Origin of the sequence: Delftia acidovorans NBRC 14950, assembly GCF_001598795.1 — a bacterium.
Classification (GTDB): domain Bacteria; phylum Pseudomonadota; class Gammaproteobacteria; order Burkholderiales; family Burkholderiaceae_C; genus Comamonas; species Comamonas acidovorans.
The window spans coordinates 569,234-618,261 of the sequence record NZ_BCZP01000001.1; the positions used below are offsets into that span (position 1 = coordinate 569,234).

Genomic DNA, 49,028 nt, shown 5'->3' on the forward strand with positions numbered 1-49,028 from the left:
CCAGCTGGCGTGCCGCCTCTTCCATGCGGGCGCCCAGCGTTTCGTTGCTGCTCGTGATCTGCGCCAGATGCTGGACGAAGCCGCCCAGCATGTCCCTGAGCGCCTGCTGTGCGGCGGCCATGCCGTCCTGCAACTGCAGGCGCCGGTGGATCACGGTCTGCAGCTCGCGCCGTGCATCGGCCAGGGGCGCGGGCGACAGCGGCGGGGTGATGGCCTGCTCGATGGCCGTGAGCTGCTGCACCAGCCAGCTGCCATGCGTGGGGTCCTGGGCCAGGTGCTGCACCAGGGTCTGCAGCAACTCCTGCATCAACTGCAGGACCTGAAGCTGGTCGGCGATGGCGAACGACAGCTGGTAGTGCTGGTCGTGCAGGCGCCGCGCCAGGGCCTTGGCATCCACGGGCGGCGATTGCAGCTGCTCCATCAGCTGCTGGTGCAGTTGCCCGGTTTTGGTGTCCTGGGTGTCCAGCAGCGTGGACAAGGCCTCGAAGCGCCGCGCCAACTGCTGGGTCAGGTCGTCGGGCAGGGCCTGGACGGGCGGCGGCACGGGCAGCTCCACGGGCCTGGCCTCATGGGCAGGCGGCTGCAGGGCCGCGTTGGCATAGGCGGTGATGACCTGCTGCAGGCCTTGCCAGTCGCTGCGCTCTATGGCGGCGCCCAACTGGTCGCGCAACCGCTTTTGGCCGGGCGTCTGCGCAGGCAGCAGCGCGTGGACGTGGCGCAGCGGGCCCTGGGGAAAGCTGGCGGGGCCGGGCTCGCCGGCCGCCTGTTCATAAAGGCGGGTGTAGTTTTCCGGGGTGGGCGGCAGGCGGTTCAGCGCCAGTTGCCGCAGGGTTTCGCGTGCCAGTTCGGAAGCGGAGCGCTCGGCCATGGGTGGGCAGTTGTTTCAGAATGCAATGCCCTCCAGTGTGGCATGGCCAGCGCCCGGTTCACTGCTCGTTGACCATCACCAGCTTGCCCTGCACCTGGCGCGATCCCATGCGCGCATAGGCGGCGTGCAGCTCGGCCATGGGCATGGTGCGGTCGATCACGGGCTTGATCTTTCCCTGGCCGTACCACTGCGCCAGCTCCTGCATCATGGCCGCATTGGCCTTGGGCTCGCGCCGGGAGAACTCGCCCCAGAAGACGCCCACCAGCGATGCGCCCTTGAGCAGCGGCAGGTTCAGCGGCAGGGCAGGAATCGGGCCTGCGGCAAAGCCCACGATCAGATAACGGCCGCGCCAGGCGATGGAGCGGAAGGCCGGCTCGGCGAAGTCGCCGCCCACGGGGTCGTAGACCACGTCGGGGCCCTTGCCGTCGGTGGCTTCCTTGATGGCGGCGCGCAGATCGCCCTGGCTGTAGTTGATGGTGGCGTCGGCGCCCTGTGCCTTGCACAGCGCGCACTTTTCGTCGGTGGAGGCCGCTGCGATCACACGCGCGCCCGTCGCCTTGGCGATCTGGATGGCGGCAGTGCCCACGCCGCCTGCCGCACCCAGCACCAGCACGGTCTCGCCCGCGCGCAACTGGCCGCGGTCGATCAGCGCATGGTGCGAGGTGGCATAGGTCATGATGAAGGCCGCAGCATCGACGAAGCTGAAACCGTCTGGCAGCGGCATGCAAAGCGCGGCCGGCGCCAGCGTATGGGTGCCGAAGCCACCCGTGCCCGACAGGCAGGCCACGCGCTGGCCCACGGCCAGGTGGCTCACGCCTTCACCCACGGCCTGGACCACGCCCGCGTATTCCGAGCCCGGCACGAACGGCAGCTCAGGCTTCATCTGGTACTTGTTCTGCACGATCAGCAGATCGGGAAAGTTCAGGCTGGCCGCCTTCACTTCGAGCAGTACCTGCCCCGGGCCCGGCGTGGGCGTGGGCAGCTGCGTCCACTGCAGTTGATCGACGCCTGTGGGCGTGGTGCAAAGCCAAGCGTGCATGGTGGTTGTCTCCTGTGATTGAATGCCTGGCCGATGATAGGAGTGTGGTGGGAATGCCTCCTGTCCCTCGGGCGACGAGACGCCCGCCTACAATCGCCCGCAATCCCTGCTGTATCCATGAAGATTCTCATTTGTAACGACGACGGCTACCAGGCGCCCGGCATCCAGGCCCTGTACGAGGCGCTGCGCACGGTGGCAGACGTCGAGGTGGTGGCACCGGAGCACAACAACAGTGCCAAGTCCAACGCCCTGACGCTGAACGCGCCGCTGTATGTGCACCAGGCCCACAACGGCTTTCGCTATGTCAATGGCACGCCTGCGGACTGCGTGCACATCGCCCTGACCGGCCTGCTGGGCTACCGGCCCGACCTGGTGGTCTCCGGCATCAACAACGGCGCCAACATGGGCGACGACACCATCTATTCCGGCACCGTGGGCGCCGCCATGGAGGGTTTTCTGTTCGGCATTCCCTCCATTGCCTTCTCGCAGGTGGACAAGGGCTGGTCCGAGATCGAGGCCGCTGCCGCCGCCGCGCGCCAGCTGGTCATGGACATGCAATCGCAGGAACTGATCGGCCTGTCACCCTGGCTGCTCAACGTGAACATTCCCAACATGCCCTTGTCCGCGCTCAAGCCCCTCAAGCTGTGCCGGCTGGGCCGCCGCCATGCGGCCGAACGCGTCATCACCCAGGAGAGCCCGCGCGGCGAAATGATGTACTGGATAGGCAGCGCAGGCGCGGCCAAGGATGACTCGGAGGGCACGGACTTCCACGCCACGGCGCACGGCCATGTGTCCGTCACGCCGCTGAAGGTCGACCTGACCGACCATGACAACCTGGGCTACTGGGCACAGACGGCGGCCAGGCTGGCGTCGGCCGGCCAGGGCGTACAGGCAGCCCAGGGCGGGGCGGTGCAACCGTGAGCGAGCGCCGTCCCGGAGTTCCCTCGTGGGTGGCACGCTCGGTGCAGACCCCTGCGCCGGCCTCGCGCGCGGCGCCTGCGCGCTCTGCGCTGGCGCCGGCCGGTGCCCGTACCCCGCAACAGCCTTCGGGCATCGGCCTGGACTCGGCCGCCGTCCGCGCCCGCATGGTGCAGCGGCTGGCTGCCACCGGCATACAGTCGCCGGCCGTGCTGGCCGCCATGGGATCGGTGGAGCGCCACCGTTTTGTGGACAGCGCCCTGGTCAACCAGGCCTATGAAGACACCAGCCTGCCCATTGGCCTGGGCCAGACGATCTCCAAGCCCAGCGTGGTCGCCCGCATGACCGAGCTGCTGCTGGGTTCGGAAGCCGCGAAGTCGGGCCTGGGCCGCGTGCTGGAAATCGGCACGGGCTGCGGCTACCAGGCGGCGGTGCTGGCCCGCGTGGCACGCGAGGTCTATTCGATCGAGCGCCTGCGCGGCCTGCACGAGAAAGCGCGCAGCAACCTGCGTCCCTGGCGGCTGACCAATGTCCATCTGATTTTTGGAGATGGCATGGAAGGCTATGGCAGCGGCGCGCCGTATGCGGGCATCATCTCGGCCGCTGGCGGCGAGAGCATGCCCTCGGCCTGGTGCGACCAGCTGGCCGTGGGCGGGCGGCTTGTCGCCCCCATGGTGGTTACGGGTGGTAAGCAGGCACTGCTGGTGATTGACAAGAGTTCACACGGGTTTACGCAGTCGATTTTGGAGGCCGTGAACTTTGTCCCCCTAAAATCGGGCATCGCCTAGAAGGGAATAACTTATGTTGGTATCGCGAAGTCTTGGGGCTTGGGGAACGGTGGTGCTGGCCGGCATGGTTCTGGCAGGCTGCACATCCCAAGTGAACAGGGCTCCCGTGGAGGACCGTGGAACGACCACCACCTCCTCCACCTCTTCCTCGCCATCGGCAGCCGTCAAGCCGCTGCCCGGCGTCGAAAACGCCGGCAAGCCCGGCTACTACACGATCAAGCCCGGTGACACGCTGATCCGCATCGGCCTGGAAACCGGCCAGAGCTGGAAGGACATCGCGCGCTGGAACAATCTTGAGAACCCCAACCTGATCGAAGTCGGTCAGGTGGTGCGCGTCGTGCCGCCGACCAGCTCGGACAGCGTCGGCACGCGCCCCTCGTCCACTGCCTCCTCCACGCCCAGCGGCTCGCCCGTGGTGGCAACGCCGCTGCCGCCCGTGGCATCGTCGGGCGGCACCACGGCAACGCCTGCACCCGCACCGACCCCGGCACCCGCCCCTGCACCCGCAGCCGGCAAGGGCGCCGACGATGTGGACTTCATCTGGCCTGCATCGGGCAGCCTGATCGCCGGTTTTGACGAGGCGCGCAACAAGGGTTACGACATCGCAGGCAAGGCCGGCGATCCCGTGATGGCCGCTGCCGATGGCCGCGTGGTCTATGCCGGCGCCGGCCTGCGTGGCTACGGCAACCTGATCATCCTCAAGCACAACAACACCTACCTCACGGCCTACGCGCACAACCAGACGCTGCTGGTCAAGGAAGACCAGACCGTGCGCAAGGGCCAGAAGATCGCCGAGATGGGCAGCACCGACGCGGACCGCGTGAAGCTGCACTTCGAGGTGCGTCGCCAGGGCAAGCCTGTCGATCCTTCGCGCTACCTGCCTTCGCGCTGATGAGCCGCAGCACCAGGCAAACCGGACAAGCCCCTGCCCCGCAGGGGCTTGTTTCTTCTGCGCCCGGCGAATCGCCGTGGGAGCCGGTCGAGGACGAGGCCGAAGGCGGCGAGGTCGAGGCCGCCGCAGCCGAGCTGCGCGAGATCACCGTGCCGCCGGCCCAGCACGGCCTGCGCGCCGACAAGGTGCTGGCCGAATGCGTGGCCGAGTTCTCCCGCAGCTATCTGCAGCAACTGCTGGCGCAGGGCGCGGTCACGCTCAATGGGCGTGTGCTGGTCAAGCCGGCCACCAAGGTGGCCGCCGGCGACCGGATGGTGCTGGAGATGCGGCCCACGCAGCAGAGCATGGCCTTCCAGCCCGAAGACATGGCGCTGGACGTGGTGTATGAGGACGAGCACCTGCTGGTCGTCAACAAGCCGGCTGGCCTGGTCGTGCACCCGGCTCCGGGCAATTGGACGGGAACCCTGCTCAACGGCCTGCTGGGGCGCGACCCCAAGGCGCGGGAGGTGCCGCGCGCCGGCATCGTCCACCGCCTGGACAAGGACACCAGCGGACTCATGGTGGTGGCGCGCAGCCGCGCCGCCATGGACGCGCTGGTGGCCATGATCGCCGCGCGCGATGTCAGCCGCCAGTACCTGGCGCTGGCCCACAAGGCCTGGGGCCCGCGCAAGCGCCGCGAGGTCGATGCGCCCATCGGCCGCGACCCGCGCAACCGCCTGCGCATGGCCGTGGTCGACCTGGCACAGCATGCGGGCAAGACCGCGCGCACCGACATCGACCTGCTGGCCGGCAACGAGGAAGTCAGCCTGGTGCGCTGCACGCTGCACACGGGCCGCACCCACCAGATCCGCGTGCACATGGCATCGCTGGGCCACCCGCTGGTGGCCGATGCCGTCTACGGCGGCAAGGAGGCTGGCGGCATGGCGCGCCAGGCGCTGCACGCCTTCCGGCTGGCCTTCACCCATCCCATGACAGGCCAGGCCCTGGTGCTGCGCGCCCCGCTGCCGCCCGATATGGCACAGGCGCTGGAAAATTGGGGGCTGAGCTACAATCCCGCCGAAAGCCTCTGACCATCTCTCGCATGGCATCCGTGGAGCGCTTGCTTCCTCTTCTTTGATTCGGCGCACCCTGGCTGCCACCTCTGGTGGCACGCGCGCCTTTGTTCCCGAGACGCTGAGCCATGAATACGGTAGATGCCAAGCGGGTCCTGGAAACTGCATTGATCTGTGCGCCGCAGCCTGTCACGCTGCGTGAGCTGCGCTCGCTGTTCGATGACGTGCTGGGCTCCGACACGCTGAAGGACCTGCTGCTGGACCTGCAGAAAGACTGGGCGCAAAAGGGTGTGGAGCTGGTGCAGGTGGCGTCTGGATGGCGCTTCCAGAGCCGGCCCGAGATGCGGGTCTATCTGGACCGGCTGCATCCCGAAAAGCCGCCACGCTACACCCGCGCGACCCTGGAGACGCTGGCGATCATCGCCTACCGCCAGCCAGTGACGCGTGGCGACATCGAGGACATACGCGGCGTGACGGTCAACAGCCTGCTGATCAAGCAACTGGAAGACCGGGGCTGGATCGAGGTCATTGGCCATCGGGAAACCGTGGGCCGGCCCTCTTTGTTTGCCACCACGCGCCAGTTTCTGGACGACCTGGGCCTGCAGTCGCTGGACCAGTTGCCCATGCTCGAGGAGCCCGAATCCCAGCAAAGCCTGTTCAAGGCGCTGGAAGAGTCGGGTGCGCAGGAATTGGCAGCGGACGAGGCCGCGCCAGCCGGTGACGCTTCCTTGTCCGAAGAGCCCCCGGGCGAGGCAGATGCCACGGGATCGGACGGGGCAGATGCCGCAATGGCAGCAGATACGGCTCAAGCAGATACAGCAGACCTGTCGGATGCAGCGGATGCGGCAGACGCAGCGGATGCGGCAGAGACAACAGACGCAGCGGATACAGCGGATACAACGGATACGGACGGCGCTGCAAAGCAGGCCGAAGAAGGAAAGCCATGACGGGTAGTGATATCTCCAAAGACCAGGACGCCCAGCCGGCGTCCGATGAGGCCGGCGCGCAGCGCAAGGCCCGCCCCGCGCGCTCGCGCGCTCCCAAGGCCGGGGCGCGGCCCGGCGCCAAGCCTGTGCGCAAGCCGCGTCCGGCCGCCGAGGCGGTGCATGCCGAAGACACCGTGCAAGAGCTGGTGACGGCTGGTGCATCAGAGTCAAGTGACTCAGGGTCTGTCGAAGGCTACGGTTTTGCGGACGTCATCTCGGGCGAGCTCGACGCTGCCGAAGAGCGCGACGATGCCGCGCCTGCCAAGCGCGTGCTGCTGCCCCAGGTCGATTCGCCCAAGCTGCACAAGGTGCTGGCCCAGGCCGGGCTGGGATCGCGCCTCGAAATGGAGCAGCTCATTCTTGAAGGCCGCATCTCGGTCAACAACGAGCCTGCCCACGTGGGCCAGCGCATCCAGTTCGGCGACCAGATCAAGGTCAATGGCCAGCCCATCCGTTTTCGCATCGACCCGCCGCCGGCGCGTGTCATCGCCTATCACAAGCCCGTGGGCGAGGTCGTCACGCATGACGATCCGCAAAACCGTCCCACGGTGTTCCGCAAGCTGCCTCGCCTGCAGCATGGCAAATGGCAATCGGTGGGCCGCCTGGACCTGAACACCGAAGGCCTGCTGCTGTTCACCAGCTCGGGCGAGCTGGCCAACTCCCTGATGCACCCGCGCTTCGGCCTGGAGCGCGAATACGCAGCCCGTGTGCTGGGCGCGCTCAGCAAGGAAGAAAAGCAGCGCCTGACCGACGGCGTGCAGCTGGAAGACGGCGTGGCCGCCTTCGGCTCCATTGAGGACGGCGGTGGTGAAGGCGCCAACTGCTGGTACCGCGTGACCATTTCCGAAGGCCGCAACCGCGAAGTGCGCCGCATGTTCGAGGCGGTGGGCCATGCCGTGAGCCGGCTGATCCGCATCCGCTACGGCGCCATGGTGCTGCCGCGCGGCCTCAAGCGCGGCGCCTGGGTGGAGCTGGACCAGGCCGACATCCAGTCCCTGGCTTCGGCAGCCGGCATGCAGGCGCGTGCGCCCGCTGTACCCAAGCCACTGGCCGGGGGCCGCCGTGGTGGCCCGGCCGACCGCAATACCGTTCGCCGCGAAGGCGGCGGCCGCTACTTCGACGGCAATCGCCCGGCGCCCAACGCCATGCTCGACGGCCCGCGTGCCAAGCCTGCAGCCAAGGGCGGCAAGGCTGACGGAGGCCAGGGACAGGGCAAGGGGCAGGGCGGTGCAGGCGGGCGGGGCAAGGGCGGCGGCAGCCAGCAGCCCGATCCGATGCGTACATCGGTGGGCTACATCGGCTCCGACAGCCTGTCGCGTGCACGCCAGAACGCCAAGCGCAAGCCGGGAGGACGCCGCTGAAAGGCGGCCGGGCCGTCCGCCTTCTGGTTCATCCGGCGGCGATCGGCCCGCCCTGTAAGCCTGCCATTTGGCAGCACCATGTCATCAAGGACTTTGATGGCACAGCTAGAATCAACGGTTTTGTCCAATTGACAAAAATCCATAGTAACCCTGATTAGGAACCATTCAAATGGCCATCGAACGCACTCTTTCCATCATCAAGCCCGACGCCGTTGCCAAGAACGTGATCGGCCAGATCTACGCACGCTTCGAAGGCGCTGGCCTGAAGGTCATCGCTGCCAAGATGGTGCACCTGTCGCGCGGCGAAGCCGAGCAGTTCTACGGCGTCCACAAGGAGCGTCCTTTCTTCAAGGACCTGGTGGACTTCATGGTCTCCGGCCCCGTGATGATCCAGGCTCTGGAAGGCGAGAACGCCATCCTGAAGAACCGCGAACTGATGGGCGCCACCGACCCCAAGAAGGCTGAGAAGGGCACGATCCGCGCCGACTTCGCCGACAGCATCGACGCCAACGCCGTGCACGGCTCTGACGCCGCTGAAACTGCAGCCGTGGAAGTGGCTTTCTTCTTCCCCGGCATGAACGTCTACTCGCGCTAATCCCCGCGTCTTCCGCGGCCGTCATGGTCTGTCCGGTGCAGGCCGTGCCTGCCGCGGAAGAGCCGAGAGCGGCGTGGCACCGGCCTGCCGACATGAATACCAATTTGCTAGATTTTGATCTCGACGGACTTGCCGCTTACTGCGAGCAACTCGGCGAGAAGCGTTTCCGCGCGACGCAGCTGTTCCGCTGGATCCACCAGCGAGGCGCCAGCGACTTCGACCAGATGAGCGATCTGGCCAAGTCCCTGCGCGAAAAGCTCAAGGCGTGTGCCCATATCACGGCCCTGCCGGTTCTGACCGAGCATGTGTCTGCCGATGGAACAGTCAAGTGGCTGTTCGACGTGGGAGGCGGCGATGCCGTCGAAGCCGTTTTCATTCCCGAAGATGACCGGGGCACGCTGTGCGTGTCGTCCCAGGCGGGCTGCGCCGTGGGCTGCCGCTTCTGCTCCACGGGTCACCAGGGCTTCAGCCGAAACCTCAGCACGGGCGAGATCCTGGCCCAGCTGTGGTATGCCGAGCATGCGCTGCGCAAGCGCCTGGGCACGGGCGGCGAGCGCGTCATCTCCAACGTGGTGATGATGGGCATGGGCGAGCCGCTGCAGAACTACACGGCCCTGGTGCCGGCGCTGCGCGCCATGCTCGATGACCATGGCTATGGTCTCTCGCGCCGCCGCGTGACCGTGTCCACCTCGGGCGTGGTGCCGATGATCGACCGGCTGTCCCAGGACTGCGCCGTGGCCATGGCTGTGTCGCTGCATGCGCCCAATGACGAGCTGCGCGACCCGCTGGTGCCGTTGAACCGCAAGTACCCCATCCACGAGCTGCTCGATGCCTGCGAGCGCTACCTGGAATTCGCGCCCCGTGACTTCATCACGTTCGAATACTGCATGCTCGATGGCGTCAATGACCAGCCTGAGCATGCGCGCCAACTGATAGAGTTGGTCCGCGCGCGTGGCGATGGCCGCAGCTGGTGCAAGTTCAACCTGATTCCGTTCAATCCGTTCCCGGCCTCGGGGCTGCTGCGTTCACCCGCAGCGCGGGTGACGGAGTTCGCCAGCCTGCTGAGCAATGCCGGCATCGTGACCACGGTGCGCAAGACACGTGGCGACGACATCGACGCAGCCTGCGGACAGCTGGCTGGCGATGTCAAGGACCGCACGCGCGCTGCCGAGCGCATGGCCAGGCAGCGCACCATTGTTCTCAAGCAGGTGCCTTGAGAAGACCTGGGGCATGCCTGGCATGCCCCGACGGAACAAAGGACAGTTCATGAAGTCAGTGGCTCGGCGGCTGCGAACGGGGGATTTCGGTACAGGCATGCGCTGGGCAGTGCCCGCGCTGGTTCTTTTCTTGGCGGGCTGCGCAGGCAAGCAGCCTTTGGTGCCCCCGACGAATTCTGGCTCCGGCAACGCTTCCTCCGTCTCCAATGCCTCGATGGCTTCTGCCGCCGAGGCCGATCCCCGCCGCCGCGCAAGCATCCGCCTGGAGCTGGCGGCTTCCTATTTCCAGGCTGGCCGCATCGATGTGGCCCTGGAAGAGGTGAACCAGGCGCTGGCCGCTGACCCCAGTTCCGCCGACGGCTACGGCCTGCTGGCCCTGATCTACATGCGCAACCAGGACTGGGACCAGGCTGACGCCAGCTTGCGCAAGGCGATGTCGCTGCGTCCCCAAGACGGCGACCTGCAGCACAACTACGGCTGGCTGCTGTGCCAGCGCAAGCAATACGCGCAAGCCCAGGAATGGCTGGACAAGGCCCTGGCCCAGCCCGGCTACCTGGAGCGCCCCAAGACCTGGATGGCCAAGGGCCTGTGCCTGCAGCAGGCCGGCCTGCTGGTCGAGGCCCAGCAGGCGCTGCTCAAGGGCTATGAACTCGATCCCGCCAACCCGGTGATCGCCTACCACCTGAGCAACGTGATGCTGCAGGGCGGCGACGCCAAGAGGGCGCAGTTCTACATCCGGCGCCTGAACAGCAGTCCCCAGTCCAATGCGGAAAGCCTGTGGCTGGGGATCAAGATAGAGAGGGCGCTGCAGCAATCTGCAGCGATGCGGCAGCTGGCTGACCAGCTGCACCAGCGCTTCCCCGAGTCCCGCCAATGGCTGGCCTACGAGCGTGGAGCATTCAATGAGTGAGGTGTTGGCGGTGCATGACGAAGCAGGTACGCAAGGCGAGAACGCACAAACTTCCATGACGGCGGGCACGCTGCTGCGCCAGGCGCGCGAGGCGGCGGGTCTGTCTCTGGCCGGGCTGGCGGCGGCACTCAAGGTGCCAGCCCCCAAGCTGGAGGCGCTGGAGGCGGATGACTACGCCGCATTCCAGGACCATGTCTTCATGCGGGCCCTGGCGCAAAGCGTCTGCCGCACGCTGCGCATGGACTCGGCATCGGTGCTGGCCCTGCTGCCGCGCACCCAGCTCAAGAGCCTGGCCGATGATCGCGGCAGCATCAACGCCACGTTCAAGGAGCGCTCCTTCAAGGCCACCGGAACATCGCTGGGACGTGAAAACGGCTCGCGCAAGGTGGCCATCATCGTGCTGCTGCTGCTGGCCGCTGCCGCTGCCGTCTACTTCCTGCCCAAGCATGAAGGCGACGCCGAAGAGCCGCAGGCCGGCGCTTCCGATGCCGCTGCCCTGGTGCAGCCTGCAGGGACTGTGTCCGAGCCCGTGGCCGCCCAGGAGCCCGTTGCGCCTGCGGCGACGACGCCGGCCGATGTGCCGGCTGCATCTGCCCCTGCACCTGCATCTGCACCGGCAACTTCAGCGCCTGCAGCGGCAGCCGTTCCGGCTCCTGCGTCCACCACAACGCCTGCTGCCCCTGCCGCCGATGCGCCTGCCGAGGGCGCCGCAGCGACATCGGCAGCCACCGCGGCGCAAACGCCTGGTGGCGTGCTGGTCATGAAGGCCAACGCACAATCGTGGGTACAGGTCAAGGATTCCAGCGGCCGCGTGGTGCTGCAAAAGACGCTGGCGGCCGGTGAATCCATTGGCGCCGAGGGCGCGCTGCCGCTGTCGGTCATCATCGGCAATGCCAGCGGCACCGAGGTGCGTGTGCGTGGCGAATTGCTGGAAGTCGCCAAGACCACCCGCGACAATGTGGCCCGCTTTGAGGTGAAGTGACCGTGCAAGATCTCCCCATCACGCAGCAGCCGATAGCGATTGCCTCGCCGCTGCCGCGCAAGTCCCGCCAGGCCCGTGTGGTCTGGCGCAACAACGTCGTGACCGTGGGTGGCGATGCGCCTGTGCGCGTGCAGTCCATGACCAACACCGATACGGTGGACGCGGTCGAGACGGCCATACAGGTGCGCCAACTGGCCCAGGCCGGCTCGGAGATGGTGCGCATCACTGTCAACACGCCCGAGGCTGCCGCCGCCGTGCCCTATATCCGCGAGCAGTTGGACCGCATGGGCGAGTACGTGCCGCTGGTGGGTGACTTCCACTACAACGGCCACCGCCTGCTCACCGAATACCCGGCATGCGCCGAGGCACTGTCCAAATACCGCATCAACCCCGGCAACGTGGGCAAGGGCGACAAGAAGGACAAGCAGTTCGGCCAGATGATCGAGGCGGCGGCCCGCTACGACAAGGCCGTGCGCATCGGTGTCAACTGGGGCTCGCTGGACCAGGAACTGATGGCCCGGCTGATGGACGAGAATTCGCGCCGCACCCAGCCCTGGGACACGCGCCAGGTCATGTTCGAGGCGCTGATCTCCTCGGCCGTCGATTCCGCTCGCCTGGCCGAGTCCATGGGGCTGAACGGCGACAACATCATCCTGTCATGCAAGGTCAGCGGCGTGCAGGACCTGATCTCGGTCTACCGCGCCCTGGCGCAACGCTGCGACTATGCGCTGCACCTGGGCCTGACCGAAGCCGGCATGGGCACCAAGGGCACGGTGGCCTCGGCCGCCGCGCTGTCCGTGCTGCTGCAGGAAGGCATTGGCGACACCATCCGCGTCTCGCTCACGCCCCAGCCCGGCGAGGCGCGCACGCAGGAAGTGGTGGTCGCCTCCGAAATCCTGCAGGCCCTGGGCCTGCGCATCTTCGTGCCCAGCGTCACGGCCTGCCCGGGCTGCGGCCGCACCACCAGCACCACCTTCCAGGAACTGGCCAAGCAGATCGATGACTATCTGCGCGGCCAGATGCCGCTGTGGCGCATGAAGTATCCCGGTGTCGAGGCGATGAAGGTGGCCGTGATGGGCTGCATCGTCAACGGTCCCGGCGAGAGCAAGCACGCCAACATCGGCATCAGCCTTCCCGGCACGGGCGAGGCGCCCGCCGCCCCCGTCTACATCGACGGCGAAAAGGCGCTCACGCTGCGCGGCGAGCGGATTGCCGAGGAATTCCAGGCACTGGTCGAAAATTATGTGGCGCGCACCTATGGCGCCACCGCCGCTGCACCCGCCTGAGCGGCTGCGCCTGCAGTTATTGCAAAATAGATAGCGCGCCACGCTTTGCCTCATTGGCTCTCACGCGAAACAGGCGTTGAGAGCATGGGGCGAAAAAAGCGGGGTCAGCGCCTGTTTCCGAGCATTCATCGAACGAGAACAACGTGGCCAAACCCGAAAAACTTTCCGCCGTCAAAGGCATGAACGACATTCTTCCCGCCGAGTCCGCTCGCTGGGAATGGCTGGAAGCGCAGGTGCGTGAATTGATGGCGCGCTTTGCCTACCGCAACGTGCGCACGCCCATCGTCGAGCATACGCAGCTGTTCGTTCGTGGCATCGGCGAGGTGACGGACATTGTCGAGAAGGAGATGTACTCCTTCGAGGACAAGCTCAACGGCGAGCGCCTGACGCTGCGCCCCGAAGGCACGGCCAGCCTGGTGCGCGCCACCATCGAGAACAATCTGCTGTACGACGGCGGCAAGCGCATGTGGTACATGGGCCCCATGTTCCGCCATGAGCGCCCGCAGCGCGGCCGTTACCGCCAGTTCCACCAGATCGGCGCAGAGGCCCTGGGCTTTGCCGGCCCCGATGTCGATGCCGAACTCATCATGCTGGCCGTTTCCCTGTGGAAGCAGCTGGGCCTGACCCAGTGGCGCCTGGAAATCAACAGCCTGGGCCAGCCCGAGGAGCGCCAGGCACACCGCCAGGCCCTGATCGCCTACCTGGAGCAGCACCAGGACGTAATGGACGAAGAGGCCAAGCGCCGCATGTACAGCAACCCGCTGCGCGTGCTGGACACCAAGAACCCCGCCATGCAGGAAATGGTCAACGGCGCGCCGCGCCTGCTGGACTTCCTGGGCGAGGGCTCGCTGGCCCACTTCGACGGGCTCAAGGCCATCCTGGACGCCAATGGCGTGCCATGGACCGTGAACCCGCGCCTGGTGCGCGGCCTGGACTACTACAACCTGACGGTGTTCGAGTTCATCACCGACATGCTGGGCTCGCAGGGCACCATCTGCGCGGGCGGCCGCTACGACTACCTGATCGAACAGGTGGGAGGCAAGAGCGCGCCTGCCGTGGGCTGGGCATTGGGTGTGGAGCGTGTGCTGGAACTCGTCAAGGAGCTCGGCACCGACATCCCCGCGCCCACGCTGCATGCCTACGCCATCGTCCCCGACGTGGCCGCCATGCCCGTGGCGCTGCGCACCCTGCAGCAGCTGCGTGAGGCCGGTGTGCGCGTGCAGATGCACGCGGCCAGTGCCGAAGGCATGGGCAGCATGAAGTCGCAGTTCAAGAAGGCCGATGCCAGCGGCGCACATTTCGCGCTGATCTTCGGCTCCGATGAGCTGCAGCAGGGCCTGGTCACCGTCAAGTCGCTGCGCGACGGCGCGGGCCAGCAGGTGCAGCAAGCCCTGGCTGATGCGGCCCAATGGGCTGCCACCCTACAATCGGCGGTTTGACCAGCATCCGCAGCTTTTCAAGCGACCGCTCCAGCGGCGACCTCCATACATAAAGCGACACAGGCGATCCATGGCAAACCATTTCGATCTCGAAGAACAAGAGCAGATAGAGCAGCTCAAGCATTTCTGGAATACCTGGGGCACGTTGATCACCGGCGTGCTCGTGGTCATCTTCGTCGGCTTTGCCGGCTGGAATGGCTACCAGTACTGGGAAAAGCGCCAGGCCACGCAGGCTGCCGCTCTGGCGCATGCCGTTGACGTTGCGCTGGCTGGCAAGGACGCGGCGCGCGCCGGCCAGGCCTTCGCCGATCTCAAGGACAAGTACGCCGGCACCACGCAGGCGGCCCAGGCCGGCCTGCTGCTGGCCAAGGCTGCAGTGGACGAAGGCAAGCTCGATGACGCCAAGGCAGCCCTGAGCTGGGTGGCCGACAAGGGCGACGAAGGCTACAAGGCCCTGGCCAAGCTGCGCCTGAGCGCCGTGCTGGAGCAGCAAAAGCAATACGACGAAGCCCTCAAGGCGCTGGAAGGCAGCGTGCCCGAATCCTTCGCCGGCATCGTGGCCGATCGCCGTGGCGACATTCTTGCGGCCCAGGGCAAGCAGGCCGAAGCCATTGATGCCTACCAGCGCGCCCATGCCGCCCTGGACAAGGGCGTGGACTATGGCCGTCTGATCGAGTTCAAGCTCAATGCGCTGGGTGCTGAACCCACCGTGCTGGCACAGGCCAAGACGTCGACTTCGGAGAAGCAACCTTGAAAACTTCGGCTGATCAATTGATGGCGATTTCGCGCCCGCGCGGCGTTGCGCGCTGGATGGCTCTGGGCCTGCTGGCCGGTGCCCTGGGTGGCTGCTCCACCGTGTCCTCGTGGTTCAGCAGCGACACCAAGCCCAAGCCCCAGGAGCTGGGAGCCAACCCCGGCCTGCTGGCCGTGCACCAGGCCTGGACCGCCAAGCTCGGCGCCGAAGTGCCGCTGGCCACCGACATCCATGTGCAGGGCGACACGCTGCTGATCGCTGCCAAGGACGGCAGCGTCACGGCCCTCGATGCACGCAACGGCAGCCAGCTGTCGCGCTTCACCGTGGGCGAGCCGCTGACCGCGGGCGTGGGCGGTGACGCCGAGCGCCAGGCCGTGCTCACGCGCAGCAACCAGGTCATCGTCTACTCGCAAGGCAAGCAGCTGTGGAAGCAGCCGCTGCCCGCAGCCGCCTACACGCCGCCGCTGGTGGCGGGAGGCCGCGTCTTCGTGCTGGCAGCCGACCGCTCGCTGGCCGCTTTCGATGCCGCCAACGGCCGCAAGCTGTGGACCGCACAGCGCCCGGGCGAGCCCCTGGTGCTGCGCCAGCCCGGCGTGCTGATCGCCGTGGGCAACACGCTGGTGGCCGGCCTGTCGGGCCGCATGGTGGGTATCGATCCCGACACCGGCGCCGTGCGCTGGGAAGCCCCTCTGGCCAGCCCGCGCGGCACCAATGACGTGGAGCGCCTGGTGGACCTCGTGGGCCGCGTCAGCCGTGTCGGTGACAGTGTCTGCGCGCGTGCCTTCCAGGCTGCCATGGGCTGTGTGGATACGCAAAACGCATCGGTGCGCTGGACCCAGCCGTCCAAGGGCGCCGATGGCATCGACGGTGATGGTGATGCCGTGTTCGGCGCCGAGAGCAATGGCACCGTCCAGGCCTGGCGCCGCGGCGACGGCTCGCGCCTGTGGTCCATCGACCAGCTGCAGCACCGCCGCCTGACGGCGCCGTTGATGCTGGGCCGCTCGGTGGTGTTTGGTGATGACTATGGTGTGGTGCACCTGCTGTCCAAGACGGACGGACAGGCGCTGGCACGATTGAAGACGGACGACTCCGGCGTGGCCTCGCCCCCGGTATCGGCTGCCAATACGCTGGTGGTGGTAAGCCGCAGCGGAACTGTGTACGGCTTCAGGCCGGATTGATAGGTATTTTCGGGAATGAAGCCAGTTATTGCCCTGGTAGGGCGACCCAATGTGGGCAAATCGACGCTGTTCAATCGGCTGACCAAGTCGAGGGATGCAATCGTCGCGGATTTCGCGGGCCTCACGCGTGACCGCCACTATGGACAGGGCCGCCAGGGTAAGCACGAGTACATCGTGATCGATACCGGCGGTTTTGAGCCAGATGCATCCAGCGGCATCTTCAAGGAGATGGCGCGCCAGACGCAGCAGGCTGTTGCCGAGGCTGACGTCGTGGTCTTCGTTGTCGATGCGCGCCTGGGCATGTCCGCCCAGGACCACGACATCGCCAAGTACCTGCGCCGGCTGGGCAAGCCCTGCGTGCTCGTGGCCAACAAGGCCGAGGGCATGAAGGAAGGCGTGCAGCTGACCGAGTTCTACGAACTGGGCCTGGGCGATGTGCTGCCGGTTTCCGCAGCACACGGGCAGGGCGTGCGCGACCTGCTCGACCTGGCCCTGGGCCAGCTCAACCTGCCCGAGCCCGAGGAAGACGACCCCTTCGACGATGTGGCCCAGAAGCCCATCCGCCTCACCGTGGCAGGGCGCCCCAATGTCGGCAAATCCACGCTGATCAACACCTGGCTGGGTGAGGAGCGGCTGGTCGCCTTCGACATGCCGGGCACCACGCGCGACGCCATCTCGGTGCCCTTCGAGCGCGCCGGCCAGAAGTTCGAGCTGATCGACACGGCAGGCCTGCGCCGCAAGGGCCGGGTGTTCGAGGCCATCGAGAAGTTCTCCGTGGTCAAGACGCTGCAGGCTATCGAAAGCGCCAATGTCGTGCTGCTGCTCATCGATGCCACGCAGGGCGTGACCGACCAGGATGCGCACATTGCCGGCTACGTGCTGGAAAGCGGCCGTGCCGTGGTGCTGGCCGTGAACAAATGGGATGCGGTGGACGACTACCAGCGCCAGATGCTGGAGCGCTCGATCGAGACGCGCCTGTCCTTCCTCAAGTTCGCTCCCATGCATTTCATCTCGGCGGAAAGGCGCCAGGGCCTGGGTCCGCTGTGGAACTCCATCATCCAGGCGCACAAGGCTGCCACCTGCAAGATGCCCACGCCGGTGCTCACGCGCCTGCTGATGGAGGCCGTACAGTTCCAGACGCCCAAGAAGACGGGCATCTATCGCCCCAAGATGCGCTATGCGCACCAGGGTGGCATGAACCCTCCGGTCATCGTCATACACGGCAATTCGCTCGAGCATGTGACGGAAGCCTACAAGCGCTTCCTCGAAGGGCGATTCCGGAAGGAATTCAATTTGGTTGGCACGCCGTTGCGGATCGAGTTGAAAACCTCTCATAATCCTTTTGCCGACAAGGACAAGTAACAAGCTACGGGATTTCGGGAAAACCCTTGTGCGAACAAGGGCCCCAAAACACTGTGGTAAGGTGTCGGTTTACAACAACACTCTTCGAACACGGAGAATATCGTGAGCAACAAAGGCCAACTCCTCCAAGACCCGTTCCTGAACGCGCTTCGCCGCGAACATGTTCCGGTGTCCATCTACCTCGTCAACGGCATCAAGCTGCAAGGCCAGATCGAATCCTTCGACCAGTACGTGGTTCTGCTTCGCAACACCGTCACGCAGATGGTTTACAAGCACGCCATCTCCACCATTGTTCCCGGCCGCGCCGTGAACTTCTCCACGGCCGAAGCTGCCGGCAGCGACGCCAGCGCTTGAGCTCGCTGCGCCCTGATGCCTCCCCGCACCGCCGGGGAGCTTCCTCACCCTTCGGGAGAGGTTTTTCTTGAGTTCTGAATCTTTTGACCGGTCCACGCCAACGCCAGTGCTGCTGGTGGGCGTGGATTTCGGCTTTCCCCATTTCGATGGCGAGTTGGAAGAGCTGGGCCTGCTGGCCGGCACGGCCGGCCTGCGTCCCGTTGCACGCCTGACCTGCAAGCGCAAGGTGCCCGACGCGGCGCTGTTCGTGGGCAGCGGCAAGGCCGACGAAATCCGCATGCTCGCCCAGATGCACGGTGCCCAGGAAGTGCTGTTCGACCAGGCCCTGAGCCCGGCCCAGCAGCGCAACCTGGAACGCCATCTGCAGATGCCGGTCAACGACCGCACTTTGCTTATCCTGGAGATCTTCGCCCAGCGCGCGCGCAGCCATGAAGGCAAGCTGCAGGTGGAGCTGGCGCGCCTGCAATATGTGGCCACGCGCCTCGTGCGGCGCTGGACTCACCTGGAGCGGCAGATGGGCGGCATCGGCGGCCGTGGCGGCCCTGGCGAAAAGCAGATCGAGCTGGACCGCCGCATGATCGACGAGTCGATCAAGCGCACCAAGGAGCGGCTGCAGAAGGTCAAGAAGCAGCGCGCCACGCAGCGTCGGCGGCGCGAGCGCCATGGCATCTTCAATATCTCTCTGGTTGGCTACACCAACGCCGGCAAGTCCACGCTGTTCAATGCGCTGGTCAAGGCGCGCGCCTATGCGGCCGACCAGCTGTTCGCCACGCTGGACACGACCACGCGCCAGCTGTACCTGAATGAAGCCCAGCAATCGGTGTCCCTGTCGGATACCGTGGGGTTCATCCGCGACCTGCCGCACGGCCTGGTCGATGCATTCCAGGCCACGTTGCAGGAGGCGATCGATGCCGATCTTCTGCTGCATGTGGTCGACGCCTCCAATCCGAATTTCCCAGAGCAAATCCAACAAGTCCAGAAAGTTCTGAAGGAAATCGGTGCCCAGGAGGTGCCTCTGGTACTGGTTTTCAACAAATTGGACGCCGTCGATCCGGAGCGGCTTCCAGCGCAGTTGCAGGACCAGTACGAGCTTGACGGGCTGCCTGTTTCACGGGTGTTCGTCAGCGCCCGCTCCGGCGAGGGGCTGCCGCAGCTGCGGCAGTTGCTGGCCGAACATGCGCTGCGCGCGGAGGCGGAACACGCCGAAGCGCACGGTGGTAATGAGCGGGATCAGGAGGAGGTGGATGGCGCGATGCCCCCTGGGCAGGACGCCGAATACTAGGGGCTAGCGCCCTGATTGGGCAAAATGCCGATTGGGTCCCTGTCTTTACCGAAGAAACCGAGACTTCTCGCATGAATCTTTCACAACGCGCCCATCGCTGGGCGATGCTGCCGCAGCGCCTTCGCGGGATGTTCAACCTGAATGATCCGCGATGGGGACGTGGCGACGACAAGAACGACGATGCTTCGCGCCCCGATGCCGACCGTCCCGCGCCGCCGCCCCCGCCTGCGGAGCCTGCACGCGACAACCGCGACAGCCGTGACAACCGCCCCTCGTCGGGCGGTGGCCAGCCGCCTGATCTGGATGAGCTGTGGCGCGACCTCAACCGCAAGCTCTCGGGCCTGTTCGGCGGCAAGCCGGGCGGCGGCCGTGGCCAGCCGCCCATTCGCAATGGCGGTGGCAGCCAGCCTCCGGACATGCGCAGCGCCGGCATGGGCGTGGGCCTGATTGCCGGCATTGCCTTCATCATCTGGATGGGCACGGGCATCTTCATCGTCCAGGAAGGCCAGCAGGCCGTCATCACCCAGTTCGGCAAGTACAAGAGCACGGTGGGCGCCGGCATCAACTGGCGGCTGCCGTACCCGATCCAGCGCCATGAACTGGTCTTCGTGACGCAGATCCGCTCGGCCGACGTGGGGCGCGACACCATCATCAAGAGCACGGGCCTGCGCGAGTCGGCCATGCTCACCGAGGACGAGAACATCGTCGAGATCAAGTTCGCCGTCCAGTACCGCCTGAGCGACGCGCGCGCCTGGCTGTTCGAGAGCAAAAACCCGTCCGAGGCCGTGGTCCAGGCCGCAGAGACTGCCGTGCGCGAAGTCGTCGGCAAGATGAAGATGGACACGGCGCTGGCCGAGGAGCGCGACCAGATCGCCCCGCGCGTGCGCGACCTGATGCAGACCATCCTGGACCGCTACAAGGTGGGCGTGGAAGTCGTGGGCATCAACCTGCAGCAAGGCGGCGTGCGTCCGCCCGAGCAGGTTCAGGCCGCCTTCGACGACGTGCTGCGTGCCGGCCAGGAGCGTGAGCGTGCCAAGAACGAAGCGCAGGCCTACGCCAACGACGTGGTGCCGCGCGCAGCCGGCTCGGCAGCGCGCCTGCTGGAAGAGTCCAACGGCTACAAGGCCCGCATCGTGGCCCAGGCCCAGGGTGATGCGCAGCGCTTCAGTTCGGTGTTCACCGAGTACCAGAAGGCGCCCCAGGTCACGCGCGACCGCATGTACCTGGAAACCATGCAGCAGATCTACGGCAACGTGACCAAGGTGCTGGTTGAATCGCGCCAGGGCTCCAACCTGCTGTACCTGCCGCTGGACAAGATCATGCAAGGCGTGAGCGGCAATGTGCCGGCAGCCGACAGCTCGGCGGCCCCCAGCACCCAGGCGCCTGCGCCTGCCGCCATTCCCGGCCTTTCGAACGATGCGCGCAGCCGCGACAGCAGTCGCAGCCGTGACCGCGAAGCACGCTGAGGAGCAGCCCAAGTGAACCGAGTTGGATTTTTCATCACCAGCATTCTTCTGGCGCTCGCGCTGCTCAGCTCCATGCTGTTCGTCGTCGATCAGCGCCAGTTCGGCGTGGTCTATGCCCTGGGTCAGATCAAGGAAGTGATCACCGAGCCGGGCCTGAACATCAAGATGCCGCCGCCGTTCCAGAACGTGCGCTACATCGACAAGCGCCTGCTCACGCTGGACAGCACCGACACCGAGCCCATGCTCACTGCCGAAAAGCAGCGCGTGGTCATCGACTGGTACGTGCGCTGGCGCATCTCCGATCCGTCGGAGTACATCCGCAATGTGGGCCTTGACGAGTCGGCTGGCGCCATGCAGCTCAACCGCGTGGTGCGCAATGCCTTCCAGGAGGAAATCAACCGCCGCACCGTGCGCGAACTGCTGTCCAGCAAGCGCGATGCGCTGATGAACGACGTCAAGCGCGAAGTGCTGGAGACCGTGCGCGGCGCCAAGCCCTGGGGCGTGGACGTGGTCGATGTGCGCATCACGCGCGTGGACTATGCCGAGACGATCACGGAATCGGTCTACCGCCGCATGGAAGCCGAGCGCAAGCGCGTGGCCAACGAGCTGCGCTCCACCGGCGCCGCCGAAGGCGAGAAGATCCGCGCCGAGGCCGATCGCCAGCGCGAGATCACCATCGCCAATGCCTACCGTGATGCCCAGAAGATCAAGGGCGAGGGCGATGCAGAAGCCGCCCGGACCTACGCCGAGGCCTTTGGCAAGGACCCGCAGTTTGCGCAGTTCTACCGCAGCTTGGAGGCCTACAAGGCCAGCTTTGCCAAGAAGAGCGATGTGCTCGTGCTCGATCCTTCGCAGACCGATTTCTTCAAGGCCTACCGCAGTGGTGGAAGCTCTGGAAAATAAGCGCGCCTGAGCGGCAACGCCGCCCGGCCCCTGCACGGCGCCCCTGTTGGGGCGCCGTTTTTTCTTGCGCCGCCGCTGTCGCCCGTGCACCGAATCGATTCGGAATACCGAACACCCGCCGTGGGCCTTGGGTCACCCCCAATTTGGGCTGGCCCGCAACAGCCGGTAGAATCACGTTTTTAACAGCCTCCCCCTTTTCCATGTCTGCTTGGGTCCTGCCGGATCACATCGCCGATGTCTTGCCTTCCGAGGCCCGGCACATCGAAGAATTGCGTCGAGGCCTGCTCGATACAGCGCGTGGCTATGGCTATGAACTGGTCATGCCGCCCATGCTGGAGTACCTCGAATCCCTGCTCACCGGCACAGGGGAGGCGCTGGACCTGCAGACCTGCAAGCTCATCGACCAGCTGACAGGCCGCACCATGGGTCTGCGTGCAGACACCACGCAGCAGGTGGCCCGCATCGATGCCCATCTGCTCAACCGCAAGGGCCTCACGCGCCTGTGCTACTGCGGCCCCGTCGTCCATGCCCGCCCTGACCGCCCCCGCGCCACGCGCGAGCCGCTGCAGTTCGGTGCCGAAATCTACGGCCACCAGGGCATGGAAGCCGACCTGGAGGCACTGCACCTGGCGCTGGACTGCCTGCGCAGCGCAGGCGTCACCAACATCAATGTCGATCTGGCCGATGTGCGCATCGTGCGCAGCCTGCTGGCTGGCGTGATGGTGGACATGCAGGTGCTGCGCGGCGTGCACGCTGCGCTGGCCGCCAAGGATGCGAGCGAGCTCGAGCGCCTCACGCGCGACTTCCCTGCCGCCTCGCGCGAAGGCCTGATGGCCCTGCTGCAGCTGTACGGCGGCATCGAGGTGCTGGACCGCGCCGAGAAGCTGCTGGCCCGCACCGCAGGCGTGCAGCCTCTGCTGGACCAGCTGAGCTGGCTGGCGCAGCGCCTCGAAGGCGTGAGCGTGAGCTTCGATCTGGCCGATCTGCGCGGCTATGCCTACTACAGCGGCACGCGCTTCGCCATCTATGTGCCGGGTGCCAGCGATGCGCTGGTGCGCGGCGGCCGCTATGACGAGGTGGGTGCGGTCTTTGGCCGCAACCGGCCCGCCGCCGGCTTCAGCCTGGACATCAAGCAGCTCGTCGCCGTCGTGCCCGAGCGCCCGCTCAAGGCTGCCATCCGCGCGCCCTGGGGCGACGATCCCCAGGTTGCGGCTGCCATTGCTGCATTGCGCCGGCAGGGCGAGACCGTGGTCTGCGTGCTGCCAGGGCATGAAAGCGAAGTGGACGAATTCCACTGCGACCGCGAGCTCGTGCAGGTTGCCGGGCAGTGGGCCGTGCAAGCCATCTGACGCATTTGTCAATTTCTTCGGATTTCATCGGATTTGAATATGAAAGCTACCAAAGGTCGCAACGTGGTCGTGGTCGGCACCCAGTGGGGTGACGAAGGCAAGGGCAAGCTGGTGGACTGGCTGACCGAAAGCGCCCAGGGCGTGGTCCGCTTCCAGGGTGGCCACAACGCTGGCCACACGCTGGTCATCAACGGCGTGAAGACCGCACTGCACCTGATTCCCAGCGGCATCATGCGCCCCGGCGTGAAGTGCTATATCGGCAACGGCGTGGTGCTCTCTGCCGCCAAGCTGTTCGAGGAAATCGAAGGTCTGGAGAAGGCCGGCGTGCAGGTGCGTGACCGTCTGCGCGTGTCCGAAGCGTGCCCGCTGATCCTGCCTTTCCACTCGGCGCTGGACGTGGCGCGCGAAGCTGCGCGCGAGCAGGGCGGCACCGAGAAGATCGGCACCACCGGCCGTGGCATCGGCCCCGCCTACGAAGACAAGATTGCCCGCCGCGCACTGCGCGTGCAGGACCTCAAGTACCCCGAGCGCTTCGCCACCAAGCTGCGCGAACTGCTGGCCCTGCACAACCACATCCTGGTCAACGTGCTGGGTTCGAAGAACTTCACCTTCGGTGACGCGCTCAAGCCGTACATCAAGGATGGCGAAGTGCAATTCGAAGCGGTGTACGAAGAGGCCATGCGCCATGCCGAGCTGCTCAAGCCCATGATGGCCGATGTCTCCCGCGAGCTGAACGCCGCGCACGCCGAAGGCGCCAACCTGCTGTTCGAAGGCGCGCAGGGCACGCTGCTGGACGTGGACCACGGCACCTACCCCTATGTCACCTCGTCCAACTGCGTCGCCGGCAATGCGGCTGCAGGCTCGGGCGTGGGCCCCGGCATGCTGCACTACATCCTGGGCATCACCAAGGCCTACTGCACCCGCGTGGGCGGCGGTCCTTTCCCCACCGAACTGGATTGGGAAAAGGAAGGCACGCCGGGCTGGCACATGAGCACCGTGGGCGCCGAAAAGGGCGTGACCACCGGCCGCTCGCGCCGCTGCGGCTGGTTTGACGCCGCGCTGCTCAAGCGCAGCGCCCAGGTCAACGGCCTGTCGGGCCTGTGCATCACCAAGCTCGACGTGCTCGACGGCCTGCAGGAACTGCTGCTGTGCGTGGGCTACGAGCTCGATGGCGAGAAGATCGACCTGCTGCCCATGGGCGCCGACGAGATCGCCCGCTGCAAGCCCATCTATGAGTCCATCCCCGGCTGGACCGATTCCACCGTGGGCGTGACCGACTACGACAAGCTGCCGGCCAATGCCCGCCGCTATCTGGAGCGCATCGAGGAAGTGACGGGCGTGCCCATCGCCATGGTTTCGACCAGCCCCGACCGGGATCACACCATCCTGATGCAAAACCCCTACGCCGCCCAGTGAACCACTGGCGGCTGAACCCCAAGATTGAACCAGGAGCCATTCCATGCTGACGGAAGACGGTCAACACCTGTATGTGAGCTACGACGAATACCACGGACTGATCGAAAAGCTCGCGATCAAAGTGCACCAGTCCGGCTGGGAATTCGACACCATTCTCTGCCTGGCCCGTGGCGGCCTGCGTCCCGGTGACATGCTCAGCCGCATCTTCGACAAGCCGCTGGCCATCATGTCCACCAGCTCCTACCGCGCCGAAGCCGGCACGGTGCAGGGCCATCTGGACATCGCGCGCTTCATCACCACGCCCAAGGGCGAGATCGCCGGCCGCGTGCTGCTGGTCGATGACCTGGCCGATTCGGGTCACACGCTGAACGCCGTGATCGCCATGCTCAAGACCAACTACCCGCCGATCACCGAGCTGCGCAGCGCCGTGATCTGGACCAAGGGCCTGTCGGCTTTCACGCCCGACTACTCGGTGGACTACCTGCCGACCAACCCCTGGATCCACCAGCCCTTCGAGCACTACGACACCCTGCGTCCCGAAAAGCTCATGGAGAAGTGGAAGATCTGATCGCCACTGCGCCTTTGGGTGCATGCCAGCGAAGGGAGCCTGTCGGCTCCCTTTTTCGTTGTGGCGGGTATTTCCATGCGCCGTTGTCATGCCTTGATGCAAGTCATGGATTGGCGCGCTTGCCGCGATATCTCGGGCCAACGTCGCGCAAATGTCGGTTTTTTGCACAGCAGCAAAAGCCGATGCCCCAGAGCGTCCGAGGGGCTGATTGGCGCAGCTACACTGCGCAGATTCTCAGAAGGTGGTGCTTTGTGAAACGTCTTTCCGTCGGGCGCTTGAGCGCGGCTGTGGCTTTGGTTGTAGGCGGCGGTGCGCTGGCCTGGCTGGCCGTGGCATCCCTGCCCGGATCCAAATCGGCCCGCGCGGCCTCGGCCACGTCTGCTGCCGTGCAGGCGCAAGCCGCATCGGCCCAGGCGGCCGCCGTTCCTGCCGCGCCTTCCGTTCCCTCGGCTACGGCCGCTCCCGCGGCCCCGGTCGCGCGTGTCACGCCGCCACCGCAGACCCAGGGCCCCACGCCCATCTTTGTGCTCAACTCGCTTGATGCCAACATCAGTATCGTGGACCCGGTCACCTGGCAGGAGACGGCACGCATTCCCACAGGCAAGGAGCCGCATCACCTGTACCTCACGCCGGACGAGAAATCGCTGGTCGTGGCCAATGCGCTGGGCGACACCCTGACCCTGGTCGATCCGCGCACGGGCGAGGTGCAGCGCGTGATCCGCGACATCATCGATCCCTATCACCTGCGCTTCAGCCCGGACATGAAGTGGTTCGTCACGGCGGCCAACCGCCTCAACCACATCGACATCTACCGCTGGGATGGCCAGAACCCGCAGCTGGTCAAGCGCGTGCCCACGGGCAAGACGCCCAGCCATCTCTGGATCGATGCCAAGAGCACGACCATCTATTCCACCATGCAGGACAGCGATGCCCTGGTGGCCATCGACATCGCCACCCAGACCATCAAGGCCCGCGTGCCCACCGGCCCCATGCCGGCCGATCTCTATGGCAGCCCGGACGGCACCAAGCTGTTCATCGGCCTGACCGGCAGCGATGGCGTGGAAGTGTTCGACGTCACCGGCCCCGAGCCGCGCAGCGTGGCCCGCATCAAGACAGCCGCTGGCGCCCACGCCATGCGCGCCGCCGGCGACGGCCGCCACCTGTATGTGAGCAACCGCGTGGCCAACACCATCAGCAAGATCGACATGCAGACCAACCAGGTCGTGGCCAACTACCCGGCACCGGGCGGCCCCGACTGCATGGACGTCTCCGCCGACGGCCGCTACCTGCTGGTCAGCTCGCGCTGGGCGCGCAAGCTGTCGGTGATCGACACCGTGGAAAAGAAGGTGGTCCAGCAGGTCAAGGTCGGCAAGTCGCCGCACGGCGTATGGACGCTGGCCCACGCGCAACGCTGATGGACCGCCGTCTCTTTGCGCAATCGCTGGCCGGTGCGGCGGCTTTCGGCCTGCTGCGCCCCGCGCTGGCGGCAGGGCAGGGCACAGGCTGTGCCAAGACCGTGTATCTGACCTTCGACACGGGCCACATGGGCATTGCCGACCTGGTGGCCGATGTGCTCAAGCGCCATGCGGTGCCAGTGACGTTTTTCGCGGCCAATGAGCCCACCCAGCAAGGCGATGGCAGCCTGGGCGAGACCTGGGCGCCCTGGTGGCGCGCACGCGCTGCCGAAGGCCATGAATTCGCCTCGCACACCTACGACCACATGTACTGGCGCGGTGATCTGCGCGCCTCGAAGAACGGGCCGGTCACGGGTTTTCGCGTGCGCCCCTCGGCAGGGCCTCGCGCCAACGAGAACTTCACGGTCGATGCGGCAGGCTATTGCGACGAGATCCGCCGATCCGCACAGCGGCTGCAGCAGATCACCGGACGCAAGCCTCTGCCGCTGTTCCGTGCGCCCGGCGGCAAGACTTCGCCCGCGCTGCTGGATGCCGCGCGGCAGGGCGGCTATATGCATGTGGGCTGGGCCAGCGCGGGTTTTCTGGGCGATGAGCTGCCCAGCGACCGCTACCCGAATGCGCAGCTGCTGGCCCAGGCGCTCAAGAACATCCGCAGCGGAGACATCCTGCTGGCCCATCTGGGCATCTGGTCACGCAAGGACCCCTGGGCACCGGCCGTGTTGGAACCTTTGGTCACGGGCCTGCTCAAGCAGGGGTTCTGCTTCCGCACGCTGCGGGAGCATCCCGACTATCGGGATTGGGTAGCAAAATTCGCATAGTGTCCGCGCGCGCAGCGCGGCGGGCGATGGGAGCGTGGTGTGGACTGGTGGATTCAGTGGTTCGGTAATGCGCAGCAGCGCCTGTTCGAGGGCGTTGTCCAGCCCCTGCTGTTCGGCCTGGGGCAGGCCAGCCTGCTGGAGGACGCCTATGGCGCCACGGGCTGGCTGCTGGTGGGCCTGCTGCAGATCTTCATCATGGTGGCGGTGATCGCGCCGCTGCAGTACTGGCGGCCCGTCGAGCCCGTCACCGACCGGCGCGCCATCCACGTGGACATCATCTACACCGTGGTCCATCGGCTGGGCCTGTTCCGGCTTGCCCTGTTCTTCACGCTGGACCCGCTGTGGGACGAGCTCATGGGCCGCCTGCATGTCTGGGGGCTGCCGAGCTTTCACCTCGACGGCGTGTGGCCCGGCGTCACCGACCTGGCCTGGGTCAGCCTGATCATCTACCTGCTGGCCTTCGACTTCCTGGACTACTGGATACACCGCGGCCAGCACAGCATCGGCTGGTGGTGGAAGCTGCATGCGCTGCACCACTCGCAGCGCCAGATGACGGTGTGGAGCGACAACCGCAACCACCTGCTCGACGATGTCATCCGCGACACCATCATCGTGCTCGTGGCCCAGCTCATCGGCGTGGCGCCGGGCCAGTTCGTGGCCATCGTGGCCTTCACCCAGCTCAGCGAGAGCTTCCAGCACGCCAACCTGCGCGTCTGGTTCGGCACCATCGGAGAGCGGCTGTGGATCAGCCCCCGCTTTCACCGCCGCCACCACGCCATCGGCATTGGCCACGAGCCCATGGCGCCCGTGCGCAACAAGAAGGCGCATGGCAACAACTTCGGCGTGCTCCTGCCCTGGTGGGACATGCTGTTCGGCACCGCCAACTTCGAGCTGCGCTTCGATCCCACCGGCGTGCGCGACCAGGTCCAGCCCAATGCCCAGGGCCAGCTGCGCGACTACGGCCAGGGCTTTTGGGCCCAGCAATGGCGTGGGTTCCTAAGGTTGATGGGTCGCGCTTGAGGCTGGGCTCGGGGTATGCTTGCCAGCATGGGCTTGCTACTCGATTCCTTCTGGCGTGCGACGGCGTATTGCCTGCATAAGCGGGTGATTGCATGGTCGCTGTTTCCCTTGCTGTTCATGGCCATCACGGCCTGGCTGCTGGGCTATTTCTTCTGGGCCGATGCCGTCGTCTGGACGGAAGGGGTCCTGCAGGGCGTGGGCTGGCTGCACACCGTCTGGTCCTGGATGGGCGTGCAATCGCTGCCCGAGCTGGTGGCGCCGGTGCTGGTCGTGCTCTCGGTCACGCCGGTGCTGGTCGTGGTCTCGCTGCTGCTGGTGGCGCTGTTCATGACGCCGGCCCTGGTCGAGCTGGTGGCCCAGCGGCGTTTTCCCGCGCTGGAGCGCAGGCAGGGCGCCACCCTGGTCGGCAGCCTGGTGTGGTCCGCAGGCTCTTCGCTGATTGCCTTGATCGCGCTGCTGGTGTCGGTGCCGCTGTGGTTCGTGCCGCCCTTGGTGGTGGTGATCCCGCCGCTGATCTGGGGCTGGCTGACCTACCGCGTCATGGCCTTTGACGCGCTTTCTGCCCACGCCAGCAAGCCCGAGCGCCGCAGCCTTTTCCTGCGCCACCGCCTGGCGCTGATGCTCATGGGCGTGGTCTGCGGCTATCTGGGCGCGGCGCCGGCCATTGTCTGGGCCTCCGGCGTGGTCTTTATCGCGGCCTTCTGGATACTGATTCCGGTGGCCATCTGGATCTATGCGCTGATCTTCGCTTTCTCCTCGCTGTGGTTTGCCCACTTCTGCCTGGCCGCGCTGCAGCGCATGCGCGAGGAGGAACCGGCGCTGCCCGACACCCCCATCGTGCCCTACGCTCCCGACGCGCCGCTCGGAGCCGGCGCGGCCTCTCCCCCCTCCACCCCGCAAGAAAAGACCTCATGACCCTTCAAGTAGGCGCACTCATCATCGGAGACGAAATCCTGTCGGGCAAGCGTGCCGACAAGCACCTTCCCAAGCTGATCGAGCTGCTGGGCGCGCGTGGCCTGTCCCTGGCCCATGCCGAGTACGTGGGCGATGACCGGGCGCGCATCACCGATGCCCTGCGCCGCGCCTTCGCATCGCAGGCCGTGGTCTTCAGCTTTGGCGGCATAGGCGCCACCCCCGACGACCACACGCGCCAATGCGCGGCCGAGGCCCTGGGCGTGCCGCTGGCACTGCACCCGGAAGCCGTGGCCCTGATCCGCGAGCGCATGCGCGATGTGGCCACCGAAGAAGGCAAGCCCTACGAACCCCAGCGCGCCGACAACCTGCACCGGCTGCAGATGGGCAACTTCCCCGAAGGCGCGCGCATCATCCCCAACGTCTACAACAAGATCCCGGGCTTTTCCTGCTCGGGCACAGCGGGCACCGTGCACTTCGTGCCCGGTTTCCCTGTCATGGCCTGGCCCATGGTCGAGTGGGTGCTGGAGCAGCGCTATGCCAAGCATTTCCACAGCACGGTGCAGCGGGAGCATTCGGTCATCGTCTACGGCGGCATGGAGGCCACGTTGACGCCGTTGATGGTGGCCATAGAGCGCGACCACCCGGGCGTCAAGGTGTTCAGCCTGCCCAGCGTGGATGATTCCAAGCACGGCCGGCACATAGAACTTGGTGTCAAGGGCGAAGCTGGTGCCGTCACCAAGGCTTGGCCCACGCTGCTGGAAGGTTTGCACTCATTTGGTGCAATTCTTGGCCCTGAATTGGTGCGCAATATCTGATTTACGGGCCGGTCCCTGAATCTGCACCGATTTGGTGAAGATGCCGGGCGGTGGATCGAATGCCGACAGAGGCCTCAATGTCATCCACAAGCCCTTCCCAAGGCGGCAGAATCACGGGGCTGGCGCGCCAAGCAGGTGCCAGTCTGCAGGCATGCACTCAATGGATGCAGCCTGGCACGCAAACTGCTTAAGAGTATTTATCTTTTTTGATCAGCCAGATTGGCAGGAGAGATCTGATGGCAAAGACCGTTGCAGACGTGTTGAACATGGTGAAGGAGAACGAGGTCAAATTCGTGGACCTTCGTTTTACGGACACCCGTGGCAAGGAGCAGCACGTCACGGTGCCGGTGTCGCACTTCGACGAAGACAAGTTCACCTCGGGCCACGCCTTCGACGGCTCGTCGGTGGCAGGCTGGAAGGGCATTGAAGCATCTGACATGCAGCTGATGCCCGATCCCGCTACCGCGAACATCGACCCCTTCTTTGAAGAGACCACGCTGTTCCTGCAGTGCGATGTGATCGAACCCGGTGATGGCAAGGCCTACGACCGCGATCCCCGCTCCGTGGCCAAGCGTGCCGAAGCCTATCTGAAGGCATCGGGCCTGGGCGACACCGCCTACTTCGGACCCGAACCCGAATTCTTCATCTTCGACGGCGTGCGCTGGAACACCGAACCCGGCAGCACCTTCTACGAAATCGAAGAGTACGAAGCACCCTGGAATTCGGGCGCCAAGTTCGAATCCGGCAACCGCGGCCACCGTCCGCGCAACAAGGGCGGCTACTTCCCCGTGCCCCCCGTGGACAGCACCCAGGATCTGCGCGCCGAAATGGTGCTGCTGCTCGAACAGCTGGGCATTCCCGTCGAAGTGTTCCACCACGAAGTGGCTGGCGCCGGCCAGAACGAGATCGGCACCCGCTTCAGCACCCTGGTGGAGCGCGCCGACTGGACACAGGTCATGAAGTACGTGATCTGGAACGTGGCCAACACCTACGGCAAGACCGCCACCTTCATGCCCAAGCCCTATCCGGGCGACAACGGCTCGGGCATGCACGTGCACCAGTCCGTCTGGAAGGATGGCAAGAACCTGTTCGCAGGTGACGGCTACGCCGGCCTGTCCGACTTCGCGCTGTACTACATCGGCGGCATCATCAAGCACGCCCGTGCCCTGAACGCCATCACCAATCCCGGCACCAACAGCTACAAGCGCCTGGTGCCCGGCTTCGAGGCTCCGGTCAAGCTGGCCTACTCGGCCAAGAACCGCTCGGCATCGATCCGCATCCCCTACGTGGCCAACCCCAAGGGCCGCCGCGTCGAGGCACGCTTCCCCGATCCGCTGATGAACCCCTACCTGGGCTTCTCGGCCCTGCTGATGGCAGGTCTGGACGGCGTGGAAAACAAGATCCATCCCGGCGAAGCCGCGACCAAGGATCTGTACCACCTGCCCCCGGAAGAGGACAAGCTGGTGCCCACGGTCTGCCACAGCCTGGACCAGGCCCTGGAAGCGCTGGACGCGGACCGCTCGTTCCTGACCAAGGGCGGCGTGTTCTCGGACAGCATGCTCGATGCCTACATCGAGCTGAAGATGGGCGAAGTGACCCGTTACCGTCAGGCCGTGCATCCGGTCGAGTACGACATGTACTTCTCGCTGTAAGGCGAGTCGGCAAAAAGGCGGCGCAAGCCGCCTTTTTTGCTTTCGGCCAGGACCTGGGTATGCTGGGCGCGGAACCAAAAGGGGTTGGCCCGCTCAAGAAATGACGTCCAGCCCGGAAGATGGAGCGATACTTGCCCGGATAAGCCGGGCCCTTCCGATCTGGCTACCCGAGGGAATGGAATGAAGAAACTGTTTGTGTCACTGCTGCTGCCCCTGCTGTCGGTGGGAGCCTGGTCCCAGGATGTGATCTACCGCTGCGGCAACGAGTACACCAACAACGTCAGCCAGGCCAAGGCCAAGGACTGCAAGCCGGTGGATGGCGGGCATGTGACGGTGATCCATGGCGGCAGCAAGCCGGCGGCCTCGGGCGGCAGCCAGGCACCGCGCACCTCCGCCGCTCCGGCCGCAGGATCGCCCGCTCCGGCCAAGGTCAACAGCAGCGCCCAGAAGGCCCGCGACTCCGACGCGCGGACCATTCTGGAAAGCGAGCTGGCCCGCGCCCAGGAGAAGCTGACACAGCTGCGTCAGGAGTACAACGATGGCAATCCCCAGCGCACCGCATTGGAGTTGCGCAATCCCCAGGGCTATCTGGAACGTGTCGAGCAGCTCAAGAGCAGCATCTCGCGGCAGGAAGGCGATGTCGCCGGCATCCGCCGTGAGCTGGATCGACTTCCCAAGAACTGACGGGCCCGCGCGGCCCACCGGAGCCCGGCCATGATCCAGGACGACCGGCCGGCGCCCCCGGCCTCCTATCAGGCGCTTGACCTGCTGTGCACGCTGATGACCGTGCTCGACGAGCAGGGTGCCGTGCTTTTCGCCAACGCCGCCCTTGAAAACGCACTGGGCCTGTCGCGCCGCATGCTCGAAGGCAGCGAGCTGGCGGCCTGTTTCACCGAGCCTGCCTTGCTGGACAAGGCCTTGCGTGGCGCCCAGGACAACGACTTCGCGGCCCTGCGCTTCGAGGCCAGCCTGCACCGCGTGGGCGGCGATGCGCTGCCCGTGCACGTCACGGTCTCGCTGGCCGAGCGGCCCGGCCATGTGCTGGTCGAGTTCTGGCCGCTGGAGCAGCAGGCCCGCCAGGACCGCGAGGAGCGGCTGCGCGAGCAGGCCCAGGCGCACAAGGAGCTGATCCGCAACCTGGCCCACGAGATCAAGAACCCGCTGGGCGGCATCCGTGGCGCAGCCCAGCTGCTGCAGATGGATCTGGACGCCCCCGAGCTGCGCGAGTACACCGAAGTCATCATCCACGAGGCCGACCGGCTGCAGGCGCTGGTGGATCGGCTGCTGGCGCCGCACCGCCATCCGCATGAGGTGGGCGACGTCAACATCCACGAAGTCTGCGAGCGCGTGCGCTCGCTGGTGCTGGTCGAGCACCCTGCCGGGCTGACCATCACGCGCGACTACGACATTTCCATCCCGGAGTTCCGAGGCGACAGCGCCCAACTGATCCAGGCCGTGCTCAACATCGTCCAGAACGCCGCGCAGGCGCTGCAGGAGCGCATTGCGGCTGGTGATGCCGAGATCATTTTGCGAACGCGCGTGGCCCGGCAGGTAACTTTTGGTCGCCAGCGCTATCGGTTGGCATTGGAATTGCATGTGATCGACAACGGGCCAGGCGTTCCCGATGCCATCAAGGAGCGGATCTTCTATCCGCTGGTATCGGGAAGGGATGGCGGTTCGGGACTGGGGCTGACGCTGGCGCAGACCTTCGTGCAGCGCCACCAGGGGCTGATCGAATGTGAAAGCCAGCCGGGCCGCACGGATTTCCGCATCCTCATTCCCCTGCCTTGAGGCCCACGGAAGTCAACACTGCAACAAGGGAAGGATGCACCACCAATGAAACCGATCTGGATCGTGGATGATGACCCTTCCATCCGCTTCGTGCTGGAAAAGGCACTGGGCCGGGAAGGCTGGGCAACGCGCAGCTTCATCCAGGCGCGCGATGTGCTCACGGCACTGTCCGATGTCGATGCCGGTGACCCGGCGCGCCAGCCACCCCAGGTGCTGGTGAGCGACATCCGCATGCCCGGCGGCTCGGGGCTGGAGCTGCTCGAGCAGATCCGCGCCCAGCAGCCGGGCCTGCCCGTCATCATCATGACCGCGTACTCCGACCTGGACAGTGCCGTCTCGGCCTTTCAGCGCGGAGCCTTCGAATACCTGCCCAAACCCTTCGACCTGCCCAAGGCCGTGGAACTCATCCGGCGCGCCGTCGAGGAAAGCCTGCGCGAGGATGTGGCCGAGGCCCAGGCCCCGCTGCAGGCCGAGATGCTGGGCCAGGCGCCTGCCATGCAGGACGTGTTCCGCGCCATCGGCCGGCTCAGCCAGAGCCAGGTCACGGTGCTGATCACGGGCGAGTCGGGCTCGGGCAAGGAACTGGTGGCGCGCGCGCTGCACAAGCACTCGCCCGTAGCGGGTGGCCCCTTCGTGGCCATCAACACCGCCGCCATCCCCAAGGACCTGCTGGAGTCCGAACTGTTCGGCCACGAGCGCGGCGCCTTCACGGGCGCCCAGACGCAACGGCGCGGACGCTTCGAGCAGGCCGAGGGCGGCACGCTCTTTCTCGATGAAATCGGCGACATGCCCTTCGACCTGCAGACGCGCCTGCTGCGTGTGCTGTCGGACGGGCACTTCTACCGCGTGGGCGGCCACCAGGCCGTCAAGGCCCATGTGCGCGTCATCGCCGCCACCCACCAGGACCTGGAGCAGCGCGTGCGCAACGGCGGCTTCCGCGAGGATCTGTTCCACCGCCTCAACGTCATCCGCCTGCGCCTGCCCGCGCTGCGCGAGCGCAACGAAGACGTGCCCATGCTGGCACGCCACTTCCTGCAGCAAAGCGCGCGGCAGCTGGGCGTGGAGCCCAAGCGCATGGGGGTCGATGCCATGCAGCGGCTGCAGTCGTTCGCCTTTCCCGGCAACGTGCGCCAGCTGGAGAACATCTGCCACTGGCTGACCGTCATGGCGCCAGCCCAGGTCATCTCGGTCAAGGACCTGCCTCCCGAGGTGCTGGGCGAGGCCGCGCCACCCGTGGGCGGCGGCAATGCCGGCGTGCCCGCACCGGTGATGCTGTCGCATGCGCCGGCCGTGGCGGAAGAGGGAGTGGGCCGCATCGCCATGCCAGCCCCGTCGCTGGCCCAGCCGCATGACGGGGGGCTGGCCACGTCCGACCTGGACTGGGTGCATCTGCTGGGGCAGCAGGCGCGCCAGCTGCTGGAGCACACTCAGGCCCAGGGGCATGGCGAGGTCTGGGACCAGCTGTCCCGCCGCTTCGAGGCGCAGTTGATCCGCTCGGCCCTGGCCGTCACCCACGGCCGCCGGGTCGAGGCCGCCCAGCGCCTGGGCATAGGCCGCAACACCATCACCCGCAAGCTGCAGGAGCTGGGCATGGACGAGGACGCCTTCGAGTAAGGCAAGCCGGCGGGCGGCCGGGCCCTTGCCTTGGCAAGGGTCCGGCTCCTACAGGCCGGCGCCCGGGGTGCTGACGGGCCGGCCCGCCCGGGCTTGGGACAATGGAGTCCTCTTCGCTGGAACGGCCTACGTCCCGACCTATCGTGCCCACAGTCCTCTCCAACCTCTGGCAAAAGGCCAAACCCGCCCGCCCGGGCGTGATGTACCCATCGACACCGCGCAAGCTCGGCGAGCCGGTCGATGCGTACTGGCATGACCGCTATTTCCTGGAGCCGTACTTCGTGCCGGGGCGCGGCTACGACCAATACCGGCCCGCCTATGCACTGGGCTGGAAGGCTTCCCTGTCGCCGGAACACGCGCAGCAGGATTTCGAGTCCGCAGAAGCCCGACTGGAAGAACGCTGGGAGCAGGAACGGGGCGGCAGCCTGCTGCACTGGAACCAGGTGCGTGAGGCCGTGGAGGCCTCCTGGCTGCAGGCGCGCCGGCGCACGCCCGCACAGCCTGCGGCTTCCACGCTGGAACTGCAGACCACGGCGCTGCTCAATGCCGTGCTGGCCCTGGGTCGCCAGGCCCATGTCCGGTTGGGCGAATGCATGGATCCCATGCCCCAGGGACTGATAGGCCAGGTACTGGCGCGCCACTTCAATGCCAGCCAGGTCCTGGTCGATGACCTGGAACGCGCCATCGACGCCAACGGCGGCGTGGTGCTGCCCGTGCGCGACAGCCGTGCCGCACTGCGTCGCAACGCCTTCTGGGACGGGCTGCTGGGCAGGGAAGAGGGCGCGGACTACGTGCTGGACCAGGCCGAGTCCTGCCAGCAGCAATGGCTGAGCGCCTATGAGGCCGCCGAGCAGGCACGCCTGCCCAGGGCGCTCAGCGAGATTCTCCACCGCCAGTCCCTGATGCTGCGCGGCCATATCGAGGCCATCCACTGGCTGCGCCGCTACATGCTGTAGCGCAAGTCTGAAAGCCTAGCCCAATGTCACGACGACCGGCGCATGGTCGCTGGGCTGCGGGTTCTTGCGCGGCGCGCGATCCACGCTGCAGGCGCTGACGCTGGGGCGCAATGCCTCGCTGACCAGGATGTGGTCGATGCGCAGGCCCCGGTTCTTCTGGAAGCCCAGCATCCGGTAGTCCCACCACGAATAGCTTTTCTCGGGCTGGTCGAACATGCGGAAGGCATCGGTCAGGCCCAGCTGCAGCAGCGCCTGGAAATGCGTGCGCTCTTCCACAGTGTGGTGGATCGTGTCCTTCAGGCCGATGGGATCGTAGGAGTCGCGGTCCTCGGGCGCCACGTTGAAGTCACCCACCAGCACCAGGCGCGGGTGGGTCGCCATTTCGCTTTTCACCCAGTCCTGCAGCGCCTGCAGCCAGCGCATCTTGTAGGCGAACTTGTCGGTGCCCGGCGCCTGCCCATTCACGAAGTAGCCATTGATCAGGCGCACCGGCCCGCCTTCGGCATCGAGGGTGGCAGCAATGATGCGGGCCTGCTCGTCATCCAGGCCCGGGATATTGCGCACCACGTCGCGCACCGGCGTGCGCGTCAGCCAGGCCACGCCGTTGTAGGTCTTTTGCCCATGGCTGACCGCGTGGTAACCGGCCTCCTGCAGCGCCTGCAGCGGAAACTTGTCGTCGGTGAGCTTGAGTTCCTGCAGCGCCAGCGCATCGACAGGGTTGGCCTGCAGCCAGGCCAGCACCTGCGGCAGGCGCACGGACAGGGAATTGACGTTCCAAGTGGCGATTTTCATTTGAAGAATGGTCCTTTGATTTGATTGTCGCATCACGGGTGGCAAGGCTACGATCCCGATGCTGATCTGCCTGGAGGAGCTTTTGGGAGGGCACATCAGAACCGTCACACTCCATCGACAAGACTATTCAAGATGATGAACTGGCTCTCACAAGCCGCGCCCTGGCTGGCGCTGCTGGGCGCGATTCCCTTGCTGTATGCGCTCTCGCTGCTGCTGGCCACTTTGAACTGCATGCGCCTGCGCCTGCGTGCTGCGCCCATGGCCGTGGTGGAGCGCCAGGCGCTGGAGCCCGAATCACGGGCGGTGCTGGATGCCATGCGGCCGGAGTTGCAAGCCTTGGGCTTCACCTGGTGTGCCAGCCTGCAGGGCACGCATCCGCAGGCCATGGATCCCGACCTGCCTCTGGAGGTGGACTTGTTCGGCCATGCCGCCGGGCGGGCCTGGGCGATGGTCCAGGCCGAACAGGCGGGAAGCGCCAGGCATGGCCGCACCGTGGGCTCCGTGACCTGGCTCACATTCTTTGCCGACGGGCGCAATTGGATGGGCTTCAATGGCCTACCTCAGACAAGCCTGCCTGCGCCGCCCGGCTGGACCTACCTGGACGATGCCCAGCCCGATACCGCATCGGCCTGGGCCGCCTACGCCGAGCGCCTGTCCGGCGACCGGGCTCCCGTGGTCCAGGGCCTTGACCAGGCGGTACAGCGCCTGGATGAGTGGGGCCGGAGCCAGGTCCCTGCACTGGTGGCCCAGGGCCGTGCGCTGCCTGCCGGGCCAGGGTTCTGGCGGCTCAGCTGGCGCGAGTCGCTGCGGCTGGCCTGGCGCGCCTTGCGTCAGGTGCGCAAGGAAGACAGGGCGGTGCCCGCCAGCCCATCTGCCGGCGCATGCCTTCATGGGCCGCAGGTCCGGCAAGTGTCCGAGGCGCTGCGCTTTCGCTACCAGAAAGCCGTGCAGCGCGGGCTGGGCATGGCGCACAACCGCCACCGCAGTTTCTGGATCACGGCGGCGCTGTTCCTGGCAGCAGGCGCCGTGCTGTTTTCATGGGACATGGCGTGGATGCTTCTGGTGGTGATCGCCGTGCATGAAGGAGGGCATTGGCTGGCCATGCGCTGGGCGGGCTACCAGCGTCAATCCGTCTTCTTCATTCCTGGCCTGGGCGGCATGGCCACCGGAGAAAAGGCGGACGCCACGCCGCTGCAAAAAGTGGGCGTCTATCTGGCCGGTCCCATGCCTGGGCTGTTGCTGGCTGTGGGCGCGCTGGCTGCCGTAGGCTGGGGCCTGGTCCCGCAGCCACCCGCCTGGACCATGCAATTGCTGCTGCTGACCCTGGTCGTCAACGCCTTCAACCTGTTGCCCCTCACGCCTTTGGATGGCGGCCGCGTGGTGGAGAGCCTGCTGTTCGCTCGCCTGCCCGCAATGCGGCTGGTGTTTGCACTGGCGGGCATGGCCGCGCTGGGTGGGCTGGCCTGGTTCAGCCGGGACCCCCTGATCGCCATCCTCACCGGCGTGCTGCTGATGGGGCTGCCGTGGCAATGGCGGGTGATGCAACTGGAGCGGGCCATGCATCGCACCCTGCACACGCTTCCTCAACAAGAGGCATGCCAGGCCCCGGTCAGTGAGGCCGATGCCGTACACCGCGCATTCGGCGTGCTGCAGCAACCCGCTTTTGCGCGCTGGCCCTTTGTCCGGCGCGCGGCTGTTGCAGGCGCGCTGCTGCCTGCCTTGCAATCGCGTGCGCCCGGTTGGGCCGAAGGCGCAGCGGGCCTGGCAATCTACCTGGCCTGCCTGCTGCTGCCGGTGGCCATGGTCATGGGCATTCATCAAGCTGCGCCGCAGGGGCGGCAGGTTCTTGCTGCGCTGTGGGATGTGGAGCTGTCTGCCCGCCGTGATTACGTACCGGAGCAGCACCTGGCCGAGATCGAGGCCCGCCTGGCCCAGGCCGACCAACTGCCCCCGTCTGCCCAAGAGCAACGGGTGGAGATCTACCTGGAGGCCGCCCGGGAACTGCAACTCATGGACGACCATCCTCCGGCCGAGGCGCGCGCCAAAGCACTTTACCAATCGGCCTGGGCGATGACGCAGTCCCGGGCACAGAGTGATCTGCAGCGTGCCCATGCATTGAAAGGCATGGCCGACACGGCGGATACCGCCGAGCAGGCAACGAATTTGCGCCAGCAACTGGTGGCCGACCTGCAGGACGTGCAAGGCCCTGCACGCCGGGTGCTGGCCAGCGTGCAGGAAGTTCTTGCGTTCTGGGGACCGCCTGATCAGACCGTGGCGCAAAGGCTTGATCGGATGGTGCAGGCCGTGGAGATCCGCCGCGCCGACGCCGATGCGCCGGACGATTTCCTGCTGCTGCACGCGCGCATCAAGCTCGCCCGGTTGCTGGATGCCAGCGGCCACCCCGAAGCGGCGCAAGCCCAGTTGCAGGCCAATGTGATCGCGCTCCAGGCTGCGCTTCAGGCAGCGCCGCAAGCGGCGCATGCCGTGACTGCGGATTCGGCTCAGCGCCGTGAATGGAAAATCTTCTCATTGATGCAGGCCGAAACCCTGCATGCCCGGTTCATGGCCGAGCACGGCCAGACTGGCGCTGCCGTGGCACTGGCCCGCCAAACCGTGGAGCGCATCCCGCCGAAGAAGGCCGGCCACTACGCCTCCCAGGACAGCTGGATCGCCTGGCTCTGGATTGCCATAGGCATGGGTGATGCCGCTGAAGTGCGCCAGGCCCTGGAGCAACAGCTGCCTGCACCCCGTGCATATGCCGAAATCGGAATCGCCCAGGCCCGGCTGGCCGCCGCGCAACTGCTGAACGACGATGCCCTGCGCATGCAGGCACTGGCCGCGTTGCAACCGCTGTCCCAGGCGCGCCACGTTGCGCTTTGCAGGAGCCCGCGCGTGGCGCGCGACCTTCATAGCGACTGGCAAAACCTGGAGCGCAGGCTCCAGCACGAGTCTGCGCAGGCCGCAGGACTGTGCCCCCGATAGGTATCGTCGGGGAGGGCGCGCGCATGCCGGCAGCGCAGGGCCAGCTATCCGCAGGCCCTGATGAAACCCCACCGAAAGAGAGCGCCGGGCCCTGCCCGCAGCATACGCAAATGCTTGATCTACTCGTCATTCACGCCACGCTGCCCGATGGCCGCCAGGACATGTCCATCGCCTGCCTCGCCACGACCTTCATGGCACCGGGCAGACCTTGAATCAGATTGATCTGATTTCATCTCGGATGAAAGGTGTCTACGATTGAAAATTTGCCAAGGAAATGCGGCCTTGGAATTTTTTCATTATCCGGAGGTATTCAAAATGCATATATTCATAGGTGCTTTTTGCAGAATAAACAAGGCTGTCATGATATTTATTTTGGCAATGATGGCCACCTCCGCATGGTCCGTATGCGCAATTAAAGATACAAGTGATGGGTCAGGCTATTACAAGTATGTGTTCAGTAATTTCAATCCTCCAGAATTCAATCCCAATGTGGCCAAGAACACGGTGATTTACTCAAAAACCGCTATAGCGGTAATGAGTAATGGGGTTGGCGCTAGATTGATGAATTGTAATCCAATGGTCACGGGCTATATTGTAGGTAAATCTACACCAGTCAATAATATATACCCGACGACAGTCGAAGGTATTGGAATCAGGGTTTCGTCTGGATATGGTGCTGCGCCTGTAAGTACTGCGCAGTATTCCAATCACCCCGGATCTTTTGCATATCAATATTCCGTTGTCACAGTTGAGTTGATCAAGACCGCAGATGGCGATATCACTGCAGGTGGCGTGCTGGACAGCGATTTCCTGTACGAACGCGCGAATGATGCATTTGGCCAGCTTCTCGCTCAATACAACTTTTCCTCGCCTGTCGTCCTCCGGCCCAGGGTGCCCACCTGTACCCCACAGGCGCCGGAGCCCGTGCGCATGGCCCAGACTGTCGCTCCAAAACTCACCTCAATCGGCTCAACCGGTGCTCCCCGCTCCTTCCTCATCTCGTTGTTGTGCAAGGGCGGCATCCCAGGTTCGTTGACCAGCGCCTATGTCACGCTGACGGATGTGGCAAATCCTGGAAATATCGGCAATGCTCTGACCCTGTCGAAAACCTCGGTGGCAAAAGGTGTGGGAGTCCAGATTCGCAAGGGTGAGCAGATCCTGGGATTTAGCCCGGACTCCAATGCCGCCGGCAACAGGAATCAATGGTTTGCAGGGGCTGTTGCCTACGGGCAGGCGCGGTTGGATATCCCGCTGACGGCGCGCTATGTCAAGACCGAAGAGAACGTGACCATAGGCAGTGCCAATGCGGCGGCGACCTTCACCATCAGCTACCAGTAGTTCCCCCCTGATCCCTTGCGCTTTCGGTCTGACCGCTGGCAGGCCATTCAGCGTGGTCAGGCAAGTCTGCGGGTGTGCGGCCATGCCCGCAGAATACGCAGATGCTTGATCTACTCGTCATTCACGCCACGCTGCCCGACGGCCGCCAGGACATGTCCATCGCCGTGCAGGGCGGGCGCATAGTTGAGGTCGCGGCCGGTCTTTCGGCGCCTGCCCACCAGGTCATCGATGCACAGCACCAGCTGGTGTCGCCGCCCTTCGTCGATCCGCATTTCCACATGGATGCCACGCTGAGCCACGGCCTGCCGCGCGTCAACCGCAGCGGCACGCTGCTGGAGGGCATTGCGCTGTGGGGCGAGCTCAAGCCGCTGCTCACGGCCGAGGCGTTGATCTCGCGCGCGCTGGAGTATTGCGATTGGGCGGCGGCCAAGGGGCTGCAGGCCATCCGCAGCCATGTGGATACCAGCGATGCCCGCCTGCTGGCCGTCGATGCGTTGCTGGAGGTCAAGCGCCAGGTGGCTCCCTATATCGACCTGCAACTGGTGGCGTTTCCGCAGGACGGCGTGCTGCGCTCGCCCGGCGGCGTCGCCAACCTGCGGCGGGCGCTGGACAAGGGCGTGGACGTGGTGGGCGGCATTCCCCACTTCGAGCGCACCATGGCCGAGGGTGCCGACAGCGTCAGGCTGCTGTGCGAGCTGGCGGCCGAGCGCGGCCTGCTGGTGGACATGCACTGCGACGAGTCCGACGACCCGCTGTCGCGCCACATCGAAACCCTGGCCTTCGAGGCGCAGCGCCTGGGCCTGCAGGGCCGCGTGACGGGCTCGCACTGCACCTCCATGCACAGCATGGACAACTACTACGTGAGCAAGCTGCTGCCGCTGATCGCCGAAAGCGGCGTGGCCGTGATTGCCAATCCGCTGATCAACATCACGTTGCAGGGCCGCCAGGACAGCTATCCCAAGCGCCGCGGCATGACGCGCGTGCCCGAGCTGCTGGCCGCAGGCGTCAACGTGGCCCTCGGCCATGACTGCGTGATGGACCCGTGGTACGGCATGGGCTCGGGCGACATGCTGGAGGTCGCCCACATGGGCCTGCATGTGGCGCAGATGACCAGCCAGGACGGCATGCGCGACTGCTTCGACGCCGTGACCACGCGCGCGGCGCGTGTGATGCACCTGGAAGGCTATGGCATCGAGGCCGGCTGCGATGCCAGCTTCGTGCTGCTGCAGGCGCGCGATGCGGCCGAGGCGATACGGCTGCGCGCCACGCGCCTGAAGGTGTTCCGCAAGGGCCGGTTGCTGGCCGAGGCGCCTTCTGCAACGGCTGCACTGCATCTGCCGGGCCGCCCGGCAAGAATCGACTGGCGGCGCTGAACCGGCGCTGAACCGCCGGCGCGCTGGCGCCGGCCTCAGGCGCCGGCCAGGCTGGCCTCGCGCACGATGGTCTGCAGGGCCACCAGATCCCTGACCACCAGGCCCTGGGCTTCCACGCGAATGCAGTTGTCGCGCTCCATGCGCTTGAGCTCCTGGTTCACGCGCTGGCGCGAGGCGCCCAGCAACTGGGCCAGCTCCTCCTGCACCAGTTGCAGGCCTATGCGCAGCTCGCGCGGGTCGTCCAGCACCTGTGTGCCGTAGCTGCGCGACAGGTGCAGCAACTGCTTGGCCAGGCGTGCGCGCAGGGGCAGGGTGTTGAGGTCTTCCACCAGCCCGTAGGTCTGGCGTATGCGGTGGGCCTGCAGGCGCAGCAGGGCGTCGTAGAACTCCACATGCGTGGCCAGGATGGCGTGAAAGCTGTCCTTGTCCACGCACAGCAGCGTGGTGTCGCCATGGGCATAGGCATCGCGCGTGCGGGGCTCGTCAAGAAAGGTGGACATGGCACCGAACCAGGCACCCGGCTCCACATAGGCCAGCGTGGTCTGCCGACCCGACAGGCTGGTCGAGCTCATGCGCACGGCGCCCTGCGCACAGGCATACCACCTGTGCGGCACATCGCCGCGTGCATAGATCAGTGCCCCGTCCTTGAGCCGCCGGACCGTGGTCTGGCGCAGGATGTCATGGCGCAGCGAGGGCGAAAGGCTGCAGAACCACTGGCCGGAATTGATGGCCTCGCGCTCGGCGGGGGTGAGCATGGGCTCGTGGGTACTCGTTTGCAAACCGCTTGTCTCCAATCGGCCGCAATTTTAGGGTGTGCGGGCCTGCGGATAGGCGTGCAATTGCTCGCGCAGCAACTGCACGAAGCAGTCAGCCCTTTCGGTGGGCGCGTATTGGGGCGGCAGGGCCAGCACCACCTCCACCGCGCAGGCTGGAAGCAGTGGCAGCACACGCAGGTCGCGCGCGAACACCGAGGCCACGTAGGGGTTGACCACGCCCAGCCCCAGCCCCTGTGCAGCCAGGCTGCAGATGGTGGAGGAGTAGGTGGTCTCCATGGTGGAGCCGGCCTCTATGCCCTGCTCCTGCATGGTGCTGCGCAGTTGCAGGTAGATGTCGTCATCGGCGTTGAGCGTCAGCAGCAACTGGCCCTGCAGATCGCGCACATGCAGCCGCGTGCGCGTGGCCAGCGCATGGTCCGGGTGCATGACGCAGACGGCGCGGCTGCGGTGCAGCACGGTGGCATCCAGCTCGGGCGTGCTCAGCGCCATGGTGCTGACCACCAGGTCGAAGTGGCCATGCAGCAGGCCCTCGCGCAAGGGCGTGGAGCCCAGGGTCTGCAGGCTGATGTGGGTGCCCGGGTAGCGCTGCGCGAAGCTGCGCACCACGGCCGGGATCACGCTCAGGCCCAGGGCCGGCGTGCAGCCTATGCGCAGCGTGCCGGCGCCGGACTGGCGCAGTGCGGCCAGGTCGCGCTCTATGCGCTCGCGCCCCAGGAAATGCTGCTGCACGGTGGCGAACAGTTCCACGGCCTCGGCCGTGGGGCGCAGCCGGCCCTTGTGCATGTCGAACAGCTTGAGCCCTGCGGCCGCCTGCATCTGGGCCAGCAGCCGGCTGACCGAAGGCTGCGTGGTGTGCAGCAGCCGCGCGGCGGCCGTGGTGGTGCCGGTCTGCATGACGGCACGGAAGGCCTCGATCTCTCGGGCGCTCAGGGGTCTGGACATGGCGATTCGGTCCTGCTCGGGGTGGCTGGCAATGTATATCTTTTCTGTATAGAGGCCACGAAAAAATGCATTTTTCCAAAGATGACAGGCTTTCTACACTGCCTCCATTGCATCGATTGCCCAGGCGCGGCAGCGCCGTCGAAAGGATTCCATGAACAAGACAACAGCACGCCGCACGGCCGCCGCAGTAATCGCCGCCGCCGTGGCGGGCATGGTGCCGGCAGCCGCCCAGGCACAGGACGGCTTTCCCCAGCCCGGCCGGCAGCTGCGCATCATCGTGCCGTTCACTGCAGGCGGCAGCTCCGACGTGCAGGCACGCATGCTGGCCGACCGCCTGAGCCGGCTCTGGGGCCAGCCGGTGGTGGTGGAAAACAAGCCCGGCGCGGGCGGTCATCTGGGAGGCCGATATGTGGCCGATCAGCCGGCCGACGGCTACACGCTGATGGTGGGCTCCATCGGCCTGCATGCCGCCTATGGCGTGTACGGCAAGCTGGCCTATGACCCCGCAAGGGATCTGCGCGTGGTGACCGTGCTGGCCGAGATGCCGCATGTGGTGGTGGCCACGCCCAGCCTTGCCGCCAGCAACCTGGCCGAGCTGACGGCGCTGGCCAAAAAGGCGCCTGGCACGGTCAACTTCGGCTCGGCCGGCGTGGGCTCGTCCGTGCACATGATGGGCGAGCTGTACAAGCTGCAGGCAGGCGCGCCCATCGTGCACGTGCCTTATCGCGGCAGCTCGGCCGCGCTCAACGACCTGCTGGGCGGCCAGATCCAGCTCATGTTCGAGAACCCGCCCACGGTGCTGTCGCACATACGCGGCGGCAAGCTCAAGGCGTTGGCCGTCACGGGCAGCCAGCGCCTGGCGGCCCTGCCGGACGTGCCCACGGCGGCCGAGTCCGGGCTCAAGGACTATGTGGCCACCTCCTGGACCACGGTGGCCGTCTCCTCCAAGGTGCCCGAGGCCATCGTCAAAAAGCTCAATGACGACATCCGAAAGGTCGTGGCCACGCCCGAGTTCCGCAAGGGCCTGCAAGAGCAGGGCATGAGCGCCGTCGCCAACAGCCTGCCTGAGGCGCAATCCTTCGTTGCCCGCGAAAAGCAGCGTTGGGACCGCGTGATCGCCGAAGGCCACATCTCCGCCCAATGAAACGCTCCATGACTTCGAACACCCCCGCATCCTTCGCCCCCTGCCGCCGCCTGGGCGATGGCGGCCAGCACCACTTCTTCGGCTACTACAACAAGTCCAGCTGGGACCGCAGCAACCGCCTGGTGCTGGCGCAGCAAACGCCGTGGATGGACCAGTACCTCACGCCCCAGGCGCGGGCGTCCATCGGCTACTTCGATACCGAAAACGGCGACCGCTTCCACGCCGTGGGCGAGACCGGCGCCTGGAACTGGCAGATGGGCAGCCAGCTGCAGTGGCTGGACGGACTGGCGGGCCGCCAGCTGATCCACAACGACAGGACGGCAGATTCCGGGGGGCGCTATCCGGGGTTCGGCTCCGTGGTCATCGATGTGGACAGCGGCGAGCGGCGCACCCTGCCCATGCCTGTCTATGTGGTGGCACCCAGCAGCGCCTGGGCGCTGTGCGTGGACTACCGTCGTCTGTACGTCACGCACGAAACCATTGGCTATAGCGAAGAGGGTGGTCCCTTCGCCTTGCCCCTGGCGCCCGAGGACGACGGCATCTGGCGCATGGAGGTCGCGACGGGCGAGGCCAGGCTGCTGGCCAGCTATGCGCGGCTCAAGGCCTTTCATCACCGCACATCGATGGACAAGGCCATCCACTGGGTCAGCCATATCGAGGTCAACCCGTCGTCATCGCGCATCCTGTTCCTGCACCGCTGGACCGAACGCGTCAAGGACGAAACCTGCTTTCTGCACCGCCTGATCACCATGGCGCCCGACGGCTCCGACATGCGCCTGCTCGAATGCTCGGACCATCCGCTGCCCCAGCTGGCCGACGACTTCGACCCACTGGCCGTGGGCACCTTCGACTACGAAAAGTCCGAATACCAGATCTCGCATCCGCTATGGCAGGACGACAGCCACATCATTGTGTGGGGCCCGCATGCCGGGGAGATCCACTATCACCTCTATGACGATGTGGAGGGCGGTGACGTGCAAGTGGTGGGCGCAGGCGTGCTGGTGGAGAACGGCCACATGAGCTTCTCGCCCGTGGACACGCGCTGGCTGCTCAGCGATACCTACCCCGACGACCGCACGCACGAGCGCTTCCTGTTCCTGTACGACATGCACACGGGCGAGCGCCACGACCTGGGCAGCTTCTACGCCTCGCCCGATCTCAGCAAGGAGAACCGCTGCGACCTGCACCCGCGCTGGAGCCGTGACGGGCGCCAGGTCTGCATCGACTCCGTGCACGAGCACCAGCGGCAGATGTATGTGCTCGATGTGTCGGGGATCGTGGAGGCCCCGAGATAGCTATTTGCGGGGCCTTGGAACCTCAGCGCCCCCAGCGCAGCACCAGCGGATCGAGCCGCCGCGCAATGTCCAGCAGCTGGCGGCGCACCTCGGGGTGCATGGGCGGCCAGGGCGCGCGCGGCGCGTCGCAGGCGATCACGCCGCCGGCCTTCATCAGCGCCTTGGCGGCCAGGAAGCCGGCCTGGCGGTTTTCGTGGTTGATCAGGGGCAGCCAGCGCTGGTAGAGGGCGAATGCGGTGTCGGGGTCGCCGTTTCTGTGCGCTTCCATGATGGGGCGTATGCCGTCGGCAAAGCCGCCGCCCGTCATGGAGCCCGTGGCGCCGGCCTGCAGGTCGGCCAGCAGGGTGATGGCTTCCTCGCCATCCCAGGGGCCTTCGATGGCCTCGCCGCCCAGGGCGATGAGTTCGCGCAGCTTGCCGGCGGCGCCTGCGGTTTCCATCTTGAAGTAGCAGACCTGCTCGATCTCGTGGGCCATGCGCGCGAGGAAGGCGGGGGACAGCGGCGTGCCTGCGGCGGGCGCGTCCTGGATCATGATGGGAATGGCGATGGCATCGGACACGGCCTGGAAGAAGGCCTGGATCTGGGGCTCGCCGAAGCGGAAGGTGGCGCCATGGTAGGGCGGCATGACCATCACCATGGCCGCGCCCATGTCCTGCGCGCGGCGGCTTCGCTCGGCGCACACGCGTGAGGAGGTGTGCGTGGTGGTGACGATCACGGGCACGCGGCCCGCCACATGTTCCAGGGCTGTGCGCGTGAGGGTCTCGCGCTCGTCATCGGCCAGCAGGAACTGCTCGGAGAAGTTGGCCAGGATGCACAGGCCGTCCACGCCCGAGTCGATCATGAAATCCAGGCAGCGCTTCTGGCTGGCCAGGTCCAGCGTGCCGTCCTCGTGGAAGATGGTGGGTACCACGGGGAAGATGCCGCTGTAGCGCGGCCGAGAAATTCCGGGCATGGCGTGCTCCCTCATTCGACGATGCGGAACTGGTCCAGGTACTCGGTCTTGAGCGTGAGGCCCAGGCCCGGCACATCGTCCCTGAGCTGCAGGAAGCCGTTCTCGGCCACGGGTTCGCCGTCGAAGATGTACCAGAACAGCTCGTTGCCCACCTCCACGTCGAAGATGGGGAAGTACTCGGCCATGGGCGAGGCCAGCGTGCTCATGGTCAGGTGGTAGTTGTGCATCTGGCCCGCATGCGGGATCACGGGCACGCTGAACGCCTCGCACAGCGCATTGATCTTGTGCGCGGCCGTGATGCCGCCCACGCGGTTGGTGTCGTACTGCACGACGCTGACGGCCTTTTTGTCCAGCAGCTGCTTGAAGCCGTAGAGGCTGAACTCGTGCTCGCCGCCCGAGATCGGAATGCTGGTGAGGCGGCTGAGTTCGGCGTAGCCGTCGATGTCGTCGGCGATCACGGGCTCCTCCAGCCAGCGCGGCTCGAACTTCTCCAGCTTGGGGAGCATGCGCCTGGCGTACTCCAGGTTCCAGCCCATGTAGCACTCCAGCATCAGGTCGCAGTCGTAGCCTATGACCTCGCGCACGGCCTCGACCGAGCGCAGGTTCTCGCGCACGCCTTCCTGCAGATGGGCCGGGCCGTAGCCGAAGCGCATCTTGAAGGCCTTGAAGCCCTGGTCCAGGAATTTTTGCGCCTCTTCCTGCATGGCCTTGAGGTCGGTGCGGTAGAGCTTGCTGTAGTAGCAGGGAATCCTTTCCTTGGTGCGCCCGCCCAGCAGCTTGAACACAGGCTTGTTCACGCTCTTGCCCAGGATGTCCCAGATGGCCAGGTCCACGGCCGAGATGGCTGCCATGGTCACGCCCTTGCGGCCCCAGGCGTGCGTGGCGCGGTACATGCGCTGCCACAGGTACTCGTAGTCCCATGGGTCGTGGCCGATGACCAGGGGCGCCAGGTACTCGTCGATGATGGCCTTGGCGATGCGCGGCGCCAGCGCCACGTTGCCCAGGCCGACGATGCCGTCGTCGGTCTCGATCTCCACCACCGTCCAGGAATGGAAGCGGAAGGTGGACATGGTCTCCTGCGGCGCATAGAGCAGGTCCATGGCGTTGGAGCAGAAGTTGCCCTGGGGCGGCACGGTCTTGCCTTGCCATTCGTAGACGCGGGCGCGGACGGATTTGATTTTCATGATGGTGATGGCGAGGGAGTGAAGTCAGTCAGCACAGGCGCGCGGCGCCCATGCGGCAGGCGATCAGAAAGGCCTGCCACGTGGCCTCCACGCTGGCCCGGCCCTGGCCCGCGATGTCATAGGCCGTGCCGTGGGCCGGCGTGGTGATGGGGATCGGCAGGCCGCCCTGCACGGTCACGCCGCGCGAGAAGCCCAGCAGCTTGATGGCGATCTGGCCCTGGTCGTGGTACATGGTCACGATGGCCTGGTACTCGCCGGCCTGGGCCTTCAGGAAGATGGTGTCGGCCGG

45 protein-coding genes (1 of these 45 cut by a window edge) are annotated in these 49,028 nt (G+C 66.0%); 37 read left to right on the forward strand and 8 right to left on the reverse strand.

All coding sequences use genetic code 11. From position 1 onward, the window contains the following. On the reverse strand, positions 1-868 hold the 5' portion of the coding sequence (locus DA1_RS02480; RefSeq protein ID WP_034396310.1) for a GGDEF domain-containing protein. It extends 731 nt beyond the left edge of the window; the window shows 868 of its 1,599 coding nt (coding positions 1-868); the start codon lies at positions 866-868; its stop codon lies off the left edge, out of view. A gap of 58 nt (positions 869-926) precedes the next feature. Then, positions 927-1,907 (reverse strand): NADPH:quinone oxidoreductase family protein, encoded by a 981-nt coding sequence (locus DA1_RS02485; protein ID WP_034396307.1) that lies wholly within the window; start codon positions 1,905-1,907, stop codon positions 927-929. Positions 1,908-2,024: 117 nt separating this feature from the next. On the opposite strand from DA1_RS02485, the gene surE reads away from it, so the two are divergent. From surE to DA1_RS02645, 32 genes are all read left to right on the forward strand, one after another. After that, positions 2,025-2,828 (forward strand): 5'/3'-nucleotidase SurE, encoded by an 804-nt coding sequence (gene surE / locus DA1_RS02490; RefSeq protein WP_013801165.1) that lies wholly within the window; start codon positions 2,025-2,027, stop codon positions 2,826-2,828. Next, positions 2,825-3,613 carry a protein-L-isoaspartate(D-aspartate) O-methyltransferase gene (locus tag DA1_RS02495; protein WP_034396304.1) on the forward strand — a complete coding sequence of 263 codons (789 nt, stop codon included), beginning with the start codon at positions 2,825-2,827 and terminating at the stop codon, positions 3,611-3,613. The genes surE and DA1_RS02495 overlap by 4 nt, the downstream gene beginning before the upstream one ends. Before the next feature lie 13 nt (positions 3,614-3,626). After that, on the forward strand, positions 3,627-4,505 hold the full coding sequence (locus tag DA1_RS02500; RefSeq protein ID WP_034396301.1) for a peptidoglycan DD-metalloendopeptidase family protein: 879 nt from the start codon (positions 3,627-3,629) through the stop codon (positions 4,503-4,505). Next, positions 4,505-5,575, forward strand: coding sequence for an RluA family pseudouridine synthase (locus DA1_RS02505; RefSeq protein ID WP_034396294.1), 1,071 nt, complete (start codon positions 4,505-4,507; stop codon positions 5,573-5,575). Before DA1_RS02500 ends, DA1_RS02505 begins: the two co-directional genes overlap by 1 nt. A gap of 110 nt (positions 5,576-5,685) precedes the next feature. Continuing rightward, positions 5,686-6,504 (forward strand): SMC-Scp complex subunit ScpB, encoded by an 819-nt coding sequence (scpB, locus tag DA1_RS02510; RefSeq protein ID WP_034396292.1) that lies wholly within the window; start codon positions 5,686-5,688, stop codon positions 6,502-6,504. Next, the gene (locus DA1_RS02515) at positions 6,501-7,904 is read left to right on the forward strand and encodes a pseudouridine synthase (protein ID WP_034396289.1); all 1,404 of its coding nucleotides are present in this window, start codon (positions 6,501-6,503) and stop codon (positions 7,902-7,904) included. The genes scpB and DA1_RS02515 overlap by 4 nt, the downstream gene beginning before the upstream one ends. A 169-nt stretch (positions 7,905-8,073) precedes the next feature. Then, entirely contained in the window at positions 8,074-8,499 is a 426-nt protein-coding gene (gene ndk / locus DA1_RS02520; RefSeq protein ID WP_012206822.1) for a nucleoside-diphosphate kinase, read from the forward strand. Between the two features lie 92 nt (positions 8,500-8,591). Beyond that, positions 8,592-9,716: a dual-specificity RNA methyltransferase RlmN gene (gene rlmN, locus DA1_RS02525; protein ID WP_034396288.1), complete on the forward strand. Its 1,125-nt coding sequence runs from the start codon at positions 8,592-8,594 to the stop codon at positions 9,714-9,716. A 49-nt stretch (positions 9,717-9,765) separates the two neighbouring features. Next, the gene (gene pilW / locus DA1_RS02530; RefSeq protein WP_232245236.1) at positions 9,766-10,626 is read left to right on the forward strand and encodes a type IV pilus biogenesis/stability protein PilW; all 861 of its coding nucleotides are present in this window, start codon (positions 9,766-9,768) and stop codon (positions 10,624-10,626) included. Further along, positions 10,619-11,608, forward strand: a complete 990-nt coding sequence (locus DA1_RS02535) for a RodZ domain-containing protein (protein ID WP_034396287.1) — start codon at positions 10,619-10,621, stop codon at positions 11,606-11,608. Before pilW ends, DA1_RS02535 begins: the two co-directional genes overlap by 8 nt. Positions 11,609-11,610: 2 nt before the next feature. Beyond that, complete coding sequence (gene ispG / locus DA1_RS02540; protein WP_034398856.1) at positions 11,611-12,894, forward strand: flavodoxin-dependent (E)-4-hydroxy-3-methylbut-2-enyl-diphosphate synthase; 1,284 nt, start codon at positions 11,611-11,613, stop codon at positions 12,892-12,894. Positions 12,895-13,073: 179 nt separating this feature from the next. After that, a complete protein-coding gene (gene hisS / locus DA1_RS02545; protein WP_212739077.1) occupies positions 13,074-14,333 on the forward strand; it encodes a histidine--tRNA ligase in 1,260 nt (419 codons plus the stop codon). A gap of 70 nt (positions 14,334-14,403) precedes the next feature. Then, positions 14,404-15,087 carry a YfgM family protein gene (locus tag DA1_RS02550; RefSeq protein ID WP_034396286.1) on the forward strand — a complete coding sequence of 228 codons (684 nt, stop codon included), beginning with the start codon at positions 14,404-14,406 and terminating at the stop codon, positions 15,085-15,087. 20 nt (positions 15,088-15,107) lie between these two features. Beyond that, positions 15,108-16,265: an outer membrane protein assembly factor BamB gene (gene bamB / locus DA1_RS02555; RefSeq protein ID WP_034396285.1), complete on the forward strand. Its 1,158-nt coding sequence runs from the start codon at positions 15,108-15,110 to the stop codon at positions 16,263-16,265. Positions 16,266-16,280: 15 nt separating this feature from the next. Beyond that, a complete protein-coding gene (der, locus tag DA1_RS02560; RefSeq protein ID WP_034396282.1) occupies positions 16,281-17,627 on the forward strand; it encodes a ribosome biogenesis GTPase Der in 1,347 nt (448 codons plus the stop codon). Between the two features lie 102 nt (positions 17,628-17,729). Further along, positions 17,730-17,981: an RNA chaperone Hfq gene (gene hfq, locus DA1_RS02565; protein WP_012206813.1), complete on the forward strand. Its 252-nt coding sequence runs from the start codon at positions 17,730-17,732 to the stop codon at positions 17,979-17,981. Between the two features lie 67 nt (positions 17,982-18,048). Then, entirely contained in the window at positions 18,049-19,263 is a 1,215-nt protein-coding gene (gene hflX, locus DA1_RS02570; RefSeq protein WP_034396280.1) for a GTPase HflX, read from the forward strand. 71 nt (positions 19,264-19,334) lie between these two features. Next, positions 19,335-20,729 carry an FtsH protease activity modulator HflK gene (hflK, locus tag DA1_RS02575; RefSeq protein ID WP_012206811.1) on the forward strand — a complete coding sequence of 465 codons (1,395 nt, stop codon included), beginning with the start codon at positions 19,335-19,337 and terminating at the stop codon, positions 20,727-20,729. Positions 20,730-20,741: 12 nt separating this feature from the next. Next, a complete protein-coding gene (gene hflC, locus DA1_RS02580) occupies positions 20,742-21,632 on the forward strand; it encodes a protease modulator HflC (protein WP_012206810.1) in 891 nt (296 codons plus the stop codon). A gap of 200 nt (positions 21,633-21,832) precedes the next feature. Then, positions 21,833-22,981 (forward strand): ATP phosphoribosyltransferase regulatory subunit, encoded by a 1,149-nt coding sequence (locus DA1_RS02585; protein ID WP_034396278.1) that lies wholly within the window; start codon positions 21,833-21,835, stop codon positions 22,979-22,981. A 39-nt stretch (positions 22,982-23,020) separates the two neighbouring features. Continuing rightward, positions 23,021-24,397, forward strand: coding sequence for an adenylosuccinate synthase (locus DA1_RS02590; RefSeq protein WP_034396276.1), 1,377 nt, complete (start codon positions 23,021-23,023; stop codon positions 24,395-24,397). 43 nt (positions 24,398-24,440) lie between these two features. Beyond that, positions 24,441-24,965: a phosphoribosyltransferase gene (locus tag DA1_RS02595; RefSeq protein ID WP_012206807.1), complete on the forward strand. Its 525-nt coding sequence runs from the start codon at positions 24,441-24,443 to the stop codon at positions 24,963-24,965. 182 nt (positions 24,966-25,147) lie between these two features. Beyond that, positions 25,148-26,380 carry a YncE family protein gene (locus DA1_RS02600; RefSeq protein ID WP_034396274.1) on the forward strand — a complete coding sequence of 411 codons (1,233 nt, stop codon included), beginning with the start codon at positions 25,148-25,150 and terminating at the stop codon, positions 26,378-26,380. Further along, complete coding sequence (locus DA1_RS02605; RefSeq protein ID WP_013801176.1) at positions 26,380-27,198, forward strand: polysaccharide deacetylase family protein; 819 nt, start codon at positions 26,380-26,382, stop codon at positions 27,196-27,198. Before DA1_RS02600 ends, DA1_RS02605 begins: the two co-directional genes overlap by 1 nt. 39 nt (positions 27,199-27,237) lie before the next feature. After that, positions 27,238-28,218 carry a sterol desaturase family protein gene (locus tag DA1_RS02610; protein ID WP_012206804.1) on the forward strand — a complete coding sequence of 327 codons (981 nt, stop codon included), beginning with the start codon at positions 27,238-27,240 and terminating at the stop codon, positions 28,216-28,218. 15 nt (positions 28,219-28,233) lie between these two features. After that, positions 28,234-29,133 (forward strand): EI24 domain-containing protein, encoded by a 900-nt coding sequence (locus DA1_RS02615; RefSeq protein ID WP_034396271.1) that lies wholly within the window; start codon positions 28,234-28,236, stop codon positions 29,131-29,133. Then, a complete protein-coding gene (locus DA1_RS02620) occupies positions 29,130-29,948 on the forward strand; it encodes a competence/damage-inducible protein A (protein WP_034396269.1) in 819 nt (272 codons plus the stop codon). The genes DA1_RS02615 and DA1_RS02620 overlap by 4 nt, the downstream gene beginning before the upstream one ends. A gap of 236 nt (positions 29,949-30,184) precedes the next feature. Then, on the forward strand, positions 30,185-31,600 hold the full coding sequence (gene glnA / locus DA1_RS02625) for a type I glutamate--ammonia ligase (RefSeq protein WP_012206801.1): 1,416 nt from the start codon (positions 30,185-30,187) through the stop codon (positions 31,598-31,600). A gap of 180 nt (positions 31,601-31,780) precedes the next feature. Further along, on the forward strand, positions 31,781-32,284 hold the full coding sequence (locus DA1_RS02630) for a hypothetical protein (RefSeq protein WP_013801180.1): 504 nt from the start codon (positions 31,781-31,783) through the stop codon (positions 32,282-32,284). Between the two features lie 30 nt (positions 32,285-32,314). Further along, on the forward strand, positions 32,315-33,391 hold the full coding sequence (gene glnL / locus DA1_RS02635) for a nitrogen regulation protein NR(II) (protein ID WP_012206799.1): 1,077 nt from the start codon (positions 32,315-32,317) through the stop codon (positions 33,389-33,391). A gap of 45 nt (positions 33,392-33,436) precedes the next feature. After that, positions 33,437-35,005, forward strand: coding sequence for a nitrogen regulation protein NR(I) (gene ntrC / locus DA1_RS02640; protein ID WP_034396267.1), 1,569 nt, complete (start codon positions 33,437-33,439; stop codon positions 35,003-35,005). A 143-nt stretch (positions 35,006-35,148) separates the two neighbouring features. Further along, positions 35,149-35,961, forward strand: coding sequence for a hypothetical protein (locus DA1_RS02645; protein WP_227472451.1), 813 nt, complete (start codon positions 35,149-35,151; stop codon positions 35,959-35,961). 15 nt (positions 35,962-35,976) lie between these two features. On the opposite strand, the gene xth is transcribed toward DA1_RS02645, so the two are convergent. Then, positions 35,977-36,753 carry an exodeoxyribonuclease III gene (xth, locus tag DA1_RS02650; protein WP_034396262.1) on the reverse strand — a complete coding sequence of 259 codons (777 nt, stop codon included), beginning with the start codon at positions 36,751-36,753 and terminating at the stop codon, positions 35,977-35,979. A gap of 135 nt (positions 36,754-36,888) precedes the next feature. On the opposite strand from xth, the gene DA1_RS02655 reads away from it, so the two are divergent. From DA1_RS02655 to DA1_RS02665, 3 genes are all read left to right on the forward strand, one after another. Continuing rightward, positions 36,889-39,735, forward strand: coding sequence for a site-2 protease family protein (locus DA1_RS02655; protein ID WP_034398854.1), 2,847 nt, complete (start codon positions 36,889-36,891; stop codon positions 39,733-39,735). A 282-nt stretch (positions 39,736-40,017) separates the two neighbouring features. Beyond that, positions 40,018-41,073, forward strand: coding sequence for a fimbrial protein (locus tag DA1_RS02660; RefSeq protein ID WP_155294313.1), 1,056 nt, complete (start codon positions 40,018-40,020; stop codon positions 41,071-41,073). Positions 41,074-41,174: 101 nt separating this feature from the next. After that, on the forward strand, positions 41,175-42,446 hold the full coding sequence (locus tag DA1_RS02665; protein ID WP_034396259.1) for an amidohydrolase family protein: 1,272 nt from the start codon (positions 41,175-41,177) through the stop codon (positions 42,444-42,446). A 35-nt stretch (positions 42,447-42,481) separates the two neighbouring features. On the opposite strand, the gene DA1_RS02670 is transcribed toward DA1_RS02665, so the two are convergent. Next, entirely contained in the window at positions 42,482-43,201 is a 720-nt protein-coding gene (locus tag DA1_RS02670; RefSeq protein WP_034396256.1) for a Crp/Fnr family transcriptional regulator, read from the reverse strand. 51 nt (positions 43,202-43,252) lie between these two features. Then, a complete protein-coding gene (locus DA1_RS02675; RefSeq protein ID WP_034396253.1) occupies positions 43,253-44,164 on the reverse strand; it encodes a LysR family transcriptional regulator in 912 nt (303 codons plus the stop codon). Positions 44,165-44,315: 151 nt separating this feature from the next. On the opposite strand from DA1_RS02675, the gene DA1_RS02680 reads away from it, so the two are divergent. Together DA1_RS02680 and DA1_RS02685 are read left to right on the forward strand one after the other, a co-directional pair. Next, on the forward strand, positions 44,316-45,308 hold the full coding sequence (locus DA1_RS02680; protein ID WP_034396249.1) for a Bug family tripartite tricarboxylate transporter substrate binding protein: 993 nt from the start codon (positions 44,316-44,318) through the stop codon (positions 45,306-45,308). Next, the gene (locus tag DA1_RS02685; protein ID WP_034396246.1) at positions 45,305-46,603 is read left to right on the forward strand and encodes a hypothetical protein; all 1,299 of its coding nucleotides are present in this window, start codon (positions 45,305-45,307) and stop codon (positions 46,601-46,603) included. Before DA1_RS02680 ends, DA1_RS02685 begins: the two co-directional genes overlap by 4 nt. 22 nt (positions 46,604-46,625) lie before the next feature. On the opposite strand, the gene DA1_RS02690 is transcribed toward DA1_RS02685, so the two are convergent. The 3 genes from DA1_RS02690 to DA1_RS02700 all read right to left on the reverse strand — a co-directional run. After that, on the reverse strand, positions 46,626-47,555 hold the full coding sequence (locus DA1_RS02690) for a dihydrodipicolinate synthase family protein (protein WP_034396243.1): 930 nt from the start codon (positions 47,553-47,555) through the stop codon (positions 46,626-46,628). Between the two features lie 11 nt (positions 47,556-47,566). After that, entirely contained in the window at positions 47,567-48,739 is a 1,173-nt protein-coding gene (locus tag DA1_RS02695; RefSeq protein ID WP_034396240.1) for an L-rhamnonate dehydratase, read from the reverse strand. 28 nt (positions 48,740-48,767) lie between these two features. Then, on the reverse strand, positions 48,768-49,028 hold a 261-nt coding region (locus DA1_RS02700; protein WP_174549353.1), incomplete at its 5' end, for a 4-hydroxythreonine-4-phosphate dehydrogenase PdxA.

Coding starts and splice junctions, on each gene's coding strand:
- DA1_RS02485 (WP_034396307.1), bottom strand. CDS start 1,907: ATGCACGCTTGGCTTTGCACCACGCCCACAGGCGTCGATCAACTGCAG.
- surE (WP_013801165.1), top strand. CDS start 2,025: ATGAAGATTCTCATTTGTAACGACGACGGCTACCAGGCGCCCGGCATC.
- DA1_RS02500 (WP_034396301.1), top strand. CDS start 3,627: ATGTTGGTATCGCGAAGTCTTGGGGCTTGGGGAACGGTGGTGCTGGCC.
- DA1_RS02505 (WP_034396294.1), top strand. CDS start 4,505: ATGAGCCGCAGCACCAGGCAAACCGGACAAGCCCCTGCCCCGCAGGGG.
- scpB (WP_034396292.1), top strand. CDS start 5,686: ATGAATACGGTAGATGCCAAGCGGGTCCTGGAAACTGCATTGATCTGT.
- DA1_RS02515 (WP_034396289.1), top strand. CDS start 6,501: ATGACGGGTAGTGATATCTCCAAAGACCAGGACGCCCAGCCGGCGTCC.
- ndk (WP_012206822.1), top strand. CDS start 8,074: ATGGCCATCGAACGCACTCTTTCCATCATCAAGCCCGACGCCGTTGCC.
- rlmN (WP_034396288.1), top strand. CDS start 8,592: ATGAATACCAATTTGCTAGATTTTGATCTCGACGGACTTGCCGCTTAC.
- pilW (WP_232245236.1), top strand. CDS start 9,766: ATGAAGTCAGTGGCTCGGCGGCTGCGAACGGGGGATTTCGGTACAGGC.
- DA1_RS02535 (WP_034396287.1), top strand. CDS start 10,619: ATGAGTGAGGTGTTGGCGGTGCATGACGAAGCAGGTACGCAAGGCGAG.
- hisS (WP_212739077.1), top strand. CDS start 13,074: ATGAACGACATTCTTCCCGCCGAGTCCGCTCGCTGGGAATGGCTGGAA.
- DA1_RS02550 (WP_034396286.1), top strand. CDS start 14,404: ATGGCAAACCATTTCGATCTCGAAGAACAAGAGCAGATAGAGCAGCTC.
- bamB (WP_034396285.1), top strand. CDS start 15,108: ATGGCGATTTCGCGCCCGCGCGGCGTTGCGCGCTGGATGGCTCTGGGC.
- der (WP_034396282.1), top strand. CDS start 16,281: ATGAAGCCAGTTATTGCCCTGGTAGGGCGACCCAATGTGGGCAAATCG.
- hflK (WP_012206811.1), top strand. CDS start 19,335: ATGAATCTTTCACAACGCGCCCATCGCTGGGCGATGCTGCCGCAGCGC.
- DA1_RS02585 (WP_034396278.1), top strand. CDS start 21,833: ATGTCTGCTTGGGTCCTGCCGGATCACATCGCCGATGTCTTGCCTTCC.
- DA1_RS02590 (WP_034396276.1), top strand. CDS start 23,021: ATGAAAGCTACCAAAGGTCGCAACGTGGTCGTGGTCGGCACCCAGTGG.
- DA1_RS02595 (WP_012206807.1), top strand. CDS start 24,441: ATGCTGACGGAAGACGGTCAACACCTGTATGTGAGCTACGACGAATAC.
- DA1_RS02600 (WP_034396274.1), top strand. CDS start 25,148: ATGCCCCAGAGCGTCCGAGGGGCTGATTGGCGCAGCTACACTGCGCAG.
- DA1_RS02605 (WP_013801176.1), top strand. CDS start 26,380: ATGGACCGCCGTCTCTTTGCGCAATCGCTGGCCGGTGCGGCGGCTTTC.
- DA1_RS02615 (WP_034396271.1), top strand. CDS start 28,234: ATGCTTGCCAGCATGGGCTTGCTACTCGATTCCTTCTGGCGTGCGACG.
- DA1_RS02620 (WP_034396269.1), top strand. CDS start 29,130: ATGACCCTTCAAGTAGGCGCACTCATCATCGGAGACGAAATCCTGTCG.
- glnA (WP_012206801.1), top strand. CDS start 30,185: ATGGCAAAGACCGTTGCAGACGTGTTGAACATGGTGAAGGAGAACGAG.
- DA1_RS02630 (WP_013801180.1), top strand. CDS start 31,781: ATGAAGAAACTGTTTGTGTCACTGCTGCTGCCCCTGCTGTCGGTGGGA.
- glnL (WP_012206799.1), top strand. CDS start 32,315: ATGATCCAGGACGACCGGCCGGCGCCCCCGGCCTCCTATCAGGCGCTT.
- ntrC (WP_034396267.1), top strand. CDS start 33,437: ATGAAACCGATCTGGATCGTGGATGATGACCCTTCCATCCGCTTCGTG.
- xth (WP_034396262.1), bottom strand. CDS start 36,753: ATGAAAATCGCCACTTGGAACGTCAATTCCCTGTCCGTGCGCCTGCCG.
- DA1_RS02655 (WP_034398854.1), top strand. CDS start 36,889: ATGAACTGGCTCTCACAAGCCGCGCCCTGGCTGGCGCTGCTGGGCGCG.
- DA1_RS02665 (WP_034396259.1), top strand. CDS start 41,175: ATGCTTGATCTACTCGTCATTCACGCCACGCTGCCCGACGGCCGCCAG.
- DA1_RS02670 (WP_034396256.1), bottom strand. CDS start 43,201: ATGCTCACCCCCGCCGAGCGCGAGGCCATCAATTCCGGCCAGTGGTTC.
- DA1_RS02675 (WP_034396253.1), bottom strand. CDS start 44,164: ATGTCCAGACCCCTGAGCGCCCGAGAGATCGAGGCCTTCCGTGCCGTC.
- DA1_RS02680 (WP_034396249.1), top strand. CDS start 44,316: ATGAACAAGACAACAGCACGCCGCACGGCCGCCGCAGTAATCGCCGCC.
- DA1_RS02685 (WP_034396246.1), top strand. CDS start 45,305: ATGAAACGCTCCATGACTTCGAACACCCCCGCATCCTTCGCCCCCTGC.
- DA1_RS02690 (WP_034396243.1), bottom strand. CDS start 47,555: ATGCCCGGAATTTCTCGGCCGCGCTACAGCGGCATCTTCCCCGTGGTA.
- DA1_RS02695 (WP_034396240.1), bottom strand. CDS start 48,739: ATGAAAATCAAATCCGTCCGCGCCCGCGTCTACGAATGGCAAGGCAAG.